This is a genomic window from Pseudomonas fluvialis (assembly GCF_014207935.1).
In the GTDB taxonomy this organism is placed as follows: Bacteria; Pseudomonadota; Gammaproteobacteria; order Pseudomonadales; family Pseudomonadaceae; genus Aquipseudomonas; species Aquipseudomonas fluvialis_A.
Window position 1 is genome coordinate 228,820 of record NZ_JACHLL010000005.1, and the last position, 57,671, is coordinate 286,490.

The window sequence follows — 57,671 nt, forward strand, 5'->3', positions numbered from 1 at the left end:
AGCAGCGGCCAACAGCGGCAACCCGGCGCTGCTGGCCGTGCCAGTCGCTATCCTGCTACTGACCCTGATCGGTGGCCTGCGCCTGAGCAGCGCACTCGGCCAGTCGCTGGAAAATGCCAGCGAGCACCTGGAGCGCTTCGCCCAGGCCAACTTCGACGGCATCGTCGAAGCCAGTGGACATGACCAGCTGGCGCAGATGCGCCTGGCGCTGAAACGCCTGCAGACCCGCCTCGGCTTCGAGTTCGCCGACACCAAGCGCAACGCCCAGGCCAGCCTGCGAATCCGGCAGGCCCTGGACGTGGCCGCGACCAACATCATGGTCGCCGACGCCGGTTACAACATCATCTATACCAACAATGCCCTGCAGGCGATGTTCCATACCGCCGAAGGCGACCTGCGCGCACAACTGCCGAACTTCGATGCCAAGAGCATCCTCGGCAGCAACATCGACATCTTCCACAAGAGCCCCGCACACCAACGCGGCCTGCTCGACCGCCTGCAGCAGACCTACCAGACCCGCCTGGTCATCGGCGGACGGACCTTCGACCTGATCGTCAACCCGATCCTCGACAGCGGCAAGCGTATCGGCACCGTGGTCGAATGGAAGGACATGACAGCCGAACTGGCCGTGCGCGAACGCGAGCTGGCCCTGGCTGCCGAGAACGCACGAATCAAGATCGCCCTCGACAATGTCAGCAGCAACGTGATGATTGCCGACAACGAACGCAACATCATCTACATGAACCACACCGTCAAAGCGATGATGCAGAACGCCGAAAGCGACCTGCGCAAGGCTCTGCCGAGCTTCGACGCCAGCCGCTTGCTAGGCGGTTCGATCGACCAGTTCCACAAGAACCCGGAACACCAGAAACACCTGTTGGCCACCTTCACCAGCACCTACCGCGCGCAGATCGAAGTCGGCGGCCGCACCTTCGCCCTGGCCGCCAACCCGGTGATCAGCGAAAGCGGCGAACGCCTCGGTGCGGTGGTCGAGTGGAATGACCGCACCGTGGAGGTCGCCGTCGAGCGCGAAGTGGCCAGCGTGGTCACCGCCGCTGCCGCGGGTGACTTCACCCGTCGCCTGGACCTGCGCGACAAGAACGGTTTCCTGCTCAACCTCGCCACCGGCCTCAACCAACTGGTGGAAACCGCCGACAAAGGCCTGCAGGACGTGGTGCGCATGCTCGGCGCCCTGGCCCAGGGCGACCTGACCCAGCGCATCACCGACGACTACCAGGGCACCTTCGGCCAGTTGAAGGACTTCTCCAACGAAACGGCCATCAGCCTGTCACGCATGCTCGGGCAGATCCGCGAAGGCGCCGACACCATCTACACCGCGGCCAACGAGATTTCCGTGGGCAACACCGATCTGTCCTCACGTACCGAGGAGCAGGCCTCCAGCCTGGAAGAAACCGCATCGAGCATGGAGGAGCTGACCAGCACGGTGAAGCTCAATGCCGACAACGCACGCCAGGCCAACTCACTGGCGGTCAACGCCTCCGAGGTGGCCATCGACGGCGGCTCAGTCGTCGAGCAGGTAGTACGCACCATGTCGTCGATCAACGAGTCCTCGCGCAAGATCTCCGACATCATCAGCGTGATCGACGGCATCGCCTTCCAGACCAACATCCTCGCCCTCAACGCCGCGGTCGAGGCCGCCCGTGCCGGCGAGCAGGGACGCGGATTTGCCGTGGTGGCGGCTGAAGTCCGCAACCTGGCACAGCGCTCGGCGGCGGCCGCGAAGGAGATCAAGACACTGATTTCCGATTCGGTGGACAAGGTCGAGACCGGCAACACCCTGGTGGCCCAGGCCGGCAAGACCATGAGCGAGATCGTCACGGCGATCAAACGTGTCACCGACATCATGGCCGAGATCGCTGCAGCCTCCGCCGAGCAGAGCACCGGGATCGAGGAGGTCAACGGCGCCGTCAGCCAGATGGACGAGATGACCCAGCAGAATGCCGCCCTGGTGGAGCAGGCCGCCGCCGCTGCCGAGTCACTGCTTGACCAGGCGGCTGCCATGACCGAGGCCGTGGGCATCTTCAAGTTCGAGCATGCCAGCCAGCGTCCGGCCCTGGCCGCGCCGGCAGTACCGCGCGCTCTGCCATCGCGCAGCGAGCCGCCGCAGCGTAGCGAACGTGCCCAGCGCCAGGCACTGCCTCGCGCCAGCAGCCACGATGATGAATGGGAGCAGTTCTGAAGCGCAGCAGACCGGCGCCGCTGACACGCGGCGCCGGGATTGCGCACGCAGCGTTGCAGGGGAGCCGGCATGGCTGAAGAAGTACGCGAGTTTCACTATCGCGCCGAGGATTTCCAGCAGGTCCGCCGCCTGCTCTATCAGCGCTCGGGCATCAGCCTTTCGGAGAGCAAGGACCAGATGGTTTACAGCCGCCTGGCCAGGCGGCTGCGCGTCCTCGGACTGGACAGCTTCGGCGCCTATTTCAACCACCTGCAACAACACGATGAGGAATGGCAGGAGTTCGTCAATGCACTGACCACCAACCTGACCTCGTTCTTCCGCGAAAGTCATCATTTCGCGTCCCTGGCGGAGTACCTGCAGAAGCATCCACGGCGCAACGGCCCCATCCGCATCTGGTGCTCGGCCGCCAGCACCGGCGAGGAACCCTATTCGCTGGCGATCACCGCAATGGAAGCCTTCGCCAGCCTGCGGCCACCGGTGCAGATCATCGCCTCGGACATCGACACCGGCGTACTGCAGACTGCGGCCCAGGGTATCTACCCGCTGAACCGCATCGACCAGCTGTCGAGCGCACGCAAGAAACGCTTCTTCCTCCGCGGCAAGGGCCGCCAGGAAGGCATGGTGCGGGTGCGTGACGAATTGCGCGAGCTGATAGAGTTCCAGCAGATCAACCTGCTCGACCCGCGCTGGCCAATCGAACCAGGCCTGGATGTGATCTTCTGCCGCAACGTGATGATCTACTTCGACAAGCCGACCCAGCAGCATCTGCTCGAACGCATGGTCAAACTGCTGCGCAGCGACGGCCTGTTCTTCGCCGGCCACTCGGAAAGCTTCGTCCACGCAACCCATCTGGTCCGTCTGATCGGCCGGACCGTGTACCGACCCAGCCAGGGCGGTGGCCGCCCATGAGCTACGACTACACCAGCGAGCTGGCGCCGAATACCTACTATGACCGCCACTTCCACAGCGAAGCGGTCAAGATCCTGCCCGGCGAGTACTACGTCACCCAGCGCGACCTGCTGATCGTCACCGTGCTCGGCTCCTGTGTCGCGGTGTGCCTGCGCGACCGCAGCAACGGCATCGGCGGGATGAATCACTTCATGCTGCCGGGCAATACCGAGGAAGGCAGCAATCCGCTGTCCAGCTCGGCGCGCTATGGGGTGTATGCCATCGAGATACTGATCAACCACCTGCTCAAGCTCGGTGCCCAACGCCGTTTCTTCGAGGCCAAGGTGTTCGGTGGCGCCAGTGTGCTTCGCGGCTTCGGTAGTAATAACGTGGGCAAGCGCAACGCCGAGTTCGTCTTGGACTATCTGCACACTGAAGGCATTCCCGTGGTCGCTCAGGACCTGATGGATACCTATCCACGTAAGGTTTACTTCTTTCCCAAGACAGGCCGGGTCATGCTGAAGAAACTCAAATCGCTGCATAACACCACCCTGCTCGACCGGGAGATGGAGTACAGCCTGCGCATCAAGCGCACGCCGGTTGCCGGCGAAATCGATCTTTTCTAGGAGCCCCAATGCCGATCAAGGTTCTGATCGTCGACGATTCCGCACTGATTCGCGCTCTGCTCAAGGAAATCATCCAGCAGGACCCCGAACTGCAGCTGGTTGGCCAGGCTCCGGACGCCTATGTCGCCCGCGACCTGATCAAACAGTTCAGTCCAGATGTCATCACCCTCGACATCGAAATGCCACGCATGGATGGCCTGACCTTCCTGGAAAAGCTGATGAACGCGCGGCCTACCCCGGTGGTGATGATTTCCTCGCTCACCGAAAGCGGCTCCGAAGCCACCTTCCGCGCCATGGAACTGGGCGCGGTGGATTTCGTCGCCAAGCCCAAGCTGGGCATTCGCGAAGGCATGGAGGCCTATGCCGACGACATTCGCGACAAGATCAAGGCCGCCAGTCGCGCCCGCCTGCAAAAACCCCGTGCAGCTGGCAAAACCTTGGACAGCCGCGAAAAGGCGCCCCGCGAGAGCCGCACCCCGATTATCGGCACCGAGAAAATCATCGCCATCGGCGCCTCCACCGGCGGCACCGAAGCGATCAAGGATGTCCTGATCGACCTGCCGGCCGACAGCCCCGGCATCGTCATCACCCAGCACATGCCGCCGGGATTCACCCGCACCTTCGCCGAGCGCCTCAATCGCCTCAGTCGTCTGCATGTGGTCGAGGCCAAGGGCGGCGAACGCATACTCCCCGGGCACGCCTTCGTCGCCCCAGGCGATCATCACCTGCTGGTCGAACGCTCGGGCGCCAACTACGTGACCCGCTTGTCCGATGGCCCGCAGGTGCATCGACACCGTCCGGCGGTGGACCCGATGTTCGAGTCGGTGGCGCAGTGCGCCGGGCGCAACGTCATCGCCGCGCTGCTGACCGGCATGGGCAAGGATGGTGCCATCGGCCTCAAGGCCATCCGCGATGCCGGCGGCTACACCCTGGCCCAGGACGAAGCCAGCTGCGTGGTCTATGGCATGCCCAAGGAAGCGGTGCTGCTGGGTGGAGCGGAGGAAGTACTGAGCCTTGAGCAAATTGCCGAAGCCCTGATGCAGCAAGTGAAGAAGCGCGGAGGCGGCAACCGCGTCTAAGTGCAGCAGGCGACGGAAAGCCTTGGGCTTGCCCGTTCGCATGGCTATAATCACCCCGTTTTTTGCGTCGTCCGTCTCCCGGACGACGCTCCCGCCACCCGACCGAGGGGCGCTGCAGCAGACCCTTTCGGTTTCACCGGTCTGTCAGGCTCGGTCGGGGCGCGTTCCCCAGGTTGCCGGATGCTGTTGCCTCCGCCCTGTAAACGCACCAACGGCGCCCATTCGCATTGCATACGAATGGAGACTCACGCATGAGCGCTGCTTTTGCCGATTTCAAAGTTGCCGACATTTCCCTGGCTGCCTGGGGCCGTCGCGAAATCATCATCGCCGAATCCGAGATGCCCGCCCTGATGGGCATGCGCCGCAAGTACGCGGCCAGCCAGCCTCTGGCCGGCGCCAAGATCATCGGCTGCATTCACATGACCATCCAGACCGCCGTGCTGATCGAGACCCTGGTTGCCCTGGGTGCCGAAGTGCGCTGGTCGTCCTGCAACATCTTCTCGACTCAGGATCAGGCCGCTGCCGCCATCGCCGCCGCCGGCATCCCGGTATTTGCCTGGAAGGGCGAGACCGAAGAAGAGTACGAGTGGTGCATCGAGCAGACCATCCTGAAGGATGGCCAGCCATGGGACGCCAACATGATCCTCGACGACGGTGGTGACCTGACCCAGATCATCCACCAGAAATACCCGGCCATGCTGGACAAGATCCACGGCGTGACCGAGGAAACCACCACCGGCGTACATCGCCTGCTCGACATGCTGAAAGCCGGCACCCTGAAAATCCCGGCGATCAACGTCAACGACTCGGTGACCAAGAGCAAGAACGACAACAAGTATGGCTGCCGTCACAGCCTGAACGACGCCATCAAACGCGGCGTCGACCACCTGCTGTCGGGCAAGCAGGCCCTGGTGATCGGCTACGGCGACGTGGGCAAGGGCTCCGCGCAGTCGCTGCGTCAGGAAGGCATGATCGTCAAGGTCACCGAAATCGACCCGATCTGCGCCATGCAGGCCTGCATGGACGGCTTCGAAGTCGTATCGCCCTACCTGAACGGCCTGAATGACGGCAGCGAAGCCAGCATCGACAAGGCCCTGCTGGGCAAGATCGACCTGATCGTGACCACCACCGGCAACGTCAACGTCTGCGACGCCAACATGCTCAAGGCACTGAAGAAGCGTGCCGTGGTGTGCAACATCGGTCACTTCGACAACGAGATCGACACGGCCTTCATGCGCACCAACTGGGCCTGGGAAGAGGTCAAGCCACAGGTACACAAGATCCACCGTACCGGCAAGGACGGCTTCGATCCGCACAATGACGACTACCTGATCCTGCTGGCCGAAGGTCGCCTGGTTAACCTGGGCAACGCCACCGGCCATCCGTCGCGCATCATGGACGGCTCCTTCGCCAACCAGGTGCTGGCGCAGATCCACCTGTACGGCGCCAAGTTCGCCGCCCTGCCGACCGCCGAGAAGAACGCGCGCATCACCGTTGAAGTGCTGCCGAAGAAACTCGACGAAGAAGTGGCCCTGGAAATGGTCAAGGGCTTCGGCGGCGTGGTCACCCAACTGACTGGCAAGCAGGCCGAGTACATCGGCGTGACCGTCGAAGGCCCGTTCAAGCCGGATAGCTACCGCTACTGATGTACCAGGAGGGCGGGTTGCACAGGCAACTCGCCCTTTTTGCGTATCAAGGACCCGATTTATGTCGCAAGAACGCCGTTACAGCTTTGAGTTCTTCCCTACCAAGACCGAAGCCGGACACGAAAAACTGATGACCGTGGCGCGCCAGCTGGCGGGCTACAACCCCGATTTCTTCTCCTGCACCTACGGTGCCGGGGGCTCGACCCGCGACCGCACGCTGAACACCGTGCTGCAGCTCGACGGCGACGTGAAGGTGCCGACCGCACCGCACCTGTCCTGCGTCGGCGACAGCAAGGCCGAGCTGCGCGAGCTGCTCAACACCTACAAGGCGAGTGGCATCAAGCGTATCGTCGCGCTACGTGGTGACCTGCCGTCCGGAATGGGCATGGCCAGTGGCGAACTGCGTTATGCTAACGAACTGGTGGAGTTCATCCGCGCCGAAACCGGTGAACACTTCCACATCGAAGTCGCGGCCTACCCGGAAGTTCATCCGCAGGCCCGCAGCTTCGAAGACGATCTGCACAACTTCGTGCGCAAGGCCAAGGCCGGCGCCGACAGTGCCATCACCCAGTACTTCTTCAGTGCCGACTGCTATTTCTACTTTGTCGAGCGCGTACGGAAACTGGGCGTGGACATCCCGATCGTCCCCGGCATCATGCCGATCACCAACTACAGCAAGCTGGCCCGCTTCTCCGACGCCTGTGGCGCCGAGATTCCCCGCTGGATCCGCAAGCAGTTGGAAGCCTACGGCGACGATCTGGAGAGCATCCAGGCCTTCGGCGAACAGGTGGTCAGCGCGATGTGCGAACGTTTGCTGGACGGCGGCGCGCCGGGCCTGCACTTCTACACCCTGAATCAGGCCGAACCCAGTTTGGCCATCTGGAACAACCTCAAGCTGCCACGCTGAGGTCAGTGTTCCGGGCCGCCCTCCGGGCCATTACCCAGCGCAGGGTAGTGGCGGTGGAGGGAGCGCCGAATGCGCTAGCCCGGGGCTCAAACACGCGCCCTAGAGTCGGCAGGTTGCCGACAGGATAGGAACCCCGCATGTCCTTTACTTCCCTCGGCCTTTCCGAGGCACTTGCTCAGGCGGTCGAAGCCGCCGGCTACACCACCCCGACTCCGGTGCAGCAACGCGCCATTCCCGCCGTCCTGCAGGGCCGCGACCTGATGGTGGCGGCGCAGACCGGCACCGGCAAGACCGGCGGCTTTGCCCTGCCGGTTCTGGAACTACTGTTCCCCAACGGTCACCCAGACCGCGAACATCGCCATGGTCCGCGCCAGCCGCGCGTACTGGTGCTGACGCCGACCCGCGAACTGGCCGCACAGGTGCATGACAGCTTCAAGCTGTACGCCCGCGATCTGCCGCTCTCCAGTGCCTGCATTTTCGGCGGCGTCGGAATGAAGCCGCAGGTGGATGCCGTGGCCAAGGGCGTCGATGTCCTGGTGGCCTGCCCCGGCCGTCTGCTCGACCTGGTCGGCCAGGGCAGCATCGACCTGTCCCGCGTGGAAATCCTCGTCCTCGACGAAGCCGACCGCATGCTCGACATGGGTTTCATCCATGACGTCAAGAAGGTGCTGGCCAAGCTGCCAGCCAAGCGCCAGAACCTGCTGTTCTCGGCGACCTTCAGCAAAGACATCACCGACCTGGCCAACAAGCTGCTGCACAACCCGGAACGCATCGAGGTCACGCCGCCGAACACCACGGTCGAGCGGATTGAGCAGCGCGTCTACCGCATCGGCGCCACCAGCAAGCGCGTCCTCCTCGCCCATCTGGTGACCCAGGGCGCCTGGGAGCAGGTACTGGTGTTCACCCGCACCAAGCACGGCGCCAACCGCCTGGCCGAGTACCTGTGCAAGCACGGCCTACCGGCCGCGCCGATACACGGCAACAAGAGCCAGAACGCTCGGACCAAGGCACTGGCCGACTTCAAGGCCAACGCCATCCGTATCCTCGTGGCCACCGATATCGCCGCACGCGGCCTGGATATCGATCAGCTGCCGCACGTGGTCAACTACGAGCTGCCCAACGTCGAGGAAGACTACGTCCACCGCATCGGCCGTACCGGCCGCGCCGGGCGTGCCGGCGAGGCCATCTCGCTGGTGGCACCGGACGAAGAGCGCCTGCTCAAGGACATCGAGCGCCTAACCAAGCAGCGCATCGCCGATGGCGACTGGATGGGCTTCGACCTTGCCGCGGCCGAAGCCAGCCTGGCGCAAAAAGCCAGCGAGCAGCCCACCGAGGAAGCCCGCGAGGCGCGTCCGCCACGCCAGGGTCGCCAGCAACAACGCAACGAAGCGCAAGCCGCCGAAGAAGGCGCAGCGAAGAAAAAGCGTCGTCGCCGTGGCGGCAAGAACAAGGGCGAACGTGGCGAGCAGGCCCAGGCTGACAGCACCGCAGCCAGCCCGGCTCAGGCCAAACCCGCCAAGCCGCGCCAAGAGCGTCAGGAACGTCAGCCGCAAGCGGCCAAGAAGCCGGTCACTCCACCAGCGGACCGCGACCCGGAAGAGTTCCTCGACGACGACTACGACAACTTCGGCAACAGCGTCGACTACGTACCAGTGCAGCCCAAGGCCCCGGCCCGCGGCCAGCGTCGTCCCGGTCAGGCACCAGCCAACCGCAGCGGTGCAACCGCTGGTGCCCGCCAGGGTCAGCCGGGCAGCGGCCGTACCGGCGGCAGTGGTGCAGCCGGTCAGGGTGCCAAGTCCGGCAAACCTCGCGCAGCCAGCAACAAGCCGCGTCGCGACGAGTCGCGCCCACGTCGTGACGAGCGCCAGGAGCCGGCCGTGCAGGAACAACGCAGCAAGCCAGGCCCAATGATCCTGCGCAAGGGCGAACGCCTGCCAAGCCTTGAGCAGCTCAATGAGTTGGACAATCGCCGCAGCCGCGAACGCCCGGCCCTGCTCTCGCGTAACCGCGACGAGTAATAGTCTGAGCAATAAAAAAGCCGGCCATTGGCCGGCTTTTTTATTGCCTGAGCACCAGCTGCAAAACTTAAATCTCCCTTCGCAAGCTATGCCCTTAGGACAAACCGAACGGCTAGAGTTTCAAAACGTATTGCGCAGCACCGTCTCGGCAAACGGCAGCTTGCCAACCCGCGGTTTGTGCTCGACGTTGCGCTTGCCTACTGCGACCATCAGGCCGATCACGTGATTGGCAGGTAGCTTGATTAGCTCGCCGACAGCGGCAAAGTCGAAACCGTCCATCGGCACGCTGTCCAGGCCCTTGGCCCGGGCCGCCAACATAAGGGTCTGGGCCACCAGGCCGCAGCTGCGCATCACTTCATCTCGCTGCACCTGCGGCTTGTCGCGGTAGTAGCCATCGATGGCTCCGACCATGAACGCCTTGACCTCCTCAGGCGCGCCTTCCCATACGCGCTCGGCGTTCTGCGCCCAGCTGTCGAGCTGGGCACAGATCACCACCAGCATGGAAGCCTCGGTGATCTGAGCCTGATCCCAACCAGCCGCGCGGACCTGGGCGCGCAGTGCCGGGTCGCTGACGTCCACCAGGCGGACATGCTGCAGGTTGAAGGCGGTCGGCGCGAGCAGCGCCAGCTCCAGTAGTTCATCTTTCTCGGCCTGGCTCAGGCTGAATTCGGGGTCGTAACCACGCACAGCTCGGCGGGTCTGAATAGCTTCCAGGGTATGCATCGGTAAATGCCTCCGGTCGTTTTAGGTGGCGCCATCCTAGCCATAAGCCAACAAAAGCGTAAGTATGTACATAAATGGCCGATACCCACATAAAGGTAACTGTATGACTGCTCCCGCCATCATCCTTCCTGCCGGCTGCCCGGCTGAAGCGGCACTCGATGTCATTGCCGGCAAATGGAAGGGCATGCTGATCTTTCATCTGCTCGGCTGCACCCGTCGCTTCAACCAGCTGCAGCGCATGTGTCCGGGCATCAACCAGCGCATGCTGACCAAGCAACTGCGCGAACTGGAAGACGCAGGCCTGGTGCTGCGCACCGTACACCCTGTAGTGCCACCGCACGTGGACTACCAACTGAGCGAACTGGGCCTGGCCCTGCAGCCGGTGATGAGCAGCCTGCAGCAATGGGGCAAGCTCTACCTGAGCAGCGGTGGTCGACACGGACGCTGCAGCGAAGGCCAGCTGCACAGCCTGAAAGAAACTGAGCAGCCCTAAACGGCCAGCGGGTATTGCCAAGCAGTCTAAGCCTGAGCCTGCAGAAGAGTTAATCTGATAACAGATCCCTCAGGGAGGTTTCCCCATGCAAGTATCCGCCGCCAGCAGCAACCTGCCGCTCAGTACTCAGGTGATCAAGCGCGCCGGCGAAGCCGCACAAGCACCCGGCTCGCCCGTTAGCCCGGAGCAGGTGAACAAGACCGTCGATGCGGCCAGCGACCGCGTGCAGCAAGCACAGGACAACCGTGCCGCCGAGCAGACCAGCCGGCGCAGCACCGCCGCCCAGCTGTACAGTGCCAACAGCCAGCAGAACCAGATCGACACCTACCTGGCAGTCGCCAGCGAGGGTGAAGTCGAGTCCAGCGAAGGCAATCTGGAAGCGGCTCAGGAGCTGAGTGAAGACGTCCAGCGCTACCGTGTGGCCAAGGCCATTGACAGCCGCCCCGAGCAGGTTGAGCGCCCCGAAAAACCCAGCCGCCCGGCGGAGCCGACGCCCTACATCGATATCCAGGCCTGACGAATTGCAGGTACAAAAAAGCCGCCCGGAGGCGGCTTTTTTGCATCGCGACGATTCGCCTTACAGCTGCGGACCGGCGTTGCGGATGGCGTCGGACACGCTGAACTTCTTGAAGTTCTCGATGAACTGAGTGGCCAGAGCCTTGGCCGCTTCATCGTACGCGTTCTTGTCGGTCCAGGTGTTGCGCGGGTTGAGCAGCTCGGTCTCGACGCCCGGTACGGCCTTCGGCACGTCCAGGTTGATGATCGGCAGGTGCTCGGTCTCAGCACCGATCAGTGCACCGCTCTGGATGGCTGCAATCACGCCACGAGTGGTAGGGATGTTGAAGCGCTTGCCAACACCGTAGCCACCACCGGTCCAGCCGGTGTTGACCAGGTACACCTTGGAGCCGAAGCCCTGGATGCGCTTGATCAGCAGCTCGGCGTACTCGCCAGCCGGACGCGGGAAGAACGGCGCCCCGAAGCAGGTGGAGAAGGTCGACTTGATGCCGCCGCCGCTACCCATCTCGGTGGAACCGACCAGTGCGGTGTAACCGGAGAGGAAGTGGTAAGCCGCCTGCTCGTTATTGAGGATCGACACCGGCGGCAGTACGCCAGTCAGGTCGCAGGTCAGGAAGATCACCGCGTTCGGCTCGCCGGCACGGTTGGCCTCAACGCGCTTCTCGATCAGCTGCAGCGGATAGGCGGCACGGCTGTTCTGGGTCAGGCTGGAGTCGGCGTAATCCGGCAGGCGGGTACGCGGATCGAGCACGACGTTCTCCAGTACGGCGCCGAACTGGATGGCTTTCCAGATCACCGGTTCGTTCTTCTCGGACAGGTCGATGCACTTGGCATAGCAACCGCCTTCGATATTGAACACGCTGCCCACGCCCCAGCCGTGCTCGTCGTCACCGATCAGGTAACGCGAGGGGTCGGCGGACAGGGTGGTCTTGCCGGTACCGGACAGACCGAAGAACAGGGTGGTGTCACCGTCTTCGCCAACGTTGGCGGCGCAGTGCATCGGCAGCACGTCGACTTCCGGCAGCAGGAAGTTCTGCACCGAGAACATGGCCTTCTTCATCTCGCCGGCGTACTGCATGCCAGCCAGCAGAACCTTCTTGGAAGCGAAGTTGATAATCACGCAACCGTCGGAGTTGGTGCCGTCACGCTCCGGTACGCACTCGAAGAACGGCGCGTTGAGGATCTGCCACTCGCTCTTGGCGGACGGGTTGAACTGCTCCGGGTTGATGAACAGGCAACGGCCGAACAGGTTGTGCCAGGCGGTCTCGGTGGTCATCTTGATGGCCAGGTACTGCTCCGGATCGGCACCGACGTGCACGTGGGAAACGAAGCGGTCACGCTCGCCGACGTAGGCTTCGACGCGGGCCCAGAGGGCATCGAACTTGTCTTCCGGGAACGGGCGGTTGATGTTGCCCCAGGCGATCTTGGCCTCGGTGCCCTGCTCCTTGACGATGAAACGGTCTGCCGGAGAACGACCGGTGCGGTGACCGGTCTTGACGACCAGCGAACCGTTGGCGGCCAGCTCGCCTTCACCGCGGCGAAGGGCTTCTTCAACCAGCTGAGCGGCACTGATATCGATGTACTGAGTGGCTTGCGTCATGTAGTCCCCGTCGGCTCGAGGCCGAGTCCTCCAAACGTATGTAGTGCCTTTCAATAAACACTACAGGGAAAAAAGTGCGCCGGATTATGCCAGAAATGCCTCTCACTTGGCGAGTCGGCTGATCGGCCAGCTGACAGACAGCGCGAAGTGGCATCTCTCAGATCCCCACTCACTGGCCTGGGTCACACAGGAGCAGCAGCTTTGCCCAAGAACTCGGCGTGGGTCACGTGATAAATGCAGATGGCATCGATAGAAAATACAAATAACCACCCAGCTGTGCGCATGCGGCACATACACAGCGACCTGTTCAGTTCGGCTGTAACGCGGCCAATCGGAGGACCGAGCCAAGACGGACATGCTGTCGATGCCTGTTGCAGTCATGCAGCCAAAGATTCAGATGCTGTGCACCGCTGGACTCAGAAAGTAGGGCATAGCCAACCATTACCCGAAAACATACTCCGCAGCGCGCTCAGCTTGGCGCCATCGATGCACATGAAAACAAATCGTTCTATGGGCACTTCCCTTCTTCTGGCTCAATCAAGGCCATCAATATCCAGTCCGGCCCAGGGCTGAACGTCAGGTTTTCACTGGCGACATGGAAGCGACCGTGCGGATCAAAACCCAGGAGTAACGTAGCGCGAGCACCGTGCAATGCTTGGTAAGCATCCCAACTGAAGTTACTGCTGAGGGTAGTGCAGTGAATTTCCGCGCCTCTTGCCAGCAAGCTGGCCAACTGTCCGTAGGAACGCTGTGGGTAGCCAAACGGCTGCCCGCGATGCTCATCACTGATCCGGTGCTTTTCGCTCATGCGCTGCTCGCGCTGGCTTGGCAGGTAGTAGAGGTTGGCCTTGCCGAAGTCAGGGCGAAAACGGGTGCATGCCAGGCTGTTTTGCTCGCTCGACGCTGACAGGGCCAGCAATTGGCCAAGACCGATCAGGTCCAGGTGCGCATCAGCATGCTGCGAGGCCGGGTTGCCGAAGTAGGTGGGCAAGTTGTCCATCCGTGCGGCGCTGATGTTCTCCCAGCTGGAGTCGGTCAGCAGCACGCGATTACCCCGCTCTTGCAGTGCCTTACCGACAGCTCTGGCCAGCGGGTTGGCCCCGATGATCAGAAAACCGCGCGGCGAGGGCTCGCTCACCTTGAGTGCGCGCGCCAGTGGTCGCGCCGTTGCACTTTGCAGCACGACGGTACCGATGATCACCAGAAAGGTCAGCGGCACCAGCAGCTGCGCTTGCTCGAAGCCAAGATGAACCATGCGCTCGGCAAAAATTGCAGATACTGCGGCGGCAACGATCCCACGCGGAGCAATCCAGGCCAGGAGTGAACGCTCGCGCCAGCTCAGGCTGGAACCAGCGGTGCTCAGGGCAACGCTGAGTGGACGAGCGATGAACTGGATGACGGCCAGCAACACCAGGGTGGCCGGGCCCAAGGCAAGCAACGCCTTAAGGTCAAGGCGGGCCGCCAGCAGGATGAAAAGGCCGGAAATCAGCAAAACACTCAAGTTTTCCTTGAAGTGCAGGATATGTCGGACATCCACGCCGCGCATATTGGCCAGCCACATTCCCATGATGGTGACGGCCAGCAGACCTGATTCATGCACCAGCAGGTTGGCACTGATGAAAATGCCTAGAACCGTGGCCAGTGCGGCGAGATTCTCCAGGTACTCGGGTAACCAGTGGCGACGCATGGCCACGCCAAGCAACCAGCCCCCAGATACGCCCAAAATCAGGCCGCAGCCAATCACCTTGGCGAAGGTGAGCAGGCTCTCGTTGATTGGCACCCCACCATCACTGCCACTGCTGACGATGAAGCTGTACACCACTACAGCCAGCAGCGCGCCCAGGGGGTCAATGACGATGCCCTCCCAACGCAGGATGTTGGCCACCGACGGACTGGGCCGCATCACCCGAAGCATGGGCACGATCACGGTCGGCCCGGTAACCAGAGTCAGGGTGCCGAACAGCACGGCTAGATCCCAGGGCAAATCCAGCAGGTAGTGGCTGGCACTGGCGATGATGGCGCCGGTGGTCAGTGCCCCCAGAGTCACCAGACGCCGAACCACGGTGCCAATCTCGCGCCATTCGGAGAGATGCAGCGTCAGACTGCCCTCGAACAGGATCAGCGCCACCGAGAGTGAGACCAGTGGAAACAACAAGGGACCGAACAGCGCCTCGGGGTTCAGCAAGCCAAGTACCGGGCCGGCGAGAATCCCGCATAGCAGCAGGAACAGGATGGCTGGAAGGCGCAGACGCCATGCCAGCCACTGACTGAACAGAGAAGCGATACCGATGCCGCCGACACCGAGCAGGAAGTAGGTTTCGCTCATCAGGACTCCTTGTCGCTGGAACCTCGCGGAATCGTTGTGAAAGACTAGCCGGCCTGGCTAGAAAGGCTCACAGAAACCAGCCCTGCAAAGGGGGAAGCACAACATCAGTGCTTGGTCTGCGCGGGCGGCTCGCTGCCGCCGCCGGCGAACAGCTGGGCGATATCGGCGGCGTCAAACAGGTATTTCTGGTTGCAGAACTGGCAGTCGATGCTGATCGAACCGCCCTGTTCCACCACCAGTTGCTGGGCGTCTTCTTCGCCCAGGCTGACCAGCGCGCTGGCCGAACGCTCGCGTGAACAGCTGCAGCGGAACACCAGCGGTTGCTCGTCGAACAGACGAACCTGTTCCTGGTGATAGAGGCGATGCAGCACGGTGGAGTTGTCCAGGCCGAGCAGTTCCTCAGCGGTCAGCGAGTCGGCCAGGGTAGTGAGGTGCTGCCAGTTGGCGGCCCGCTCTTCCGGGTCTTTCAGGCGGTCGGCCGGCAGTGCCTGCAACAGCATGCCGCGCGCCACGCGACCATCGGCCTGCAGCCAGAAGCGGGTCGGCAGCTGCTCGGAGTTGGCGAAGTAGCCAGACAGGCATTCGGCCAGGTTGGCGCCTTCCAGCGCCACAATGCCCTGATAGCGCTGGCCCTGACGCGGGTCGACGGTGAGCATCAGGGTGCCTTCCGGCATCAGCTGGTTCAGGCCGTCACCGGGCTGCACCTGCTCGGCGTCATAACGGGCAATCGCGCGCACTTCACGCTCGCTGGAGCACTCGACCATCAGCAGCGGCACGGGGCCTTCGCTGCGCGCCTGCAGCACCAGCAGACCGTCGAACTTCAGGGTGCCAACCAGCAGAGCGGCCGCCGCCAGCATCTCGCCCAGCAGCTCGGCAACCGGCGCCGGGTAGCTGTGCTTGGCCAGTACGTGCTGGTAGCTGTCACGCAGGGCAACCAACTCACCGCGCACGTCGGTATCGTCGAAGAGGAAACGCTGGGAAAAATCGGACATGGCGGTCAGGACTGCAGTCATTCTGGGCTGGCGATTTTAGGGGCAAAGCCCGGTGCGACCAAGCGCCAGTTGTCTATCGCCGGCGCGGGCAAACACTATCGGTCAGTGATCGTCATGAAAGGCACTGAGCTGGCGGCGCTGCTTCTTGCTTGGCCGGCCATCGGTCTGCACGCCCAGCGCACCGGCCTTGCGCAGCGCGGCGGCCTGCTCGCGGCGCTGCGCGCTCTCGGCGGTTTCCTCATACAGCAGCTGTGCCTCGGGCGCGCCACGGCGCAACACCGACAGCGCGCGGACAACCACCGTGCGCTCATCGAACCCCGTGCGAATCACATATTCGTCGCCGACTTTGGGCTCCTTGCCGGGTTTGCAGCGCTCGCCCCGGTGATGCACCTTGCCGCCCTCGATGGCTTCCTTGGCCAGCGCCCGGGTCTTGTAGAAGCGCGCTGCCCACAGCCACTTGTCCAGGCGGACCTTGTCGTCTTTCGCGTCTTTGTCACTCATGCCGCGCTCGTCAATCCGGGGGAAACACCCGGCATTTTGCCTGATACAGTTGTCACATTGATTGCCCAGAATCCTGCGACCTGTTGCGGAATGCCTGCCGTGAAGACTTTCGACCAACTGGCAGTGATTGGCCTGCGCGAATGGATCAACCTGCCCGACCTGGGCATGATCGGCCTGCGCGCCAAGATCGATACCGGCGCCAGCACCTCGACCCTGCACGCCAGCGATATCCAGCCCTTCGAGCGCGACGGCGCCGAGTGGGTACGTTTCACCGCCCACCTCGGCACGCTGGTGCAGCGTCCGCACCGCTGCGAAGCGCCGGTTGTGACGATCAAGACCATCAAGAGCTCTAATGGCCAGGCACAGAGCCGTTATGTGATCCGCTGCCTGCTCGCCATGGGCGACCGCGGCTGGCCGGTGGAATTCACCCTGGCCTGCCGCAAGCACATGCGTTACCGCGTGCTGCTCGGCTCCAAGGCGCTGGTGGACGGCCAGTTGGTGGTCAACCCGGCGCTGACCTACGTACAAGACAAACCCCTGTTGCGCAAACCTTCCGGTGCCCAATGAAGATCGCCATCCTGTCGCGCAACCCGCGCCTGTATTCAACCCGTCGCCTGGTGGAAGCCGGTACCCAGCGCGGCCATGAGGTGCAGGTGATCGATACCCTGCGCGCCTACATGAACATCGCCAGCCACAAGCCGCAGATCCATTATCGCGGCCGTCCGCTGGAAGGCTTCGACGCGGTGATCCCGCGTATCGGCGCCTCAGTCACCTTCTATGGCTGCGCCGTGCTGCGCCAGTTCGAGATGCAGGGGGTTTTCCCGCTCAACGAGTCGGTGGCCATCAGCCGCTCGCGCGACAAGCTGCGCTCGCTGCAACTGCTCTCGCGCAAGGGCATCGGCCTGCCGGTGACCGGCTTTGCCCACTCACCGGACGATATTCCCGACCTGATCCAGATGGTCAACGGCGCGCCGCTGGTGATCAAGGTGCTGGAAGGCACTCAAGGCATCGGCGTAGTGCTGTGCGAAACAGAGAAGGCGGCGGAGTCGGTGATCGAGGCCTTCATGGGCCTGAAGCAGAACATCATGGTGCAGGAATACATCAAGGAGGCCGGCGGCGCCGACATCCGCTGCTTCGTGGTCGGCGACAAGGTCATCGCCTCGATGAAGCGTCAGGCCAAGCCCGGGGAATTCCGCTCCAACCTGCACCGCGGCGGTTCAGCCAGCCTGATCAAGATCACCCCGGAAGAACGCATGACCGCCATCCGCGCAGCCAAGGTCATGGGCCTGTCGGTGGCCGGGGTGGACATCCTGCGCTCCCACCACGGCCCGCTGGTGATGGAGGTGAACTCCTCGCCCGGCCTGGAAGGCATCGAGACCACCACCGGCAAGGATGTCGCTAGCATCATCATCGAATACCTGGAAAAGAACGCCGAGCCCGGCCAGACCCGCACCAAGGGGCGCGGCTGACCGCTCCTCCTTTAGCAGGCTGTTGAAAAACGTTGGCGAGGCAGCCAACGCAAGGCAAAAACAGGCGAAGAAGCGCAGTTTACGAGTAGTAAATGAGCATTCTGAGTCTGTTTTTAACACTGCGATGGCAACGTAGGTAGTTTTTCAACTGCCTGCTAGGCCGCGTCGCGCGGCAGCAGCAAGCCCAGCGGCAGACACACGCGTGCTTCCATGCCGCCACCGGCGCGGTTGCGCAACTCGACGCTGCCGCCATGCAGCGAGGCGATGCGCTTGACGATGGCCAGCCCCAGACCGGTGCCCTTGCCACCACGGGCGCGGTCACCACGGATGAACGGGTTGAATATCTCGCCCATTTCTTCCGCCGCGATACCGGGACCACGGTCCAGCACGCTGATCACCACGTAGGGCGCCGAACAGTCGCCGGCCAGCGAGGCGGCCACTTCCACGGCATTGCCGGCATAGCGCAGGGCGTTCTCGATCAGATTGGTGAGCAGGCGCTTCATCGATACCCGGCGCAGGGCAATCAGCGGCAACTCTTCCAGACACAGGCGCACCTGCTCCTGTTTCTGGTTGTAGGGCGCCACCACTTCATGGATCAGCGCCAGCAGGTCGATCTGCTCGGCCGGCTCGTCGCTGCCATCGCGGATGAAGGCGAGGAACTGGTCGAGAATGGCGTCCATGTCCTCGATATCGCGAACCATGTCGTCCGTCAGCTCGGCATCACTGCTCATCAGCTCCAGCGACAGGCGCAGGCGGGTCAGCGGCGTGCGCAGGTCATGGGATACCCCGGCAAGCATCAGCTCGCGCTCGCGCGCCGCCTGCTCCAGCCCCTCGGCCATCTGGTTGAAGGAGCGGTACACCTCGGTCATTTCGCTGGGCGTATCGGTCACGGGCAGACGCACACTGCGCCCCTGCCCCAACTGGCGGGTGGCGAAGACCAGACGCTTGAGCGGCGCATTGAGCTGGCGCACGAAGATCCAGGCGGCCGCCGTCGACAGCAGACCGATGCCGATGAACCAGCCCAGCACACTCCAGATACGCTGGCCGCGCAGCGGATGCGGATACAGCGGCACCTTCAGCCAGTCGGCGCCCAGCGCGGGCGCATGCACCCAGAGCGCCGGGCCACTGTGCACGCGCACCCGCACCTCGGTGCCTTCGCCCAGCTCGGCCTGCATCTGCCGCTCGAAAATCTCCGTGTAAGGCCAGTGCTCCTCACCGGCCGGCACATCCGCCGGGGCCACCCGCACCAGGCCGGCGACCTTGCCGATTTCCTCGCGCGCATGCTCGTCGGCGGCCCAGTAGGCACGCAGGGTCAGCGCCGCGCCGTGGCTGTACTGGCGATCGACCAGCACGTCCTCGTTCATCATCAGATAAACGAGGGTCAGTGCCTTGGAAAACAGCACCACGATCAGCACCAGCCACAGGGTGCGGGCGAAGAAGCTTTGCGGGAACCAGACCGGGGTTTTCATTCAGCCACGCGTCCGGATCACTTGTTGCCATCCGGCACGAATACGTAACCCACACCCCACACGGTCTGGATGTAGCGCGGCTTGGACGGATCGGGCTCGATCATCCGCCGCAGACGGGAAATCTGCACGTCGATGGAGCGCTCCAGCGCGTCCCACTCACGGCCGCGGGCCAGGCTCATCAGCTTGTCGCGGGTCAGCGGTTCGCGGGCGTGCTGCACCAGCGCCTTGAGCACGGCGAACTCGCCGGTGGTGAGCATGTTGACCTCGTCGCCCTTCTTCAGCTCACGGGTCGCCAGCGACAGTTCATAGTCGCCGAAGGTCACCACCTCGTCCTCGCTGCCCGGCGCACCCGGCACCACCGGTGCCTGACGACGCAGCACGGCCTTGATCCGCGCCAGCAGCTCGCGGGGGTTGAACGGTTTGGCCAGGTAATCGTCAGCGCCCTGCTCCAGGCCCTGGATGCGGCTGCCTTCGTCGCCCTTGGCGGTGAGCATGATGATCGGGATCTGATTGCCCGATTCGCGCAGACGATGACAGGCGGACATGCCGTCTTCACCTGGCAGCATCAGGTCGAGCACCACCAGATTGAACAGCTCACGCGCCAGCAGACGGTCCATCTGCTCGACGTTCTCCACCGCGCGCACGCGGTAGCCCTGCTCCTCGAGGAAGCGCTCCAGCAGGCGACGCAGGCGGGCGTCGTCATCCACTACGAGAATCTTTTCGCCTTCAGGCTGGGTATGCGGGGCCATGGAACCTCCAAGTTTTCATGCGGCCATTATGACTCAGCGCCGGGCCGGTCCGTGGCAGGCATTGTTAGCAGATTTTTCCCCTGCCAGCTTCCCAGCCAGCCTGCGGGCGGTGTTTATAATGCGCCGCTTAGTCAGGCAGGCACGCCCTGCGCCTCAGGTAGACCCATGAACAGCATCAACGTCCGTATCGCCGAAGAGCTCTCCGCCGTTTCCGCCAGCCGCGTGCTGCCACAACAGGTCGCCGCCGCCGTGGCCCTGCTCGACGAGGGCTCGACCGTGCCCTTTATCGCCCGCTACCGGAAGGAAGTGACCGGCAGCCTCGACGACACCCAGCTGCGTACCCTGGAAGAGCGCCTGCGCTACCTGCGCGAGCTGGACGAGCGCCGCGCGGCCATCCTCGCCAGCATCGAGGAGCAGGGCAAACTGACCGGCGAACTCAAGCGCGACATTCTCGAAGCCGATACCAAGACCCGCCTGGAAGACCTCTACCTGCCCTACAAGCAGAAGCGCCGCACCAAGGGGCAGATCGCCCTGGAAGCCGGCCTCGGCGAGCTGGCCGACGCGCTGTTCGGCAACCCCGGACTGAACCCGGAAAGCGAGGCTGCCCGTTTCATCGATGCCGAAAAAGGCTTTGCCGACACCAAGGCCGTGCTCGAAGGCGCCAAGTACATCCTCATGGAGCGCTTCGCCGAAGACGCCAGCCTGCTGGAAAAACTGCGCAGCTTCCTCAAGCAGGAAGCCACCCTCAGCGCCCGCCTTGTTCCGGGCAAGGAAGCCGAAGGCGCCAAGTTCAGCGACTACTTCGAGCACGACGAAGTGCTGCGCAACACCCCCTCGCACCGGGCACTGGCCATCTTCCGCGGCCGCAACGAGGGCATCCTCAGCGTGGCGCTGAAGGTGGGCGAGGAGCTGCCGGGCACCAGCCATCCGTGCGAGCTGATGATTGCCGAGCGCTTCGGCATCCAGCAGCAGGGCCGCCCCGCCGACAAGTGGCTGGGCGAAGTGGTGCGCTGGACCTGGAAGGTCAAGCTCTACACCCACCTGGAAACCGACCTGCTCGGCGAGCTGCGCGACAGCGCCGAGACCGAGGCGATCAACGTCTTCGCCCGTAACCTGCATGACCTGCTGCTGGCCGCACCGGCCGGCCCGCGCGCCACCCTCGGCCTCGACCCGGGCCTGCGCACCGGCTGCAAGGTGGCCGTGGTCGATGCCACCGGCAAACTGCTGGACACCGCCACCGTCTACCCGCACGCGCCGAAGAACGACTGGAACGGCACCCTCGCCGTGCTGGCCAAGCTCTGTGCCAAGCACAGTGTCGACCTGATCGCCATCGGCAACGGCACCGCCAGCCGCGAGACCGACAAGCTGGCCATCGACCTGATCAAGCTCTGCCCGCAGCTGAAGATGACCAAGATCATGGTCAGCGAGGCCGGCGCCTCTGTGTATTCGGCCTCGGAACTCGCCGCCAAGGAATTCCCCGAGCTGGACGTTTCCCTGCGCGGCGCCGTGTCCATCGCCCGCCGCCTGCAGGACCCGCTGGCCGAGCTGGTGAAGATCGACCCGAAATCCATCGGTGTCGGCCAGTACCAGCATGACGTGTCTCAGCTGAAACTGGCTCGCTCGCTGGATGCGGTGGTGGAAGACTGCGTGAACGCCGTCGGCGTCGATGTGAACACCGCCTCGGCTGCCCTGCTGGCGCGCATCTCCGGCCTCAATGCGACCCTGGCACAGAACATCGTGACGTTCCGCGATGCCAACGGCGCCTTCAAGAGCCGCGCCGAGCTGCTCAAGGTGCCGCGTCTGGGCGACAAGACCTTCGAGCAGGCCGCCGGCTTCCTGCGCGTGATGAACGGCGACAACCCGCTGGACGCCTCCGCCGTGCACCCGGAGACCTATCCGCTGGTGCAGCGCATCGCCCAGAACACAGGCCGCGACATCCGCTCGCTGATCGGCGACTCGGGCTTCCTCAAGCGCCTCGACCCCAAGCAGTTCACCGACGAAACCTTCGGCCTGCCGACCGTCACCGACATCCTCAAGGAACTCGACAAGCCCGGCCGCGACCCGCGTCCGGAGTTCAAGACCGCCGAGTTCCAGGAAGGCGTGGAAAGCCTCAAGGACCTCAAGCCGGGCATGGTGCTCGAAGGCGTGGTGACCAACGTCACCAACTTCGGCGCCTTCGTCGATATCGGCGTGCATCAGGACGGTCTGGTGCACATCTCGGCACTCTCCGAGAAATTCGTCAAAGACCCCTACGAGGTGGTCAAGGCCGGCGATATCGTCAAGGTCAAGGTCATGGAAGTGGACATCCCGCGCAACCGCGTCGGCCTGTCCATGCGCATGAGTGACACCCCCGGCGAGAAGACCGAAGGCCCGCGCGGCGGCGGCAACCGTGGCAACACGCCGCGCACCGAGCGCCACTCGACGCAGGACAAGCCGGCCCCGGCCAATGCCGGCATGGCCGCGCTGTTCGCCAACGCCAAGCAACTGAAGAAATGAGCCTGCCCGAGGGGTTCGTCGGCAGCGCCTTCAGCCAGCACCTGGGCATCAGCCTGGTGCGCGCCGAGGGCGGTCAGGTGCACCTGCGCATGCCGGTGCGCGCCGAGCTGCGCAACCTCTCCGGCAAGCTGCACGGCGGCGCGCTGATGGCCCTGGCGGACACCGCCATGGGTTTGGCCTGCTTCGAGCGCTTCGGCGCCGACGAACCCTGCGTGACGGTGGAAGCCAAGCTCAACTTCATCCGCGCAGTGGACGATGGCGAGGTCGACTGCCACGCCAGCATTCTGCACAGCGGGCGTCGCACCCTGGTGCTGGAGGCCGAGATTCGCCAGGGCGACAAGCTGATCCTGAAAACCCTGGCGACCTTCGCCCGCCTGTAACCGGCGACAGGCAGAATCGCCAGACTTGGCGATACTGATACCTCCAAGTCAACGCCGCCCCTTGTAGCATCACCACCACGCCCCCATATTGGTCGGCCAACCGGGTTAAGGACTTCACCGTGAGCGATCTGTTTTCCCGCCGCCTGGCACTGCTCGGCGAGCCGGCCAACCTGCCGCTGCTGACCCAGTGTCTGCACGGCATTGAGCGCGAAACCCTGCGCGTCGACGCCCGCGGCCAACTGGCCCAGAGCGAGCACCCGCGCGCCCTCGGCTCGGCCCTGACTCACCCGCAGATCACCACCGACTACTCCGAAGCCCTGCTGGAGTTCATCACCCCGGCCGAGCCGCGGGTCGAGGACACCCTCAGCGATCTCGAACGCATCCACCGCTTCGCCTGCAGCCAGCTGCAGGACGAATACCTGTGGAGCCCGTCGATGCCCGGCCTGCTGCCAGACGAAGCGGACATCCCGATTGCCCGCTACGGCAGCTCCAATATCGGTCGCCTCAAGTACGTCTACCGTCAGGGCCTGGCCCTGCGCTACGGCAAGACCATGCAGTGCATCGCCGGCATCCATTACAACTTCAGCCTGGCCGAAGGCCTGTGGCCGCTGCTGCAGCAGCTGGACGGTGATACCCAGAGCGGGCGCGACTTCCAGTCTGCCAGCTACATCGCCCTGATCCGCAACTTCCGCCGTTACAGCTGGCTGCTGATGTACCTGTTCGGCGCCTCGCCGGCACTGGATGCCAGCTTCCTGCGCGGCCGGCCGCACCAGTTGCAGCAACTGGATGCCGATACCTTGTACCTGCCCTGGGCCACCAGCCTGCGCATGAGCGACCTGGGCTACCAGAGCAGCGCCCAGTCGGGTCTCACCCCCTGCTACAACGATCTGGCCAGCTACACCGACAGCCTGCGCGCGGCCGTGGCCACGCCCTACCCGGCCTACGCCGAGATGGGCGTCAAGAACGCCGCTGGGGAATGGCAGCAACTCAACACCAACATCATCCAGATCGAGAACGAGTACTACTCGAGCATCCGCCCCAAGCGCGTGACCTACTCGGGCGAACGGCCGATCCAGGCACTGATGTCCCGCGGCGTGCAATACGTGGAAGTGCGTTGCCTGGACATCAACCCCTACCTGCCGCTGGGCATCGACCTGGATCAGGCGCGTTTCCTCGACGCCTTCATCCTCTTCTGCGCCCTGCAGGACAGCCCCAAGCTGGCCAGCGGCGAGTGCTGCAGCTGCACCGAGAACTTCCTCACCACCGTCAAGGAAGGGCGTCGCCCCGGCCTGCAGCTGCAGCGCAACGGCCAGGCGGTGGAACTGCGCCAGTGGGCTGGCGAGCTGCTCGCGGCCTTCACGCCGATTGCCCAGCTGCTCGACCGTGCCCACGGCGGCCAGGCCTACCAGCAGGCGTTGACTCTGCAACAGGCCAAGGTCGATGACCCGCAACTGACGCCGTCGGCACGCATCCTGGCGGAACTGCAAAGTACTGGCGAAAGCTTCCGCAACTTTGCTCTGCGCCAGAGCCAGACGCACACCAGCCAACTGCGCGACGCCCCACTGGACGCCGAACAGCAACGCCTGTTCAGCGACATGGCCAGCCAGTCACTGGCCGAGCAGGCTGCACTGGAGCAACAGGACCAGGGCGATTTCGACAGCTTCGTCGCCGCCTATCAGGCCAGCATCACGCATATCGCCAACTGATTGGCGCCAATAAATTCAAAGTCTTACCCGCGCTTGCTGGCCAAGCGCGGGCTGCGTCACAAATCCGCCAACTCGACCGTTCGCCGCGGACGACCGGCATGCCGCCACGCTAACAGGGATTAACCTTCCAGCATCAACCTGGACGGTATCCCGCCATGACGGCCGCCGACACCCACCAAGACCGCGACTGGAGCCTGGAAAGCCTGAACAAGGCCTACCAGCAGGGCTATATGGCCGGCCTCACCGGCAGCCAGTCGAGTCACCCCGCGCTGCCGGACGTGCTTGCCGCCGCCTGGGAAGCCGGCTGGGACGACGGCCTCGAACAGAGCGCCCTGCACCAGCGCCGCAGCGCCTGAGCGGCATTCACCGAACCCCATGAAAAAGGGCCGCAATCGCGGCCCTTTTTCATTGCTTGCGCCCTAGAGGGCCTTCTCGAATATCTTCGAGTTGCGCTGGTAGTTGTACAGTGAGGCCCGCGCGGCCGGCAGGCGCTCGACGCTGCTCGGCTCGAAGCCACGCTCCTGGAACCAGTGCGCAGTGCGGGTGGTGAGCACGATCAGGGTCTTCAGACCCAATGCCCGGGCCCGGGACTCGATGCGTTCGAGCAGTTCGTCACCGCGACCGCCATGGCGGTAATCACCGCTGACCGCCAGACAGGCCAGCTCACCGGTCTGCGAGTCGGCAATCGGGTACAGCGCAGCACAGGCGATGATCAGGCCGTCGCGCTCGACGATGCTGAACTGCTCGATTTCCCGCTCCAGCACCTCGCGCGAGCGGCGCACCAGAATGCCCTGCTCCTCCAGCGGAGTGATCAGGTCGATCAGGCCGCCGACGTCCTCGATGGTCGCCTCGCGCAGCTGCTCGAACTGTTCCTGGTCGACCAGGGTGCCACCGCCGTCACGGGTGAACAGCTCGGTGAGCAGCGAGCCGTTTTCCTGATAGCTGACCAGGTGGCTGCGCTTGACCCCGCCGCGACAGGCCTGGGCGGCCGCATCCAGCAGCTCGCCCTGATAGCTGTCGCCCAGCCGCACCAGGTGGGCCGGCACCTGCTGCGGACGCATCTCGCGGATCAGCTTGCCCTGCTCGTCGAGCAGGCCCTGTTCGGCACCGAACAGCACCAGCTTGTCGGCACCCAGATCAATGGCGGCACGGGTGGCGACATCCTCGCAGGCGAGGTTGAAGATTTCCCCGGTGGGCGAATAGCCCAGCGGCGACAGCAGCACGATGCTGCGCTCGTCGAGCAGGCGATTGATGCCGCGCCGGTCGATGCGGCGCACCTCGCCGGTGTGGTGGTAGTCGACGCCATCGACCACGCCGATAGGCCGCGCGGTGACGAAGTTACCGCTGGCCACGCGCAACCGCGAACCCTGCATCGGCGAAGACGCCATATCCATCGACAGGCGCGCCTCGATGGCGATGCGCAGCTGGCCGACGGCATCAATCACGCAATCCAGGGTCGGCCCGTCGGTGATGCGCAAGGTGCGGTGAAAATGCGCGCGAATGCCACGATCGTTCAGGCGCGTCTCGATCTGCGGGCGCGAGCCATGCACCAGCACCAGGCGCACGCCCAGGCTGTGCAGCAGGACGAGGTCGTGAACGATGTTGCCGAAGTTGCCATCCTCGATGGCCTCACCCGGCAGCATGATGACGAAGGTGCAGTCGCGGTGGGAGTTGATGTAGGGCGTGGCGTGGCGGAGCCAGTTGACGTACTCGTGCATGCGGCAAAAACCTGTGCGAAGTGAACGGGCAAACAGTGGGCGCGCCTTGCTCGGCAAGGGCGCAGGGCGCGGTCAGGATCGTCGCAGCAGCATCAGGCGCAGGCTCCAGTTGTCAGTGGTCACAGGCAGTAATGGCGGATCAGCTGGCGCAACAGCTGCACGGTCGGGGCAATGCGCGCCAGGTCGAGATATTCGTCCGGCTGGTGGGCGCAATCGATGTCGCCCGGACCCAGAATCAGGGTTTCGCAGCCAAGCTGCTGAAGATACGGCGCTTCGGTGCCAAAGGCCACCGCTTCGGCCGTAAAGCCGGTAAGGCGTTCGGCCAGTTGTACAAGCTCGCTGTCCGCCGCCTGCTCGAACGGTGGCACGCCGGGAAAAATCGGCCCGTAGTCGATCTGCACGCGATGCCGCTCGGCCAAAGGCTTCAGCTTCTCGCGGATCGCCGCGCGCAGCCACTCGGGGTCCATCCCCGGCAGCGGCCGCAGGTCGAACTCCAGACTGCACTGACCGCAGATGCGGTTGGGATTGTCGCCACCATGGATGCAGCCGAAATTCAGCGTCGGCTGCGGCACGCTGAACTGGGCATTGCTGAACTCGGCCTGCCATTGCCGGCGCAGACCCTGCAGTTCGCCCATGGCGTCATGCATGGCCTCCAGCGCACTGCGGCCAAGCTGCGGATTGGAGGAATGGCCGCTCTGCCCGAGGATGTCGATGCGCTCCATCATCACGCCCTTGTGCAGGCGGATCGGCTTGAGACCGGTCGGCTCGCCGATCACCGCCGCACGGCCAATGCTGCGCTTGCTGTCGGCCAGGGCGCGGGCGCCGGACATCGAGCTTTCCTCATCGCAGGTAGCCAGAATCAGCAGCGGCTGCCGCCACGGCTGATCGAGCAACCCGCCCTGCAGCGCCTCGATCACCAGCGGAAAGAAGCCCTTCATGTCGCACACGCCCAGGCCGTAGAAGCGCCCGTCACGCTCAGTGAGCCGCAGCGGGTCGCTCTGCCACAGGCTGTCGTTGTAAGGCACGGTATCGGTATGCCCGGCCAGCACCAGGCCACCGCTGCCCTGCCCGCGGCTGGCGAGCAAGTTGAACTTGCCCGGCTGCACTTCCTGCAGATCGCAGGTGAAGCCCAGCTCGCCCAGCCAGCCGGCCAGTTGCTCGACCACCGCGCGATTGGACTGATCCAGCGCCGGCTGGGTACAGCTCACCGAAGGCGCGGCAATCAGCGCGGCCAGTTGCTCTTGCAGGGAAGGAAGGGGCATCGGGACTCTCCGGCAGTCTGGCGTTCATCATAGAAGCCACGCCCGCGTAAAAGAAGCGCAGACCGGGCTGCGACCACAGGCCGCCGGCAGGCTCGTCGGATGACCGCGCACCCCATGCGGGTTTCTGGCATAATCCGCGCCCCGAATTGTTACCGGTCGCAAAACCGTCATGTTTGATATCTTCAGCGGACTTGATACCTGGGTCGTCGTGAGTCTCGTGCTTGCCCTGGCCTTCGTCCTGACCTTCGAATTCATCAACGGTTTCCATGACACCGCCAACGCGGTGGCCACGGTGATCTACACCAAAGCCATGCCGGCTCACCTTGCGGTGATCTTCTCCGGCATCTTCAACTTCCTCGGCGTGATCCTTGGCGGCGTCGGCGTGGCCTATGCCATCGTCCACCTGCTGCCCGTGGAGTTGCTGATCAACGTGAACACGGCCTATGGCCTGGTCATGGTGTTCTCCCTGCTGGCCGCGGCCATTGCCTGGAATCTGGGCACCTGGTACTTCGGCATCCCGGCCTCCAGCTCGCACACCCTGATCGGATCGATCCTCGGTGTCGGCCTGGCCAACGCGCTGATCACCGACATTTCCCTGGCCGAGGGCGTGAACTGGCAGAAGGCGATCGACATCGCCCTGTCCCTGCTGCTCTCGCCGCTGGCCGGTTTCACCGTTGCCGCGCTGATTCTGCTGGGCCTGAAGTGGCTGCGTCGTGAGTCGAAGATGCACCACAACCCGGAACAGCGCATGCAGATCGACGGCAAGAAACACCCGCCGTTCTGGAACCGCCTGGTGCTGGTTCTGTCGGCCATGGGCGTGAGCTTCGTGCACGGTTCCAACGACGGCCAGAAGGGTATCGGCCTGATCATGCTGGTGCTGATCGGCATCGCCCCGGCCAAGTTCGTCCTCGACCTGAACAGCACCACCTACCAGATCGAGCGCACCCGTGATGCCGCGCTGCACCTCAGCCAGTTCTACGAGCGCAACAGCGACACCCTCAGCGACTACCTGGCACTGGGCAAGAACGGCACCACCGAGCTGCCGAAGAAATTCCGCTGTGACGTCAAGCTGACCGAACCGACCATTGCTGCGCTGAACCAGACTCTGGCTGGCGTCACCGACTACAGCCAGCTGGACCAGGAAAAGCGCACCCAAGTACGCCGCTACCTGCTGTGCCTGGACGACACCGCGAAGAAGGTCGGCAAACTCAAGGAACTGCCCAAGCGTGAAGTGGCGGACCTGGAGAAACTGCGCAAGGACCTCACCGCGACCACCGAATATGCGCCGACCTGGGTCATCTTCGCCGTCGCCCTGGCTCTCGGCATCGGCACCATGGTGGGCTGGAAGCGCGTGGTGCTGACCGTCGGCGAGAAGATCGGTCGCACCGGTATGACCTACGCCCAGGGCATGAGCGCGCAGATCACCGCATCGATCGCCATCGGCATGGCCAACATCTACAGCCTGCCGGTCTCCACCACCCACGTGCTGTCGTCGGGCGTGGCCGGCTCCATGGTCGCCAACCGCAGCGGCCTGCAACTGGGCACGGTGCGCAACATCCTCACCGCCTGGGTATTCACCCTGCCGGTGACCATCGCCCTGTCTGCTGCATTGTTCTGGCTCGGCGTGAAGCTGTTCGTCTAAGCTCGACCCCTGCCTGCTTGCACAAGGCCGCCTTCGGGCGGCCTTGTCGCTCCCAGCCCGCCCCTTTCGCGAGACTTGCCCCATGCAGAAAGAAACCGAAATCAAGCTGCGCGCCAGTCGCGAAACCCTCGCTGCCCTGCGCGAGCACCCGCTGCTGAAAAAGCGCAACAAGTCCGGCTGGGAGCGCTGCGAGCTGTTCAACCAGTACTTCGACACCCCGGCCCGCGAACTGGCCCAAGCCAAGGTCGCCCTGCGCCTGCGGCGTGACGGCGAGCAGATCATCCAGACTCTGAAGAGCCGCGGCCAGAGCGTGGCCGGGCTATCCGAGCGCAACGAGTGGGACTGGTACCTGAGCAAGGCCAAGCTCGACCTCAAGCTGCTCTCCGACGACTGCTGGCCGGCCAGCCTGGCCGAGCTGGACAAGAAGCAACTGCAGCCGATCTTCACCACCGACTTTGTCCGCGAGAAGGCCGAGATCGCCTGGGGCCGCGGCAAGGCCAAGGTGGTCATCGAGGCAGCCCTCGACCTGGGCAAGGTGATTGCCGGCGAAGGCGAAGAAGAAATCTGCGAGCTGGAGCTGGAGTTGCGCCAGGGCGAACCGGAAGCCCTGCTGGAACTGGCCGCCGAACTGGCCGCCGACCTGCCGCTGATGCCCTGCGACATCAGCAAGGCCGAGCGCGGCTATCGCCTGTTCGACGCCGGCAGCTACGCCCTGAGCCTGCCGGCGCCTGAGCTGAGCGAGGAACAGTCACTGGACGATGCCGTTGCCGCACTCGGCTGGCACCTGCTTGGCAGCAGCCAGCGCCTGGCCGAACAGTATCGCTGGAATGGCCACTGGAAACTGCTGGAGCAGTGGCTGCAGCAACTGACCGACCTGCGCGCCCTGCTCGCCAGCCTCGGCCAGGCCGCCCCGCGCGCCAGCACCCACGAACTGCGCACGGCCCTCGACGCGCTGCTGGCAGACTGGCGCCCGCGCCTGCAGAACGGCCGCGCCAACGACGACCTGCGGCGCAATGCGCCGGCACTGTTCGCCGCCGAACTGCAGGGCAACCGCTGGGGACTGTTCTCCCTGCAGTGCTCGCGCTGGTTGCTGGTCCGTGGCTGGACCGCCGAACGCAACAACCGCGGCAATCGCCAGGGCCAGGCCGCGCTGGGCAACTGGCTGTTGCACCTGTTTGGCGAGGAAGCCAAGGCACTCAAGCTGGACCGTTACAAGCAGCAGCCGGAAGACCTCAGCGAGCAGCTGCCGCGTATCGAGCGCCTGCTGGTCTGGCTGCGTCTGGCCCGCCCGCTGCTGCCGCTGCCGGAAACCGACCGCCTGTACGGCGAACTGCTCAAACTGGAGCAACTGGCCCTGCAGCCCCTGAACGACGAGGCGTTGGTCGAGCGCAGTGCCCAGGCGCATACTGTGTGGACGCTCAAAGCCTGGAAGCCGCTGCTCAAATAGACTGCCAGGTACCCGGCGGCCATAAGGCCGCCAAACAGGTCATCAAGGAAGCTGCATGTCTGCTATCGCCTCGCCCAGTCAGGATCGCTGGCTGGACCTGAACGACATCCTGCGCGAACTGGTCAGCGCCCAGCGCCTGGGCCAGGACACCGCCGAACAGTGCCTGGCGATCCGCCGCAGCGCGGTCAACAACCAGCAGCACCCGCTGGAGTTCCTCGCCAGCCAGCAGCTCGATGACCTGCAGCGCCCCGGCAAGAAACTCGACCTGGAAAGCCTGACCCAGTGGCTGGCGCAGTACAGCGGCCAGCCCTACCTGCGCATCGACCCGCTGAAGATAGACGTCGCCGCGGTGACCCCGCTGATGTCCTTTGCGTTTGCCCAGCGCCACAAGATTCTGGCCGTGGCGGTGAACAAGGACGAGGTGACCATCGCCAGCGCCCAGCCCTTCGTGCACAGCTGGGAAAGCAACCTGCTGCATGTGCTCAAGCGCCCGATCAAGCGCGTGGTGATCAACCCGCTCGACCTGACCCGCTACACCAACGAGTTCTACCGCCTGGCCAAGTCGGTCAGCGGTGCCAGCGGCCATGAACAGAAGATCAGCGGGGTCGGCAACTTCGAGCAGTTGCTCAACCTCGGCGCCAGCGACAAGGAGCCGGACGCCAACGACTCGCACATCGTCAATATTGTCGACTGGCTGTTCCAGTACGCCTACCAACAGCGCGCCAGCGACATCCATATCGAGCCGCGCCGCGAGGCCGGCACCGTGCGTTTCCGCATCGACGGCGTGCTGCACAACGTCTACCAGTTCCCGCCGCAGGTCACCATGGCGGTCGTCAGCCGCCTGAAATCCCTGGGCCGGATGAACGTCGCGGAGAAGCGCAAACCCCAGGATGGCCGGGTCAAGACCAAGACCCCGGACGGCGGCGAAGTCGAGCTGCGCCTGTCGACCCTGCCCACCGCCTTCGGCGAGAAGATGGTGATGCGCATCTTCGACCCCGAGGTGCTGCTCAAGAGCCCGGACCAGCTCGGTTTCTCCCCGGACGACCTGCGCCGCTGGGAAAGCATGACCCGCCAGCCCAACGGCATCATCCTGGTCACCGGCCCCACCGGCTCGGGCAAGACCACCACCCTGTACACCACGCTCAAGCAGCTGGCGACCGAGGAAGTGAACGTCTGCACCATCGAGGACCCGATCGAGATGATCGAGGGCGCCTTCAACCAGATGCAGGTGCAGCACAACATCGACCTGACCTTCGCCAGCGGCGTGCGCGCCCTGATGCGCCAGGACCCGGACATCATCATGGTCGGTGAGATCCGCGATCTGGAAACCGCCGAGATGGCCATCCAGGCGGCGCTCACCGGCCACCTGGTGCTGTCCACCCTGCACACCAATGACGCCCCCAGCGCGGTCACCCGCCTGCTGGAACTGGGCGTGCCGCACTACCTGATCAAGGCCACCGTGCTCGGCGTCATGGCCCAGCGCCTGGTGCGCACCCTGTGCCCGCACTGCAAGGCACCGGTGACGCTGGAAGAACAGGACTGGCAGGAGCTGACCCGCCCCTGGAGCGCCCCGCTGCCCAGCACTGCCCAGCAGGCCGTGGGCTGCCAGGAGTGCCGCGACACCGGCTATCGCGGCCGTGCCGGGGTCTACGAGATCATGCTGCTGTCCGATGGCGTGCGTTCGCTGATCAGCGCCGACACTGACATCACCGCCCTGCGTCGCCAGGCCTTCAAGGAAGGCATGCGCAGCCTGCGCCTCTCCGGAGCGCAGAAGGTCGCCGCCGGACAGACCACCATGGAAGAAGTGCTGCGGGTCACTCCGCAAAGCGAACAGCGCTAACAGCGCCGCTTTGAGGGCGTCAGGCGCCAGACCTGGCATGCTGACTGCGGTATTCGCCAGGGGTCAGCCCGGTCCACTGGCGGAAGGCACGGAAGAACACGCTCGGCTCCGAATACCCCAGCAGGATGGCGATCTCCGTAGCCGGCAGGCGCCCTTCGGCGAGATGGCGCTCCGCCAACTGGCGGCGCGTCTCGGTCAGCAAATGCTGATAGCTGCTGCCCTCTTCGGCCAGGCGCCGTTGCAGGGTGCGCTCGCTCATGCCCAGATGACTGGCCAGGGCGTTGCGGTCCGGCTCGCCCTGGGCCAGCTGCGCGCTGAGCAGCGCCACCACGCGGGCACTCAGGCTCTCGCTGGGCAGGCGCGCCAGCAGGTTTTCCGCATGCTGCAGCAGCACCTGCTGCAGACCGGCATTGCCCTGGGTCAGCGGCGCCTGTTCCAGACTGGCCGGCAGCACCAGGGCATAGTCGGGCGCCGCGAATTGCAGCGGACAGGCAAATGCCTCATCGAAGGGGGAAAGGTCGGCGGGCTCCGGTTGAGCCAGCTCCACACGGCGAAGCTGCAGCTGTTGCAGCAGCGGGCGAATCAGTTGCAGCCAGCCCTGCATCAGCGCCAGCACCCGGGTGCGGGTTGCCAGGCTGTCGGGTTCCAGCGGCCGGTAGATCAGGCGCAGCTCGTCGCCGTGATGTTCCAAACGCAGGGTGCCACCTTCGCCAGCCAGACGCTGGTAACGCACCGCTGCCTGCAGCGCGGCACCGAAGGTCGGGCTGCTCTGCAGCAGGTAGCCCAGCACACTGAACTGCCCTGGACCGAAGGCCGCACCAATGGCCAGGCCGGGTTCAGCCAGCGGCAGCAGCTCGGCTACCGAGGCCCACAAGCGCTGCTGGGCGACAAAAGGAATGCGCGCGTCGGGGTCGCGCAACGCACCCTCCTCCAGGCCGCAGGCCTGCAGCAGGGTGTCTCGCGGCAAGCCCAGGCGCGCAGCCGCCTGCAACACCGCCTGGGCAAGGCTGGCGCTGACGGAGGCGTGAACGGGATTCTTGGCGGTCGGCATGGGCAGGGATTCTGCACCAGCCGGCGGACGGCGGGTAGTCCGCCGTCCACACAGACGTATCTAGCGGTCGCGCAGCATATTGAGGCTGCCGGTATCCCCCACCACACCATGACCCAGCTTGATCTTCAGAGTCAGGTCGGTGCGTGAGTTGGCGTGACGGATGGCCTCCTCGGCGCTGATCTTCTTCGCCTCGTAAAGATCGAACAGATGCTGATCGAAGGTCTGCAAGCCCTGCTCGTGGGCACGGGCCACGGCTTCATGCAGGTCATCCACCAGATCGCGCTGGATCAGGTCTCGGATGTGCGCGGTAGCCAGCAACAGCTCCACGGCCACCACCCTGCGCTGTTGCAGAGCGGGGATCAGGCGCTGACCAATCACCCCGACCAGGTTCTGCGCCAGGTCGGCGAGGATCTGGTGGCGGGCATCCTCGGGGAAGAAGCGCACGATGCGCTCGACCGCATGGCTGGTACTGGTGGCGTGCAGGGTAGCCAGGCACAGGTGGCCGGTTTCGGCGTAGTGCAGGGCGTGCTGCATGGTGTCGAGGTCGCGGATTTCGCCAAGCATGATCACGTCCGGTGCCTCCCGCAGCACGTTGCGCAGGGCATCGGCGAAACTATGGGTATCCAGGCCCACCTCGCGCTGATCGATCACCGCCTTGTTGTGCTTGTGGAGAAACTCGATCGGGTCCTCGATACAGATGATATGCCCGGCCTTGTGCTGGTTGCGGTAGTCGAGCATGGCCGCCAGGGTTGTCGACTTGCCCGAGCCGGCAGCCCCGATCACCAGAATCAGGCCGCGGTCGAGCAGCGCGAGTTTCTCCAGCTGCGGCGGCAGACCGAGCGACTCGATGTCGGGAATCTGGCTCTTGATCAGACGCGCCACCATCGCCACTTCGCCGCGCTGGTAGTAGACGTTGATACGGAAACGCCCGGAGTCTGACACGCTGACCGCCAGGTTCATCTCCAGATCGCGCTCGAACTCGCCGATCTGCTTCTCGCTCATCAGCTGGTAGGCCATCTGCTGCACTTCGCCACTTTTCAGTGCAGGTACTTCCAGCGGCATGGTCTGCCCTTCGACCTTGATCTGCGGCGGCGTGCCGACACTGAAGAACATGTCCGAGCCGCCACGTTTGAACAGTTCCAGCAGGAACGGATAGACGTCGATTTTGCGCTCGGCGGTGACCTGGTTTTCCATGGAGCTATCCCTGTGATTCGTGGGCGACTGGCCTCAGTACAGTGCATGGCGGGCGATCCGGCCAGTGGCCGCGACACAGACTGTCGCCACGCAGCATCAGCCTCTACCTGATAACCTAGCCGATCAGCCGTGGCCTGCCGTGATCTGTGGCAACTTCTGGCCGTTTGTCTGCACCGCGAAGGGATGCCCACCCATGCTCCACCTGTATCACGCCAATGACCTGGAAAGCCTCGGTGAACTGGCCGCCACGCTGCTCGCCCAGCCGCTGAGCGACCCGCTCGCGCCGGCCAGGGTGGTGGTACCGAGTCAGGGCATGGGGCGCTGGCTGACCCTGCAGCTGGCGCGCCAGCAGGGCATCGTCATGCAGCTGGAAGTGCAACTGCCAGCCAGCTTCATCTGGCAGCTGGCGCGCGAAGTGTTGGGCGAGCTGCCGGCCACCTCGGCCTTCGATCCCAAGCCACTGGCCTGGCGTGTGTATGACTGGCTGTGCGAGGCGGACAACCTGACAAGGGCGCCGCGTCTGGCGCGTTACCTCGACGGCGGCGACGAGCGACGCCGGCTGACCCTGGCCACGCGCATTGCCGACGTTTACGACCAGTACCTGCTTTACCGTGACGACTGGCTGGCCGCCTGGGAGCGCGGCGAGCGCCTGGAGCTGGGCGCCGACGAGGACTGGCAGGGGCTGCTCTGGCACGAACTGACCAAGGACGGCCACCCGCACCGCGCGCGCCTGCTCGGCGAGCTGCTGGCCCGCCTGCACGACCCACAACCGCTGGCGCAGTTGCCCGAGCGCCTGGTGGTATTCGGCATCAGCGCCCTGCCGCCACACCACCTGCGCGTGTTCGAAGGCCTGGCGCAGCACTGCGAGGTGATCCTCTTCGCCCTCAATCCCTGCCGCGAGGCCTGGGGCGATATCCGTGATATTCGCGAGCTGGCCATAGCCTCTGAGCGAGCAGGAAGCGTCGCGAGCGCAGAAGAGGCTAGGCAAAATCAGGCGAGGGAGCGGAGTGTACAGCCAGTACATGAGCATCCCGAGCCTGGTTTTAACAACGCCTATTCAAGCGCAGCAGCTTCCCCGGCGGTGGATGACTGGTACCTGGATGTGGGCCACCCCCTGCTGGCCAGCCTGGGCAAGCAGGGCCGCGACTTCTTCGACAGTTTGTTCAGCCTGAGCGGCCAGGAAACCGGGCTGTACCCAGAGGATCAGGACCTGCGCGATGACAGTCTGCTGCATGCCCTGCAGCAGGACATCCTGCGCCTGCGCAGCCGCGCCGCCGACGAGCGTCTGCCACTGCGCGAGGACGACCGCTCGCTGGAGCTGCATGTCTGCCACTCACCGCTGCGCGAGGTCGAGGTGCTGCATGACCAGTTGCTCGCCCGCTTCGCCGCCGACCCGACGCTGACGCCCGATCAGGTGGTGGTGCTGACGCCGGACATCGAACGCTATGCGCCCTTTATCGAAGCAGTGTTTGCCGCCCGCGAAGGCGTGCCGCGGATTCCCTTCAGCCTGGCCGACCGCAGCCTGCGCGCCGAGCTGCCGCTGATCGAGGCCTTTCTCTCCCTGCTCGACCTGGCGCAAAGCCGCTTCGCCGCCGAACAGCTGCTCGGCTGGCTGGAGTTGCCGGCCATTGCCCGCCGCGCCGGTATCGAGGCCGAAGACCTGCCGCTGCTGCGCGACTGGCTGCGCGACGCCGGCGTGCGCTGGGGCCGGGATGGCGCGCATCGCGGCCGCCTGGGTCTGCCAGCCGAGCAGGCCTTTACCTGGCAACAGGGCCTGGACCGTCTGCTGCTGGGCTTTGCCGCGCCGCCGCAACTGGCCGGCAGCGCCCCCCCGTTGCTGGGTGACAGCTGGCCGCTGGATGCGCTGGAAGGCGCGCGCGGCCAACTGCTCGGGGCCTTGGCCGGTTTCGTCCAGCGTCTGGCCGGCTGGGCCGATGAACTGGCACGACCGCGTCCGCTGGCCGAGTGGGCCGACGGCCTGCAACAGCTGATCGACGCGCTGCTCGACGAGCAGGAGGCCGGCGACACCCTGCTGCTGTTGAGCAAGGCCTGCGCCGCCCTGCGCGATCAGGCCGCAGCCGCCGGCATCACCCGCGACATTCCCATCGAACTGGTGCGCGACCGCCTGGTGGCAGCGCTAGATCAGGGCTCCGGCGCCTCGGGCTTTCTCACCGGCATGGTCACCTTCTGCAGCATGGTGCCCATGCGCAGCCTGCCGTTCCGCCACGTCTGCCTGCTCGGTCTGGACGACGGTACCCTGCCCCGGCGCACACCGGCCGCCGGTTTCGACCTGATCGCCCAGAAGCCCCGGCGCGGCGACCGCGCGCGGCGCCTGGACGACCGCTACCTGTTTCTGGAAATCCTCCTGTCGGCACGCGACGGCCTGTATCTCAGCTACGTGGGCCGCGATGCGCGCGACAACGCGCACCTGCCGCCCTCGGTGCTGGTCAGCGAGCTGCTCGATGCCGTCGATATGACGGCAGTGACCGCCCAGAGCTCGCTGTCGAGCCAAGCCATTACCGTTACCCACCCGCTGCAGCCGTTCGCGCCCGGCAATTTCGCCCCCGAAAACTCTGCTGCGGACCGCCGCGCCGGCTATGCCGCCCCCTGGTTCCGCGCCGCTCAGCGCCTGGCCCAGGCACCGGACGAGCCGCTGGCGCCCTTCGCCCACCGCCTGCCTCCGCCCGACGAGGACTGGCTGACCCTGGAGCCGAGCCAGCTGATCCACTGTTTCAAGCACCCGGCGCGCTACCTGCTGGAGCAGCGTCTGGGCCTGCGTCTGGCGCAAAGCGAAGAGGTGCTGGCCGGCGACGAACCCTTCAGCGTCGAGTGGACCGCCCAGCACGGCCTGCGCCAGCTGGCCCTGCAGGCGGTGGAATCTGGCTGGAGCGAGCCCGACGAGCGCCGCGTGGCCGCTGCCGCAGGCTGGCTGCCGGTGGGTGAGCTGGGTCAGGCGCACTGGGGACAGATTCGCGGGCCGATCCGAGCCTTCGCCCCAACCCTGTTCGACGAGCGCCCTGAGGAAGCCGCCCAGCCGCTGCTGGTGGATATCCGCCTGGCTGGCGTGCGCATCCACGGCTGGCTGGAAGGCGTCACGCCCGAGGGACTGTTCGACTACCGCCTGCGCGACCTGGGCGCCTGGGAACTGGCGCCCTTCTGGCTGCGCCACCTGCTGCTCAACGCCAGCGCCTCGCCCGGCATCGCCCGCGAGAGCCGGCTGCTGTCGCCCAAGAGCGAATGGCGCCTGGGTCCGCTGGCCGAACCACTGGCGCTGCTCAAACCCTGGCTGGAGGCCTATCAGGAGGCACTCTGCGAACCGCTGCCGGTGTTTGCCAAGTGCAGCCACGGCTATGCCCACAAGTGGCGCAATCCCGGCCGCAAGGAGCCGCAGGACGCCGCCCGCGCCGAGGCACGGGTGATGTGGGAAGGCAACGACTACTTTACCGGCGAAGGTCAGGACCCGTGGAATGCGTTGGCCTTCCGCGACCGCGACCCGCTGGACGAGCGCTTCGAGGCGCTGGCCGAGGCCCTCTACGGCCCAGCGCTGGATGCCCTGCAGGGCGAGGAGGAAGACGCATGAACGCCCCACTCGACCTGCTCCGCGACAGCTTCGCCGGGCGCAGCCTGATCGAGGCCAGCGCCGGCACCGGCAAGACCTGGACGCTCACGGCACTTTACGCCCGGATGTTGCTGCAGGAGCAGCTGTCGGTCGGGCAGATTCTGGTGGTCACCTACACCACCGCCGCCACCGCCGAGCTGCGCGAGCGCATCCGCAGACGCCTGGCCGAACTGCTGGCCGTCTATGAACAGGGTCACGGCGGCGATGCCCTGCTCAATGCCCTGCACGACCAGTATCCGGGCGATGCCAATCGCCGCCGCCTGCTGCTGGCGGTGCACGGTTTCGACGAGGCGGCCATCTTCACCATCCACGGTTTCTGTCAGCGCGCCCTGCAGGACGCCGCCTTCGAGGCCGGTGGCGACTTCGACAACGAGCTGTCCAGCGACGACCGCGAGATCCTCGATGCGCTGATCGCCGACCTCTGGCGCCATGAGCTGGCCAGCGCCGAGCCGGAATGGGCGGCCTTCCTCGCTCAGAAAAAGATCACCCCGCAGCAGCTGCGCGGCCAGCTGCGCAGCCATCTGGGCAAACCTTTCCTGCGCATCGAGCCGGCGCCGGGCAGTCAGGCCGACATGGCCCCGCTGCGCGCGGCCTGGCAACACGCGGAGTCCTTCTGGCAGCGCGACGGCGAGGTCTGGATCGAGCAGCTCAAGGCCTTCGACGGTCTCAACAAGCGCAGTTATGACGCGCGCAAAATCGGCCACTGGCAGACCGAGCTGGATGGCTATTTCAGCGATGCCGCCGCACTGTTCAGCAAGACCGAGGCGCCCCAGCGGCTGTCGCGCGAGGCGCTGCTCAAGGCCACACTCAAGGGCCGCGAGGCACCGCTGGGCGCCGTCGCCGACGCCCTGCAGGGACTGGTCGAAGCGCTGGAAGCTTGCCAGCCCGAGGCCGAGCAGCGCCTGGTCGACCTCAAGGTACGACTGATCGCCCAGCTCAACGAACAGCTGCCAGCGCGCAAGGCGGCCCAGCGCATCCTCGCCTTCGACGACCTGCTCAACCGTCTGAACGACGCCCTACAGGGCGAAGGCGGCGCCACCCTGGCCGCCGCGTTGCGCCGACAGTACCCGCTGGCGCTGATCGACGAGTTTCAGGACACCGACCCGATTCAGTACCAGATCTTCCGCAGCGTCTACGAGAGCGAAGGCAGTCTCTGCTTCGTAGGGGACCCCAAGCAGGCCATCTATGCGTTTCGAGGTGCCGACCTGGCCACCTACCTCAGGGCCCGGGAAGAGGCGGCGCGGCAGTACAGTCTGACCACCAACCACCGCTCCACCCCCGAACTGATCGGCGCGCTGAACCTGCTGTTCGACCGTCCCACCCCCTTTGCCGAGCGCGACTTGGACTACCCGCCCGTGGGCGCCAGCAGCAAGCCCCGGGCGCAGCTGGTGCTGCCCGAGCCACTGCCGCCGCTGGGCCTGGTGTGGCTGGGCGACGAGCCTCTGACCAAGGGCCAGGCCAGCAGTCTGGCCGCCGAGGATTGCGCCCGGCGCATCGCCGCACTGCTCGCCGCCAGCCATGCCGGGCAGGCCTATTTCGCTGACCCGGAAGGCAGCCGCACGCCGCTCAAGGGCGGCGATATTGCCGTGCTGGTCGCCAGCCACAAGCAGGCCGGGGAGATCGCTGCCGAACTGTCGGCACGCGGCGTACCCAGTGTGCGCCGGGGCAAGGAGAGCGTCTGGCACAGCGAGGAGGCCGGCGAGCTGTCCGCCGTGCTGGCAGCCTATGCCGAGCCGGGCCGCGAGGGCGTGCTGCGCCATGCCCTGGCCACCCGCCTGCTCGGGCGGGATGCCGAGGCGCTGGCGCGCTGCCAGGACGATGCCCAGGAGTGGGATGCCGAGCGCGAGCGCGCCGAAAGCTTCCATCAGCTGTGGCAACAGCAGGGCTTCCTGCGCGCCTTCCGCGCCTGGCTGGATCAGGAAGGCGTGGCCGGGCGCCTGCTGGCGCTGGTCGACGGCGAGCGCCGGCTGACCAACCTGCTGCACCTGGCCGAACTGCTGCAGGCGCAGAGCCTGCTGCGGCCGGGGCTGGAGCCGCTGCTGGCCTGGTTCGCCGCCCAGCGCGCCGCCGACAGCCACGGCGAAGACGCTCTGCTGCGCCTAGAAAGCGATGCCGAACGGGTGCAGATCGTCACCATCCACACCTCCAAGGGTCTGGAATATCCACTGGTGTTCTGCCCCTGCCTGTGGGACGGGCGCCTGCTGGGCAAGAACACCGACACCGCGAACTGCCACGACGAGCAGGGTCAGCCGCTGCTCGACCTGGGCAGCGACCGGCTCGACGAGCATGTCGAAGCGGCGCGGCGCGAGAGTTTCGCCGAGAAGCTGCGCCTGACCTACGTGGCTCTGACCCGCGCCCGCGACCATCTCTGGCTGCACTGGGGCCCGGTGGACTGCAAGCCCAACAAGGACGGCGTGCTGGCCACCGAGAGCCTGGCCAGCAGCGCCCTCGCCTGGCTGCTGCATGGCCGCCAGTTGCCCGGCGCCGACGCCCTGGGCGAGCTCAACGAGCATCTGCGCCAGGCCAGCCCGCAGGGCCTGCTGGGCGAGCTGAACGCCCTGGTGGCGGCCAGCGCAGGACGCATGGCCGTACTGCCGCTGCAGATGGCTGAGGCCAGCGCCGCCGGCGAATCCCGCGCCGAGCCACCGCAGCAACTGGCGCAGCTCTCGCGCAGCCTGACCAGCGCCTGGCGCATGGGCAGCTTCTCCGGCCTGGCCGCCGACCAGCACCACGAGGCGCCGGACCGCGACCAGCTCGCCGCGCCGGCCAGCCGCGAGCCGGGCAGCGGCTTCTTCGCCTTCCCCCGTGGCGCGCGTGCCGGCACCTGCCTGCACGCCATCCTCGAAGACTGGATGCGCGGCAAGGGTGAACTGGCCGCGCTGGTCGAGCAGCAATTGCAGGAACACGGCCTGCCGCTGGACTGGCAGGCCATCGCCACCGAGCAGCTGCAGCGGGTACTGGACACCGATCTGGATGGCGCCGGCCTGTGCCTGTCGGCCCTCGACCCGGCACGCCGGCTGCCCGAACTGGGCTTCACCTTCCCGCTGCGCAACCTCAACATCGCGCCGCTGCGCGCCATCCTGCAGGACCCGGCCAACGGCCTGCCGCAGGCGATGCGCGAGGCGGCCTGCAGCCTGAACTTCGACCAGCTCAACGGCTTCATGAAGGGTTTTATCGACCTGACCTTCGAGCACGCCGGGCGCTGGTACATCCTCGACTACAAGTCCAACTGGCTCGGCCCGGACGCCAGCTACTACGGCGGTGAGCGCCTGGAGCAGGCCATCGCCGGGGCGCACTACTACCTGCAGTACCTGATCTATCTGGTAGCGCTGCGCCGCTTCCTGCGCCTGCGTCTGGCGGACTTCGACGACAGTCAGCTGGGCGGCGCCTGGTACCTGTTCCTGCGCGGCATGCCCGAGGCCGGCGTGTATTTCCAGCGCCCGCAGGACAGCCTGCTGGATGCGCTGGACCAACTCTTTGCGGAGGGCGCGTGATGCTCCTGGATGATCTGCCCCTCGGCCCGCTGGAGCGGGCGCTGCTTGGCAGCCTGCGCCGCCTGGAACCCCAGGCGCCGGACTCGGTACTGGCCGCCGCCGCGCTGTGCTGTGCGGCGCTGGGTAATGGCGATGTGTGCCTGCCGCTGCGCCGGCTGGCCGGCACGGCACCCTGGCCAGAGCATGACTTCCGCCTGCCGGGTCTGACGCCGTGGCTCCGCGAGCTCGAAGCCAGCCCCCTGGTCGGCGCGCCCGGCGATTTCGCCCCGCTGATCCTCGATGGCGAGCGCCTGTACCTGGCGCGCTACCACGCCTACGAGGTGCAGCTGGCGTCACAGCTGCTGCGCCGCGCCGCCCTGCGACCGGCGGTGGACGAGGCGCGCCTGAGCGAGTCGCTGGCCCGGCTGTTCGCCTTCAACGCCGTCGCACAAGCGCCCGACTGGCAGCGCATCGCCGCGGCCCAGGCGGTGCGCCGCCAACTGGCGGTGATCTCCGGCGGCCCCGGCACCGGCAAGACCACCACGGTAGTGCGCCTGCTCGCCGCCCTGCTCGAACAACCCGGCGGCGAGCGTCTGGCCATCGGCCTGGCCGCGCCCACCGGCAAGGCCGCCGCGCGCATGGCCGAGGCCATCCGCAACGCCAAGGCTGGACTGCCGCTGGCCGATGAACTCAAGGCGCTACTGCCCGAGGAGGCGCGCACCCTGCACCGTCTGCTCGGCAGTCGCGGCGACTCGCCGGCGGTGCGTCATCACGCGGCCAACCCGCTGCCGCTGGACGTGCTGGTGGTGGACGAAGCCTCGATGGTCGACCTGGCGCTGATGGCCAAGCTGCTCGACGCCCTGCCTCCACAGGCACGACTGATCCTGCTGGGTGACAAGGACCAGCTCTGCGCGGTGGAAGCCGGCGCGGTGTTCGCCGAGCTGTGCGAGGGGCGCGGTTTCGATGCCCAGGCCGCCGCCGAGATCGAACAACTGACCGGCCAACCGGTGCCAACCGGCACGCCGACCTCGCAGCTGGGCGATGCCGTGGTGCTGCTGACCCACAGCCACCGTTTTGCCGGCGACAGCGGCATCGGCGAGTTGGCTCGGCGCATCAATGCTGGCGATGCAGCGGGCACTCTGACCCTGCTGCAGGAAGCGCGCGCCGATCTGGCCTGGCACGCCGAGCCACAGCCGAACGATCTGCATCGCCGGCTGCTGGACGGCTACGCGCCCTACCTCGCCGCCGCCCGCACGGGCGATCCGGCCCTGGCCTTTGCTGCCTTCAATGCCTTCCGCGTGCTGACCGCTCAGCGCGAGGGCACCTGGGGCGTGGCCGGGCTTAACGAAGCGCTGGAGGCGCGCTTCCGCCGTCAGCCGGGCGAACGCTGGTATGCCGGCCGCGCGGTGATGGTACGGCAGAACGATTACGCTCTGGGCCTGTTCAATGGCGATATCGGCCTGTGCCTGAATACGCCCAGTGGCCTGCGCGTGTTCTTCGAGGCCGAAACGGGCTTCCGCCCCTTCGCCCCGGCTCGTCTGCCCAGCCACGACAGCGCCTTTGCCATGACCGTGCACAAGAGCCAGGGCTCGGAGTTCGCTCAGGTGCTGTTGGTGTTGCCGGAAACGCCCAGCCCGTTGCTGACCCGCAGCCTGTTCTACACCGGTATCACCCGCGCCAAGCAGCAGGTGGAAATATGGGGCCTGCCCGCGCGACTGCTGGAAGCGGTCAACACCCGCGCCGAACGCGCGGCCGGCCTGGCCGAGCGGCTGGCCAAATCAGATGTACTCCCAGCGGCCCAATCACCATCAGTCGAAATCGACAAAGCAGGACAGTTGGCTTTGTTTGACTGATCAGGCACCTCCTCAGGCCGGCATCTATGCTGGAGACGGAAACCCGGCCAAGAGAGCACCATGCGTCAACGCCACCTACTGCTGTACCTGCTATGGGCCTGCACACTCGGGGCGCAGGCTGGCGAATTGCGCCTGGTGACCGGTGACGACTATGCCCCCTTCACCGACCGGCAGTTACCCGGCGGCGGCCTGCTCACCCAGGTGGTGATGGCCGCACTGGCCGAACAGCAGCAAACGGCAAGGCTGGATTGGCGGCCCTGGATACGGGGCTACAAGATGACGCTGGAAGGTGAATACGACGCCACCTTTCCCTATGTCCGTACCCAGGAACGAGAGGCCGACTTCCACTACTCCGAGCCGCTCTACCAGGTGCAGCAACATATCTTCAGCCGTGCCGGCGAAGCCTATGAGCCAGAGCAGTTGCCCGCCCTGCGCGGCAAGCGCTTCTGCTACCCCCTTGGCTGGCAGCCGCCCAAACCCCTGCAGGAGATGGTCGAGCGTGGCGAGCTGACCCGGCATGAACCCAGCGGGCTGGATGAGTGCGCACGCCTGTTGCTGCTGCGGCGGGATGATTTCTTTGTCGCCGATGCCCGCCTGGGCGAAACCTCATTGCAGCTCAGCGGTGCGGCGCGCGACCAGTTCCATCGTTCCCAAGGCATATTCCCCAGCAATGCCCTGCATTTGCTGATCCCCCGCCACCATCCTCAAGCTCAAGTGTTGCTGAATGACTTCAACCAGGGCCTGGCCTCGCTACACAGCAGTGGCCGTTACCAGAAGCTGCTGGACCAGCTCGTCCAGTAAGCACTGGCCAGACAGCAGAAAGCCCGCACAAGGCGGGCTTTCCGACAGAGCACGACAGACTCAGGCGCGCTTGGCGGCCTGCTCACGGCAGGCTTCGCCGAAGGCCTGGAAGATCTTCACCGAGTCCGGGTTCTGCGCAGCTTGCCACTCCGGGTGCCATTGCACGGCCAGGGTGAATTGCGGCAGCGCCGGCATGTGAATGGCTTCGATCAGGCCATCTTCCGCGTAGGCCAGCGGCTCCAGGCCTTCGCCCAGCTTGTCCAGGCCCTGACCATGCAGCGAGTTGACCTGAATCTCGTCACCCACCAGCTTCTGCAGCCAGCTGCCATCGACGGGGCGTACGCCATGCACCTGGGCGTACTGCACATCGACCGGATCATCGCTGTCTTCGCGGTGATCGTTGTAGCCGTCCAGGCTGTAGACCTTCTGGTGGATGGTGCCACCGAGGGCCACGTTGATTTCCTGCATGCCACGGCAGATGGCGAAGATCGGCAGGCCGCGCTCGATGGCCTTGCGGATCAGCGGCAGATCAAAGAGATCACGGTTCTTGTCCTGACCTTTGTCCGGCGTGAGGTTTTCCTGACCGTAGAGGGCCGGATCGATGTTGCTGCCGGCACCGGTGAGGTAGATGCCATCGACCATGTCGAGGTACTGGTCGACATCGTCCGGGCCGCAGCAGGTAGGCGCCAGCAGCGGTACACAGCCGGAGAGTTCCACCAGGGGCACGATGTATTTGTGGGTCATGACCTGATAGTCGTGACCTTTGCGCTCCTGATGTCCCATGGACATGAGCACAACGGGTTTACGCGGGGTATTGCCAGTGTTCTTGTTGGACATACGTCACCTTGAGGCAGGTCGGACCTGCCGTTGCTTGGCAGGAAGGGCCATCGGCGTGGCGCTGCTTCCTGTTTATTGCGGGTTCCGCCTGTCCAGGCGGCAGACCTGAAGTCTTGAGCCTGAGCATGAAGAGAGTCGCTGCCGGGTGGTCTGCAACGGCGTTTTGCCGGACCACACGCGGGAGTTGGGCGGCGCGAAAGCCTGCCCGCGACGGCTCTCTGGCAGTCGGAACCGTGCAGCCAGTGTGGCCAGAGGCGTAAAAAATGTCAAACAATCGCCGTTTAAATGTCACAGAATCCGACCACCAACCCGGACTGAAATGACCGCAAATCCAGGCGAATAGGACTTCACAGGCTGATTAACCGAGATAGAAGGAAACGCTGCCAGTCCAATATTTTTAACGCGAGGCAGACAGCGAAGCAGGCGACGGCCGTGATGGCCGTCGCGCGGAGCGGGCTCAATCGAGCTTGAGCACCTTGGCCAGAATGATCTTCGGCCCTTTCATCTTCTTGACGATGATGCGCAGGCCTTCGGCCTCCAGCACCTCTTCCTCTTCCGGCAGGCGGTTGAGGCTGTCATAGACCAGGCCGGCAAGCGTTTCGGCCTCGATGTGATCGAGGTCGATGCCGAGCAGGCGTTCGATCTTGAACAGCGGCGTGTCACCACGAACCAGCAGGCGGCCGGGCTGGTAGGCCAGTACGCCGCGCTCGGCCTTACGGTGCTCGTCCTGGATATCGCCGACCAGCACTTCAAGCACGTCTTCCATGGTCAGGTAGCCAATGACCTTGTGATCGGCCTCCTCGACCAGAGCGAAGTGCGAGCCACCCTGGCGGAACTGTTCGAGCAGCTGGGCCAGTGGCAGATGCTTGGACACCCGCTCCAGCGGGTGAGTCAGTTCGGACAGGTCGAACGACTCCGGCATGCTTTCCAGCGCCGACAGCGCCAGCAGCAGGTCCTTGATGTGCAGCAGGCCGACGAACTCTTCCTTGTGGCTGTCGTACACCGGGTAGCGACTGTACTTGTGCCGGCGGATCACGGCGAGGATATCGGCCAGCGGCAGGTCGTGTTCAAGGCTGACAAGATCTTCACGGGAGTTGGCCCAGTCAACCACCTCCAGCTCACCCAGCTCCACCGCCGAGGCCACCACGCGCAGCCCCTGGCTGTCGTCATTTTCCTGAGCGCGGCTGGAGTGCAGGATCAGTTTCAGTTCATCACGGCTATAGCTGTGCTCGTGGTGCGCACCCGGCTCGCCTTGGCCAGCCATGCGCAGGATGGCGTTGGCGCTGGCATTGAGCAGATAGATGGCCGGGTACATCAGCCAGTAGAACAGGTACAACGGCGCGGCAGTCCACAGCGACAGCAGCTCGGGTTTACGGATCGCCCAGGACTTGGGCGCCAGCTCGCCAACCACGATGTGCAGGTAGGAAATGATGAAGAACGCGGTGAAGAACGCGATGCCATGCACCAGCTTGGGCGAGTCGACACCCAGGTAGCTGAGCACGGGGGTGATCAGCTCGGCGAAGGCCGGCTCCCCCACCCAGCCAAGGCCCAGCGAGGCCAGGGTGATGCCCAGCTGGCAGGCCGAGAGGTAGGCATCCAGCTGACGATGAACGGTGCGCAGGATATGTCCGCGCCAGCCATGCTGGTCGGCAATTTCCGCCACCTTGGTGGCGCGCAGCTTGACCATGGCGAACTCGGCAGCCACGAAGAAACCGTTGAGCAGCACGAGAAACAGAGCAAAGAAAACCAGGCCGAGATCGGCAAACAGGGCGGACGTTTCGAGTGTGGGGGAAGGGTCCATAAGGCTTTATGTTTGTGGAAGACCGGCTAAGGGTGAGGGTTGGGGACCTGCATTGCAAGGTTGCAGCCCTTCGAGAGTCGCTCAGTGGGGCTCCTGGACCGCCTGCGCTGGGAAATGACAGCTGAACAGACTGCCATGACCGAGACTGCTGCTGATCGCCAGCTTGCCGCGGTGGCGCAGCAGCACGTGCTTGACGATGGCCAGGCCAAGACCGGTGCCGCCGGTGCTCGAGGAGCGGCTGGCATCGACGCGATAGAAACGTTCGGTCAGGCGCGGGATGTGTCGCGCCTCGATGCCGATGCCACTGTCCTGTACCGCCACATGAATGCCCTGGGCATCCTGCCAGGCGCGAATGCACACACTGCTGCCATCCGGACTGTACTTCACAGCGTTGAAGGCCAGGTTGGAGAAGGCACTGCGCAGCTCCGCCTCGCTGCCACGCAGGCTCAGGCCCGGCTCGACCTCCAGGCTGACCTGATGCTGGCGGTTGGCCGAGAGGGCGATGGCGTCATTGCGGATGCTCGTCAGCAAGGGCTCCAGCTGAATCGGCAGGCTGTCCGAGGGGTAGTCGGTGGCCTCCAGCTTGGCCAGCAGCAACAGGTCATTGAGCAGGTTTTGCATTCGCACGGCCTGCTGCTGCATCTGTTGCAGCGGTCGCAGCCAGCGCGGATTCACCCCTTCGACGTTGTCGGCGAGGGTTTCCAGGTAGCCGGTGATCACGGTCAGCGGCGTGCGCAGCTCGTGGGACACATTGGCGACGAAGTCCTTGCGCATCTGTTCCAGCTGATGCACGCGGGTCACGTCACGCACCAGCATCAGGTGCTCGCAATTGCCATACAGGGTGATCTGGATCTGCAGGCGCATGCGCTCGTTGATCGGCGAAGGCAGCTCCAGCGGCTCGCTGTAGTTCTCCTCGGCAAAGTACTCCTTGAAACGCGGATGACGCACCAGGTTGCTGATGGCCTGGCCACTGTCCTGCGGGGTCTTGAGGCCGAGCAGCTGCTCGGCGGCGATGTTCCACCACTCCAGGTTGCCATCGCTGTCGAGCATGATGATGGCGTCGCGCAGGGCCGCGGTGGATTCCTGCACACGGTCGATCACCGCCTGCAGGCGTCCGCGGGCGCGCTGATCACGGCGCTGCAGGTGATAGATGCTGTCGAACACTTCACCCCACAGGCCATGGCCATCGGGCGGCGGCTCATCCACCTGCTTGCGCTGCAACCACTGCTGCAGGCGCAGCAGCTGCCAGAGGGTCCAGCCCAGGTAGGCGGCCAGACCGACTACCAGCGTCCAGGCATACTGGCCGCTGAGCACACCCACCAGCAGGCAGGCGCCGAGCAAAAGAAGCAGGCGACGCACCAGGCCGCCACGCCATTGTTGTTTCACGCTGAGTCCTTGTTGCGAGTGGCCACTGAATTTGCCGGGCAAAGCGCCAGGCCAGAGCGGCTGAAGCAGGCAGTTTACAGGGACGTCATCAAGTGCGCCCGCAGCCTGCTACCAAGGTTCATGCCAGTGGCGTGTATCAGGCCTTGGTGGAGAAACGATAGCCGGTGCCGCGTACCGTTTGCACCAGATTCTCGTAGACCTCACCCAGGGCCTTGCGCAGCCGGCGGATATGCACGTCGACCGTGCGTTCCTCGACATAGACATTGCCGCCCCAGACCTGATCGAGCAGCTGACCACGGGTATAGGCGCGCTCCTGATGGGTCATGAAGAACTGCAACAGGCGGTATTCGGTGGGGCCCATGTCGGCCGGCTTGCCGTCGATGGTGACGCGGTGGCTGATCGGATCAAGCAGCAGGCCACCGACTTCGATCGGCGTTTCGTTGTCACTGGCACCGGCGCGGCGCAGCACGGCCTTGAGGCGGGCCACCAGTTCACGCGGCGAAAACGGCTTGGTGATGTAGTCGTCGGCACCGACTTCCAGGCCCTGGATCTTGTTGTCCTCTTCACCCTTGGCGGTGAGCATGATGATCGGCGTGTCGGCGGTCAGCTCGTCGCGCTTCAGACGGCGGGCCAGTTCGATGCCGGAAGTGCCGGGCAGCATCCAGTCGAGGAGGATCAGGTCGGGCTGGCGGTCGACGATCAGCGCGTGAGCCTGCTGGGCGTTGTCCGCCTCCAGACAGTCATAGCCGGCCATTTCCAGGGCGACGGCAATCATTTCACGAATCGGTGCTTCGTCATCAACGATCAGGATGGACTTACCAACCATGGCGGGACCTCAGGGAACTGTCGGTTACTGCGCCGCATTAGATAACGGAATTATTGCAGGGTTGTGACAGCCTGTACGCCCCGCCCGGTGCCTCAGGACAGTGGTTCAGCGCAGGGCGTAGTCGGCGATCAGTCCGAGCAGAATCAGCAGGCCGGCCCAGTGGTTGTGCAGGAACGCCGCGAAGCAACTGGCCGCGTCACGCTGACGGGTGCTGACAAACTCCCAGAGGAAGCAGGCCGCCGCGCCCGCCAGGCCCAGATAGAAGCACAGACCCAGGCCAAACTTGCTGCCGGCCAGCAGCAGACAGGCCAGCGCCAGCCCCTGCAAGGTGAGGATGATGACGCGGTCAGCGTCACCAAACAGGATGGCGGTGGATTTCACCCCGATCTTCAGATCGTCCTCACGGTCGGCCATGGCGTAGTAGGTGTCGTAGGCAACCGTCCACAACAGGTTGGCCAGGTACAACAGCCAGGCCTCGGCAGGCACCGTGCCGGTCTCCGCCATAAAGGCCATCGGCATGCCCCAGGAGTAGGCAGCACCGAGCACCACCTGCGGGTAGTAGGTGTGCCGCTTCATGAACGGGTAACAGGCCGCCAGCGCCGCGCCGCCGAAGGACAGCCAGACGGTATTGGCATTGGTGAACAGCACGAGCAGGAAGCTCAGGCCAACCAGCACGGCGAACAGCATCACTGCCTCACGCGCACTGACCCGGCCGCTGACCAGCGGGCGGTGCTGGGTGCGGCTGACGTGGCCGTCGAAATGGCGATCGGCGAAATCGTTGATGGCGCAGCCCGCCGAGCGCATGAGGATCACGCCCAGCGTGAAAATCAGCAGATTGCCCAACGACGGCACGCCCTCCGCCGCTACCCACAGCGCCCAAAGGGTCGGCCACAGCAGCAGGTAGATGCCGATCGGCCGGTCCAGGCGCATCAGGTGGATAAAGGCTTCGGCGCGGGGATGCAGGCGCGCGACACTGGCCAGGGCTTTCTGGTACATGCGGGACTCCGTCGGAATTGCGCCGATTATAGAGTCAGGCCGGCCTGGCGTTGCCACAGGGCCGGCAGAAACACCTCCGCCACCAGCAGGCCCAGCTGTTCACGGCGAAAGCAGGAGCGCCGCGCCCACAGAGCATCTTCGCGCACGGCCGCCGGTAGCCAGGTGGCCGGGTAGTGGCAGGCCTGCAGCTCACCGCGGGTAAACGCGCTGTCGCTGAACAGCAACTCGCCCAGCGAACGGCTGCCGAGTGTGCGCAGATCAAAGCCGGACGCTTCCAGCGCCGGGCGCGAGGCCACGCTACGGGCAAACACCCAGGGCTGACCGCCACCCTGCAGGTACACCTCGCGCACCCAGCCTTCGGTACCGACAAGCACGCCGAGGGCCTCGCACTCATCGTCACGCAGAACCTGCCAGCCCTGCTGCAGCGGCTCGACAGTAAATTCGCCCGCAGCCAGCGCTGTCAGTCGGCGGGTTAGCGAACCCTGATCGAACAGCCAGTCATGCTGCAGCGCACTGGGCAGCTCCTGCAGTTGCCCGGCATTCAGCCAGCACGGGGAATGGGCAAGGTCAGCGTTGGACACGAATCACGCCAGTCGAGAAAAAACGGGGCGGGCAGCTTATCATGTTTGCCTGCCGGCCCCGGCCACCCCCGACTTAGGGATGGCGGTTCGGCGAGCACTTGCGTCCACCGTGGCGCATCAGTACAACGCGCAGTGCGCGGTAGTCCGACAATCCAATGCCGGCGCAAGCAAGCCTGAACCGAGGTAGTAGTTGATGAAGAAGTGGCAGTGTGTGGTGTGTGGCCTGGTATATGACGAAGCCAAGGGCTGGCCGGATGACGGCATCGCCGCCGGCACCCGTTGGGAAGACGTGCCGGCCGACTGGCTGTGCCCGGACTGCGGCGTCGGCAAGGCCGACTTCGAGATGATCGAAATCGCCTGATTCGCGACTGCTGGCAACCCGGCGCCCACTCGGCGCGCCGGGCATTCTCTGCGGCGGTGTTCTTTTCCGCCGCTCCGGCGTCCATCGACGCCAACCCTGAACCCCTGAATTGCAAGGAGTCGTCATGAACGCACCCGTGGTGATCGTCGGTACCGGCCTGGCCGGCTATAACCTGGCCAAGGAGTTCCGCAAGCTCGACAGCGAAACCCCGCTGCTGCTGATCACCGCCGATGACGGACGCTCCTATTCCAAGCCGATGCTGTCCACCGGCTTCGGCAAGAACAAGGATGCCGACGGCCTGGCCATGGCCGAGCCCGGCGCCATGGCCGAGCAGCTCAAGGCTGAGATCCGCACCCACACCCGGATCACCGGCATCGACCCCGGCCACCGCCAGCTGTGGATCGGCGAGGAAGCCGTGCCTTACCGCGACCTGGTACTCGCCTGGGGCGCCGAGCCGATTCGCGTGCCGGTCGAGGGTGATGCCCAGGCACTGATCCTGCCGGTCAACGATCTGGAAGACTACGCGCGCTTTCGCAGCGCCGCCGCCGGCAAGCAGCGCGTACTGATCCTCGGCGCGGGCCTGATCGGTTGTGAGTTCGCCAATGACCTGCTGCTTGGCGGCCTGCAGGTTGAACTGGTGGCACCCTGCGAACAGGTCATGCCCGGCCTGCTCCATCCTGCGGCGGCCGCCGCCGTGCAGGCTGGTCTGGAAGGTCTGGGGGCACGCTTCCACCTCGGCCCGGTGCTGGCCTCGCTGAATCATGAGGGCGATGCCCTGTGCGCGGAGCTGTCCGACGGCACGCGGATTCCATGCGATTTGGTGCTGTCCGCCGTCGGCCTGCGCCCACGCACCGCACTGGCCGAACAGGCCGGCCTGGCCTGTGGCCGCGGCATACAGGTCGATCGCCAGCTGCGCACGTCCCACGCCAATATCTACGCCCTGGGCGATTGCGCCGAGGTCGATGGCCTCAACTTCCTTTACGTGATGCCGCTGATGACCTGCGCCCGCGCCCTGGCACAGACCCTGGCCGGCACGCCGACAGCCGTCAGCTACGGCCCCATGCCCGTCACCGTGAAGACGCCGGTGTGCCCGCTGGTGGTGTCCCCGCCACCGCGTGGCCGCGAAGGCAGCTGGAGCGTGGAAGGCAGTGGTGCCGACCTCAAGGCACTGTGCCGCGATGGCGACGGCGCCCTGCTTGGCTATGCACTGACCGGCACGGCCGTGCAGGAAAAACTGGCACTTAATAAGGAATTGCCGGCGTTATTGGCCTGATTGTCAGGTCTTCTGTCGGATTTGCCCTATACAAGGGAGGATTAATTGTCCGACAAGACTGGCCAAGGCCACCTCGGCATGCCATTCTCGACGCTGCTCGCCGCAGGCTAGAGCCTGCGCCGCTTCAGGCGTCGCTCGGGAAGAGCAGTACGACAGACAACAACAACAAACCGTCAACGAGGCAATTATGCGTAAACCGGAACTCGCCGCCGCTATCGCGGAAAAGGCCGATCTCACCAAGGACCAAGCCAACCGCGTCCTCAACGCCGTGCTGGAAGAAATCACCAATGCGCTGAACCGCAAGGACAGCGTGACCCTGGTGGGCTTCGGCACCTTCCTGCAGCGCCATCGCGGTGCCCGCACCGGCAAGAATCCGCAGACCGGTGCCGCCGTGAAGATCAAGGCCAGCAACACCGTCGCCTTCAAGCCGGGCAAAGCCCTGAAAGACGCCGTCAACTGAGTTGCCTGCCCGCAGCCAGCCGGCTGCGGGCCTCTCCCCTCCCCGCTCGATCGCCGCACGTTCTGCACATTTCCCCTCGAAAGACCGGCTGTAGTGGCCGCGACAAACCGCTACAATGCGCCGCCCCTGCCCCTCCACACCCACCCTTTCATCGAGGCTGCGCGCATGAAATTCCGCTTTCTTCTCTGGATGCTGGGCCGCCTGATGGCCAAAGCCAGCCGCCAGAACCCCGCATTCCAGGAACAACTGGCCGGCAAGGACCTGGTATTCCAGCTGCATACCCTGGACGGCAAGCTGGCCCGTCACTACATCGTCAAGGATCAGCGCGTGGTCAGTCAGCGTGGCAAGGCCGAGAACCCGGCATTTGCCCTTGGCTTCAAGGATGCCGCCTACGGCTTCGCCACCATGACTTCGAAGAACAAGCAGCTGGCCTTCATGCAGGGCATCCAGAACAAGGACATCCAGATCCAGGGCAACCCCATGCTGGTCATGTGGTTCCAGGGCCTGATGAAGCACCTGATGCCCAAGAAAAAGAAGCCTGAGCAGAAGGCTGCCTGACTTTGCCGGGGCGGCGCTGGCAGGCGCCCGCCCAATTCGCTAGCAGGCTGTTGAAAAACGTTAGCGAGGCAGCCTGGCCTAGGCAAAACAGCCGAAGAAGCGCAGTTTACGAGCTGTAAATGAGCATTCTGAGGCTGTTTCTAACAACGGCCAGGCAACAGAGGTAGTTTTTTCAACAGCCTGCTAGGCTCTGCGCTGAACTTCTCGTCATAGAGCCTTTGCCATGCGCTCCCTGGTCCTTTGCTGCACCCTCCTGGCCACCCCCGTATTGGCCGCTCCAGCTCAACCCGCCGCCCTCGAACCCGTGTTTGCCATGGCCGGCATCCGCCTGCTCTGCGAGCAGAGCGCGCCCCTGATCCAGCGCGGCCTGGAGCCGGCGCAACACCCGCAGGTGAGCAAGCTGTTCGGTGCCGATGCCCTGTGCGACGACCTGGCGCGGCGAGTCGCTCCGCAGCTGCAGCAGGCCGAACTGGAACAGGCACAAGCCCTGCTCGACAGTCCCCTGGCAGAGCGTTTTACCGCCGCCGAGCGGGCCGTGGGCGAAGAGCCCGGTGGGCTGAAAACCTATACCGAGCAACTGGCTAGTCGCCCACCGCGTGCCGAGCGCGTGGAACTGGTGCACCAGCTGGATCGGCAGGCCCACACCAGCGAGCTGGCCACCCTGCTGCGCTACGAGGCCGGCAAGACCCAGGCCTGGCTCAGCGTGCTCAAGCGTGGGCAGAAGATCGACGAGCAGACCCTGACCACGCAGACGGCCAAACAGCGCGAGAGCCTGCAGCAGTCCAGCCAGAAAGGGGTCGAAGCCTTCATGCTGTATGCCTACCGCGGCATGCCCAGCCCGGAACTGGGCGAGTACGTAGCGCTGTATCAACAGCCCGCCGTGAAGAAGCTGCTGGACGCCACCCTCAAGGCCTTGCCCGAAGTGTTCGCCGCGAAGCGTCAGCAGCTGAAATGAAACAGGGGGCCACAGCCCCCTGTTTTCTTACACCCGCGCCTCAGTGCGCCGGGTGGAATTGCGAGGCCAGCTCACGTAGCGCGGCCTCGGCTTCCAGTACCTTGCTCACCGCCTCCTCGGCCTTGTCGCGCGGAATCTCCAGGCGCTGCAGCAGGCTGTCGGGAATCTCTCCGGCCAGGCCGCTGCCGATACCGCGCTGACGCAGCAGGTTGACCGCCAGGTAGATCAGGTTGGCGTAGGCGCTGTGGCTGCCGCTGTAGTGAGGATCGTTCTGGAAACGCAGGGCGGTGGCCAGCTCCTCCGGCATATCCCAGAAACGCATCAGCCAGCTGCCGATCTGCTCGCGGGTAATGCCCAGCAGGTGCTGCTCGACATAGGGCGCGGCGAGGTGCGGATTGACCTCCAGATGGCGGCAGATCAGCGAGAAGTGCGGCGGAAACACATGCGCCAGCACCAGATAGCCGAAGTTGTGCAGCAGGCCGCCGAGGTAGGTCAGACCGGCCTCCGGGCGCTCGCCACGGGGCATGGCACGGGTCAGCCCTTCAATCACCGCGGCGGTGTAGATCGCCTGCTGCCAGTAGGGCGTGGTCTGTTGCGGCTGGTCCTTGGGCAGGCTGAGGGTCTTGCCCAAAGCGAGACCGAGAGCCAGGTTGATCACCAGATCGAAGCCCAGCACGCGGACGATGGCGTCCTCCACCGAGCGGATCTTGCCGGGCGCCGCGTAGTACGGCGAAGCCGCCCAACTGACCACCTGCGCGGCCAGCGCCGGATCGGTCTCGACCACGCCGGTGATGTCATCCACCGTGGCATCCGGATCGACGCGCAGCTTGACAATCTTCTGCGCGGTTTCCGGCAGCGGCGGAATCTCGATGGTTTCTTCCAGACGCTGCTGGATACGGCGCGCCGTGAAATTCTGCACCGCCAGGGTAATCTCGGCACGGTCGTCGTCGGGACGGTCGAGGTTCGGACGGATATTGGCCAGCGGTTCGCCAAAGCGCGCGGCACTCGCCTTGGCCAGCAGCGGCTTGAAGTCGGCACTGGCGATTTCCAGCAGCAGCCCGGGCGTACCGGAGTCCAGCAGCAGGGTCTCTTGCTGCAGCAGACGCTCGTCATACAGGCAGGGCGAGCTGGTCAGCGGCGGCAGGGCCGGCAGGCTGTGCAGATCGTGCTTGCCGAGCATGCGCTCCAGGCGCTCGGGTTTGACCGCCACCAGCTTGCGGCCGGTGAGTTCGGCCAGGCGAGCCAGATCGAGCAGTTGATCGCGCGGAAACAGCGCCAGCAGGGCGCCCACCGCGTCGTCCAGGAGGACCGCCTGCACCCGCTGCGCCGGGTCCTGTTCGGCACATTCGGCCACCGCCCGGTAGGCAATGCCGACCTTGGCCAGCAATTGCTGGATCATCATCGGAACCTGCGGCGTGGTATCGGGGGCGAGGGCGACTTCGGTCATGACGGTAACTCGGCGGCGATCATTTTCCGCAGTATAACCAGCCCCATGCATTGCGGGTGTGGCGGTCGTCGATTGCTTCACACTTGACCATATTGCTGGCCATGCCGCAGCCAGCGCTGCAGCAGCGGGCTGACCCGCTCCGGCCAGCGCGCCAGGAGCTCCTGGGCGGCATCGCGCACCGCCGGCAGCAGCTCGGCGTCGCGCATCAGGTCAGCGACCTTGAACTGCAGCAGGCCGGTCTGACGGGTGCCGAGCATCTCGCCGGGGCCTCGCAGCTCCAGATCCTTCTCGGCGATCACGAAGCCGTCGCAGGTCTCGCGCATGATCCCCAGGCGTTCACGCCCCAGCTGTGACAGCGGCGCGTGGTAGAGCAGCACGCAGTGGCTGGCGGCGCTGCCGCGACCAACCCGGCCGCGCAGCTGATGCAGCTGGGCCAGGCCCAGCCGCTCGGGGTTCTCGATAATCATCAGGCTGGCATTGGGCACGTCGACGCCGACCTCGATCACCGTGGTGGCGACCAGCAGCTGCAGCTCGCCGCGCTTGAACTCATCCATCACCGCCGCCTTCTCGGCAGGCTTCATGCGGCCGTGGATCAGGCCGACGCGCAGTTCGCCCAAGGCCGCCGACAGCTCTTCGTAGCTGGTCTCGGCAGCCTGGCAGGTAAGTTCCTCGGACTCCTCGATCAGCGTGCACACCCAGTAGGCCTGGCGCCCTTCGCGGCAGGCAATGCGCACCCGCTCGACCACCTCCAGGCGGCGGCTGTCGGCGATCACCAGGGTGTTCACCGGCGTACGCCCCGGCGGCAGCTCATCGAGAATCGACGTGTCCAGGTCGGCGTAGGCGCTCATCGCCAGCGTTCTGGGGATGGGCGTGGCCGTCATGATCAGTTGGTGCGGGCTGAGACGACCATCGATACCCTTGTTGCGCAGCGCCAGACGCTGCTGCACGCCGAAGCGGTGCTGCTCATCGATGATCACCAGCGCCAAGCGCTTGAACTGCACCTCGTCCTGGAACAGCGCGTGGGTGCCGACCACCATCGGCGTGCCGCCGGCGATCTGTTCCAGCGCCGCCGCGCGTGCCTTGCCCTTGAGCTTGCCGGCCAACCAGGCGACCTCGATGCCCAGCGGCGCCAGCCAGCGGCTGAAGTTGAGGAAATGCTGCTCGGCGAGAATCTCGGTCGGCGCCATCAGCGCCACCTGATAGCCGGCCTCCAGCGCCTGCAAGGCGGCCAGCGCGGCGACCACGGTCTTGCCGGCACCGACGTCGCCCTGCACCAGTCGCAGCATCGGCTCTGGCTGGCTGAGGTCGTAGGCAATCTCCTGGCCGACCCGGCGCTGCGCCCCAGTGGGCTGGAAGCCGAGGTTGGCAATGAAGCGCGCCGGCAGCGTCTGCGCCGGCGGCAGGACGGGCGCGCGCTGGGCGCGCAGGGTTTCCCGCAGGCGCTGCAGCGACAGCTGGTGAGTCAGCAGTTCCTCGAACACCAGGCGCTGCTGGGCCCAGTGCTGT

Annotated in this window: 45 protein-coding genes, 2 pseudogenes and 1 riboswitch (2 of these 48 only partly in view); of the genes and pseudogenes, 28 read left to right on the forward strand and 19 right to left on the reverse strand. The window is 65.1% G+C overall.

The window, feature by feature from the left end; translation table 11 throughout:
- The 8 genes and pseudogenes from HNP49_RS19020 to HNP49_RS14570 all read left to right on the forward strand — a co-directional run.
- A pseudogene (locus tag HNP49_RS19020) lies at window positions 1-409 on the forward strand (PAS domain-containing protein) (its annotated part extends 503 nt beyond the left edge of the window); the annotation flags it as partial.
- A gap of 243 nt (window positions 410-652) precedes the next feature.
- Window positions 653-2,200, forward strand: a pseudogene (locus HNP49_RS18715) (methyl-accepting chemotaxis protein); the annotation flags it as partial.
- Between the two features lie 69 nt (window positions 2,201-2,269).
- Entirely contained in the window at window positions 2,270-3,109 is an 840-nt protein-coding gene (locus HNP49_RS14545; protein ID WP_184684425.1) for a CheR family methyltransferase, read from the forward strand.
- Entirely contained in the window at window positions 3,106-3,714 is a 609-nt protein-coding gene (cheD, locus tag HNP49_RS14550) for a chemoreceptor glutamine deamidase CheD (RefSeq protein WP_184684427.1), read from the forward strand. The genes HNP49_RS14545 and cheD overlap by 4 nt, the downstream gene beginning before the upstream one ends.
- An 8-nt stretch (window positions 3,715-3,722) precedes the next feature.
- On the forward strand, window positions 3,723-4,793 hold the full coding sequence (locus HNP49_RS14555; protein WP_184684429.1) for a chemotaxis response regulator protein-glutamate methylesterase: 1,071 nt from the start codon (window positions 3,723-3,725) through the stop codon (window positions 4,791-4,793).
- 98 nt (window positions 4,794-4,891) lie between these two features.
- Window positions 4,892-5,020, forward strand: a riboswitch (S-adenosyl-L-homocysteine riboswitch).
- A 24-nt stretch (window positions 5,021-5,044) separates the two neighbouring features.
- Window positions 5,045-6,439, forward strand: a complete 1,395-nt coding sequence (gene ahcY / locus HNP49_RS14560) for an adenosylhomocysteinase (protein ID WP_184684431.1) — start codon at window positions 5,045-5,047, stop codon at window positions 6,437-6,439.
- A 61-nt stretch (window positions 6,440-6,500) separates the two neighbouring features.
- A complete protein-coding gene (metF, locus tag HNP49_RS14565) occupies window positions 6,501-7,346 on the forward strand; it encodes a methylenetetrahydrofolate reductase [NAD(P)H] (protein WP_184684433.1) in 846 nt (281 codons plus the stop codon).
- Between the two features lie 137 nt (window positions 7,347-7,483).
- Window positions 7,484-9,364 carry a DEAD/DEAH box helicase gene (locus tag HNP49_RS14570; RefSeq protein WP_184684435.1) on the forward strand — a complete coding sequence of 627 codons (1,881 nt, stop codon included), beginning with the start codon at window positions 7,484-7,486 and terminating at the stop codon, window positions 9,362-9,364.
- Between the two features lie 120 nt (window positions 9,365-9,484).
- Here the strand turns inward: HNP49_RS14570 and HNP49_RS14575 are convergent, their stop codons facing one another.
- Entirely contained in the window at window positions 9,485-10,087 is a 603-nt protein-coding gene (locus HNP49_RS14575) for a nitroreductase family protein (RefSeq protein WP_184684437.1), read from the reverse strand.
- Between the two features lie 103 nt (window positions 10,088-10,190).
- On the opposite strand from HNP49_RS14575, the gene HNP49_RS14580 reads away from it, so the two are divergent.
- Window positions 10,191-10,580, forward strand: coding sequence for a helix-turn-helix domain-containing protein (locus tag HNP49_RS14580; protein ID WP_184684439.1), 390 nt, complete (start codon window positions 10,191-10,193; stop codon window positions 10,578-10,580).
- A gap of 85 nt (window positions 10,581-10,665) precedes the next feature.
- Window positions 10,666-11,097 (forward strand): hypothetical protein, encoded by a 432-nt coding sequence (locus HNP49_RS14585; protein WP_184684441.1) that lies wholly within the window; start codon window positions 10,666-10,668, stop codon window positions 11,095-11,097.
- Between the two features lie 60 nt (window positions 11,098-11,157).
- On the opposite strand, the gene HNP49_RS14590 is transcribed toward HNP49_RS14585, so the two are convergent.
- From HNP49_RS14590 to HNP49_RS14605, 4 genes are all read right to left on the reverse strand, one after another.
- Entirely contained in the window at window positions 11,158-12,696 is a 1,539-nt protein-coding gene (locus tag HNP49_RS14590) for a phosphoenolpyruvate carboxykinase (protein WP_184684443.1), read from the reverse strand.
- Window positions 12,697-13,204: 508 nt separating this feature from the next.
- The gene (locus tag HNP49_RS14595; RefSeq protein ID WP_184684445.1) at window positions 13,205-15,022 is read right to left on the reverse strand and encodes a sodium:proton antiporter; all 1,818 of its coding nucleotides are present in this window, start codon (window positions 15,020-15,022) and stop codon (window positions 13,205-13,207) included.
- A 104-nt stretch (window positions 15,023-15,126) separates the two neighbouring features.
- Window positions 15,127-16,014 carry an Hsp33 family molecular chaperone HslO gene (gene hslO / locus HNP49_RS14600; RefSeq protein ID WP_184684649.1) on the reverse strand — a complete coding sequence of 296 codons (888 nt, stop codon included), beginning with the start codon at window positions 16,012-16,014 and terminating at the stop codon, window positions 15,127-15,129.
- A gap of 102 nt (window positions 16,015-16,116) precedes the next feature.
- Window positions 16,117-16,515, reverse strand: coding sequence for an RNA-binding S4 domain-containing protein (locus HNP49_RS14605; protein ID WP_184684447.1), 399 nt, complete (start codon window positions 16,513-16,515; stop codon window positions 16,117-16,119).
- Between the two features lie 99 nt (window positions 16,516-16,614).
- Here HNP49_RS14605 and HNP49_RS14610 point away from each other — a divergent pair, with 99 nt between their 5' ends.
- On the forward strand, window positions 16,615-17,082 hold the full coding sequence (locus HNP49_RS14610) for an ATP-dependent zinc protease (RefSeq protein ID WP_311772125.1): 468 nt from the start codon (window positions 16,615-16,617) through the stop codon (window positions 17,080-17,082).
- The gene (gene rimK / locus HNP49_RS14615) at window positions 17,079-17,984 is read left to right on the forward strand and encodes a 30S ribosomal protein S6--L-glutamate ligase (RefSeq protein ID WP_184684450.1); all 906 of its coding nucleotides are present in this window, start codon (window positions 17,079-17,081) and stop codon (window positions 17,982-17,984) included. Before HNP49_RS14610 ends, rimK begins: the two co-directional genes overlap by 4 nt.
- A gap of 155 nt (window positions 17,985-18,139) precedes the next feature.
- On the opposite strand, the gene HNP49_RS14620 is transcribed toward rimK, so the two are convergent.
- Together HNP49_RS14620 and ompR are read right to left on the reverse strand one after the other, a co-directional pair.
- Entirely contained in the window at window positions 18,140-19,453 is a 1,314-nt protein-coding gene (locus HNP49_RS14620; RefSeq protein WP_184684452.1) for an ATP-binding protein, read from the reverse strand.
- A 17-nt stretch (window positions 19,454-19,470) separates the two neighbouring features.
- Entirely contained in the window at window positions 19,471-20,202 is a 732-nt protein-coding gene (gene ompR, locus HNP49_RS14625) for a two-component system response regulator OmpR (RefSeq protein WP_184684460.1), read from the reverse strand.
- 165 nt (window positions 20,203-20,367) lie between these two features.
- Here ompR and HNP49_RS14630 point away from each other — a divergent pair, with 165 nt between their 5' ends.
- The 4 genes from HNP49_RS14630 (at window position 20,368) to rmf (ending at window position 25,140) form a co-directional block, all read left to right on the forward strand.
- Window positions 20,368-22,698 carry a Tex family protein gene (locus HNP49_RS14630; RefSeq protein WP_184684462.1) on the forward strand — a complete coding sequence of 777 codons (2,331 nt, stop codon included), beginning with the start codon at window positions 20,368-20,370 and terminating at the stop codon, window positions 22,696-22,698.
- Window positions 22,695-23,078 carry a PaaI family thioesterase gene (locus HNP49_RS14635; RefSeq protein WP_184684464.1) on the forward strand — a complete coding sequence of 128 codons (384 nt, stop codon included), beginning with the start codon at window positions 22,695-22,697 and terminating at the stop codon, window positions 23,076-23,078. The genes HNP49_RS14630 and HNP49_RS14635 overlap by 4 nt, the downstream gene beginning before the upstream one ends.
- A 119-nt stretch (window positions 23,079-23,197) precedes the next feature.
- Window positions 23,198-24,784 (forward strand): glutamate--cysteine ligase, encoded by a 1,587-nt coding sequence (gshA, locus tag HNP49_RS14640; RefSeq protein WP_184684465.1) that lies wholly within the window; start codon window positions 23,198-23,200, stop codon window positions 24,782-24,784.
- 155 nt (window positions 24,785-24,939) lie between these two features.
- A complete protein-coding gene (gene rmf / locus HNP49_RS14645) occupies window positions 24,940-25,140 on the forward strand; it encodes a ribosome modulation factor (protein WP_184684467.1) in 201 nt (66 codons plus the stop codon).
- A 63-nt stretch (window positions 25,141-25,203) separates the two neighbouring features.
- Here the strand turns inward: rmf and argA are convergent, their stop codons facing one another.
- Window positions 25,204-26,502 (reverse strand): amino-acid N-acetyltransferase, encoded by a 1,299-nt coding sequence (argA, locus tag HNP49_RS14650; protein WP_184684469.1) that lies wholly within the window; start codon window positions 26,500-26,502, stop codon window positions 25,204-25,206.
- A 119-nt stretch (window positions 26,503-26,621) separates the two neighbouring features.
- Entirely contained in the window at window positions 26,622-27,764 is a 1,143-nt protein-coding gene (gene argE, locus HNP49_RS14655; RefSeq protein WP_184684471.1) for an acetylornithine deacetylase, read from the reverse strand.
- 169 nt (window positions 27,765-27,933) lie between these two features.
- Between argE and HNP49_RS14660 the strand changes: the two genes are divergently transcribed.
- The 3 genes from HNP49_RS14660 (at window position 27,934) to HNP49_RS14670 (ending at window position 32,693) form a co-directional block, all read left to right on the forward strand.
- Window positions 27,934-29,406 carry an inorganic phosphate transporter gene (locus tag HNP49_RS14660; RefSeq protein WP_184684473.1) on the forward strand — a complete coding sequence of 491 codons (1,473 nt, stop codon included), beginning with the start codon at window positions 27,934-27,936 and terminating at the stop codon, window positions 29,404-29,406.
- A gap of 82 nt (window positions 29,407-29,488) precedes the next feature.
- Window positions 29,489-30,853 carry an inorganic triphosphatase gene (locus tag HNP49_RS14665; RefSeq protein WP_184684475.1) on the forward strand — a complete coding sequence of 455 codons (1,365 nt, stop codon included), beginning with the start codon at window positions 29,489-29,491 and terminating at the stop codon, window positions 30,851-30,853.
- A gap of 55 nt (window positions 30,854-30,908) precedes the next feature.
- Window positions 30,909-32,693 carry a GspE/PulE family protein gene (locus HNP49_RS14670; RefSeq protein ID WP_184684477.1) on the forward strand — a complete coding sequence of 595 codons (1,785 nt, stop codon included), beginning with the start codon at window positions 30,909-30,911 and terminating at the stop codon, window positions 32,691-32,693.
- A 19-nt stretch (window positions 32,694-32,712) separates the two neighbouring features.
- Here HNP49_RS14670 and HNP49_RS14675 read toward each other — a convergent pair whose 3' ends face one another.
- Window positions 32,713-33,744, reverse strand: coding sequence for an AraC family transcriptional regulator (locus tag HNP49_RS14675; RefSeq protein WP_184684478.1), 1,032 nt, complete (start codon window positions 33,742-33,744; stop codon window positions 32,713-32,715).
- A gap of 60 nt (window positions 33,745-33,804) precedes the next feature.
- Window positions 33,805-34,938 (reverse strand): PilT/PilU family type 4a pilus ATPase, encoded by a 1,134-nt coding sequence (locus HNP49_RS14680; RefSeq protein ID WP_184684480.1) that lies wholly within the window; start codon window positions 34,936-34,938, stop codon window positions 33,805-33,807.
- 193 nt (window positions 34,939-35,131) lie between these two features.
- On the opposite strand from HNP49_RS14680, the gene recC reads away from it, so the two are divergent.
- From recC to HNP49_RS14700, 4 genes are read left to right on the forward strand one after another with little or no spacing between them, the layout of a single operon-like run.
- Entirely contained in the window at window positions 35,132-38,518 is a 3,387-nt protein-coding gene (gene recC / locus HNP49_RS14685; protein ID WP_184684481.1) for an exodeoxyribonuclease V subunit gamma, read from the forward strand.
- Window positions 38,515-42,051 carry an exodeoxyribonuclease V subunit beta gene (gene recB / locus HNP49_RS14690; protein ID WP_184684483.1) on the forward strand — a complete coding sequence of 1,179 codons (3,537 nt, stop codon included), beginning with the start codon at window positions 38,515-38,517 and terminating at the stop codon, window positions 42,049-42,051. Before recC ends, recB begins: the two co-directional genes overlap by 4 nt.
- Window positions 42,051-43,883 (forward strand): exodeoxyribonuclease V subunit alpha, encoded by a 1,833-nt coding sequence (gene recD, locus HNP49_RS14695; protein ID WP_184684485.1) that lies wholly within the window; start codon window positions 42,051-42,053, stop codon window positions 43,881-43,883. Before recB ends, recD begins: the two co-directional genes overlap by 1 nt.
- Window positions 43,884-43,943: 60 nt before the next feature.
- Window positions 43,944-44,684, forward strand: a complete 741-nt coding sequence (locus HNP49_RS14700; protein WP_184684487.1) for an ABC transporter substrate-binding protein — start codon at window positions 43,944-43,946, stop codon at window positions 44,682-44,684.
- Between the two features lie 60 nt (window positions 44,685-44,744).
- Here the strand turns inward: HNP49_RS14700 and HNP49_RS14705 are convergent, their stop codons facing one another.
- From HNP49_RS14705 to HNP49_RS14730, 6 genes are all read right to left on the reverse strand, one after another.
- Window positions 44,745-45,521: a gamma-glutamyl-gamma-aminobutyrate hydrolase family protein gene (locus tag HNP49_RS14705; RefSeq protein ID WP_184684488.1), complete on the reverse strand. Its 777-nt coding sequence runs from the start codon at window positions 45,519-45,521 to the stop codon at window positions 44,745-44,747.
- Window positions 45,522-45,978: 457 nt separating this feature from the next.
- On the reverse strand, window positions 45,979-47,322 hold the full coding sequence (locus HNP49_RS14710) for a hemolysin family protein (protein ID WP_184684490.1): 1,344 nt from the start codon (window positions 47,320-47,322) through the stop codon (window positions 45,979-45,981).
- An 81-nt stretch (window positions 47,323-47,403) separates the two neighbouring features.
- On the reverse strand, window positions 47,404-48,708 hold the full coding sequence (gene phoR, locus HNP49_RS14715) for a phosphate regulon sensor histidine kinase PhoR (RefSeq protein WP_184684492.1): 1,305 nt from the start codon (window positions 48,706-48,708) through the stop codon (window positions 47,404-47,406).
- 136 nt (window positions 48,709-48,844) lie between these two features.
- Complete coding sequence (gene phoB, locus HNP49_RS14720) at window positions 48,845-49,534, reverse strand: phosphate regulon transcriptional regulator PhoB (protein WP_184684494.1); 690 nt, start codon at window positions 49,532-49,534, stop codon at window positions 48,845-48,847.
- A 105-nt stretch (window positions 49,535-49,639) separates the two neighbouring features.
- Window positions 49,640-50,530 carry a 4-hydroxybenzoate octaprenyltransferase gene (gene ubiA, locus HNP49_RS14725; RefSeq protein ID WP_184684495.1) on the reverse strand — a complete coding sequence of 297 codons (891 nt, stop codon included), beginning with the start codon at window positions 50,528-50,530 and terminating at the stop codon, window positions 49,640-49,642.
- Between the two features lie 26 nt (window positions 50,531-50,556).
- Entirely contained in the window at window positions 50,557-51,111 is a 555-nt protein-coding gene (locus HNP49_RS14730) for a chorismate lyase (RefSeq protein ID WP_184684497.1), read from the reverse strand.
- 193 nt (window positions 51,112-51,304) lie between these two features.
- On the opposite strand from HNP49_RS14730, the gene HNP49_RS14735 reads away from it, so the two are divergent.
- The 5 genes from HNP49_RS14735 to HNP49_RS14755 all read left to right on the forward strand — a co-directional run bounded on the left by HNP49_RS14735 (window position 51,305) and on the right by HNP49_RS14755 (window position 54,718).
- Window positions 51,305-51,472, forward strand: coding sequence for a rubredoxin (locus tag HNP49_RS14735; RefSeq protein ID WP_095941208.1), 168 nt, complete (start codon window positions 51,305-51,307; stop codon window positions 51,470-51,472).
- A 124-nt stretch (window positions 51,473-51,596) separates the two neighbouring features.
- The gene (locus tag HNP49_RS14740; RefSeq protein WP_184684499.1) at window positions 51,597-52,745 is read left to right on the forward strand and encodes an NAD(P)/FAD-dependent oxidoreductase; all 1,149 of its coding nucleotides are present in this window, start codon (window positions 51,597-51,599) and stop codon (window positions 52,743-52,745) included.
- A gap of 58 nt (window positions 52,746-52,803) precedes the next feature.
- The gene (locus HNP49_RS14745; protein ID WP_260407209.1) at window positions 52,804-53,205 is read left to right on the forward strand and encodes an HU family DNA-binding protein; all 402 of its coding nucleotides are present in this window, start codon (window positions 52,804-52,806) and stop codon (window positions 53,203-53,205) included.
- 165 nt (window positions 53,206-53,370) lie between these two features.
- On the forward strand, window positions 53,371-53,763 hold the full coding sequence (locus HNP49_RS14750) for an SCP2 sterol-binding domain-containing protein (RefSeq protein WP_184684501.1): 393 nt from the start codon (window positions 53,371-53,373) through the stop codon (window positions 53,761-53,763).
- Between the two features lie 223 nt (window positions 53,764-53,986).
- Window positions 53,987-54,718, forward strand: a complete 732-nt coding sequence (locus HNP49_RS14755) for a hypothetical protein (RefSeq protein ID WP_184684503.1) — start codon at window positions 53,987-53,989, stop codon at window positions 54,716-54,718.
- 40 nt (window positions 54,719-54,758) lie between these two features.
- Here the strand turns inward: HNP49_RS14755 and HNP49_RS14760 are convergent, their stop codons facing one another.
- Together HNP49_RS14760 and recG are read right to left on the reverse strand one after the other, a co-directional pair.
- Window positions 54,759-56,165 carry an aminoacyl-tRNA deacylase and HDOD domain-containing protein gene (locus HNP49_RS14760; RefSeq protein ID WP_184684505.1) on the reverse strand — a complete coding sequence of 469 codons (1,407 nt, stop codon included), beginning with the start codon at window positions 56,163-56,165 and terminating at the stop codon, window positions 54,759-54,761.
- Between the two features lie 77 nt (window positions 56,166-56,242).
- On the reverse strand, window positions 56,243-57,671 hold the 3' portion of the coding sequence (gene recG / locus HNP49_RS14765; protein WP_184684507.1) for an ATP-dependent DNA helicase RecG. Its footprint extends 647 nt past the window's final position; 1,429 of the gene's 2,076 nt are visible here — the last part of the coding sequence; its start codon lies off the right edge, out of view; the stop codon is at window positions 56,243-56,245.

What these genes read in the sequence shown, in the direction of transcription:
- rmf (WP_184684467.1), top strand. Translation starts at nt 24,940, where the DNA reads ATGACGGCCGCCGACACCCACCAAGACCGCGACTGGAGCCTGGAAAGC.
- phoB (WP_184684494.1), bottom strand. Translation starts at nt 49,534, where the DNA reads ATGGTTGGTAAGTCCATCCTGATCGTTGATGACGAAGCACCGATTCGT.
- ahcY (WP_184684431.1), top strand. Translation starts at nt 5,045, where the DNA reads ATGAGCGCTGCTTTTGCCGATTTCAAAGTTGCCGACATTTCCCTGGCT.
- HNP49_RS14590 (WP_184684443.1), bottom strand. Translation starts at nt 12,696, where the DNA reads ATGACGCAAGCCACTCAGTACATCGATATCAGTGCCGCTCAGCTGGTT.
- cheD (WP_184684427.1), top strand. Translation starts at nt 3,106, where the DNA reads ATGAGCTACGACTACACCAGCGAGCTGGCGCCGAATACCTACTATGAC.
- HNP49_RS14665 (WP_184684475.1), top strand. Translation starts at nt 29,489, where the DNA reads ATGCAGAAAGAAACCGAAATCAAGCTGCGCGCCAGTCGCGAAACCCTC.
- argA (WP_184684469.1), bottom strand. Translation starts at nt 26,502, where the DNA reads ATGCACGAGTACGTCAACTGGCTCCGCCACGCCACGCCCTACATCAAC.
- HNP49_RS14700 (WP_184684487.1), top strand. Translation starts at nt 43,944, where the DNA reads ATGCGTCAACGCCACCTACTGCTGTACCTGCTATGGGCCTGCACACTC.
- HNP49_RS14555 (WP_184684429.1), top strand. Translation starts at nt 3,723, where the DNA reads ATGCCGATCAAGGTTCTGATCGTCGACGATTCCGCACTGATTCGCGCT.
- HNP49_RS14630 (WP_184684462.1), top strand. Translation starts at nt 20,368, where the DNA reads ATGAACAGCATCAACGTCCGTATCGCCGAAGAGCTCTCCGCCGTTTCC.
- HNP49_RS14735 (WP_095941208.1), top strand. Translation starts at nt 51,305, where the DNA reads ATGAAGAAGTGGCAGTGTGTGGTGTGTGGCCTGGTATATGACGAAGCC.
- HNP49_RS14575 (WP_184684437.1), bottom strand. Translation starts at nt 10,087, where the DNA reads ATGCATACCCTGGAAGCTATTCAGACCCGCCGAGCTGTGCGTGGTTAC.
- recD (WP_184684485.1), top strand. Translation starts at nt 42,051, where the DNA reads ATGCTCCTGGATGATCTGCCCCTCGGCCCGCTGGAGCGGGCGCTGCTT.
- HNP49_RS14595 (WP_184684445.1), bottom strand. Translation starts at nt 15,022, where the DNA reads ATGAGCGAAACCTACTTCCTGCTCGGTGTCGGCGGCATCGGTATCGCT.
- HNP49_RS14660 (WP_184684473.1), top strand. Translation starts at nt 27,934, where the DNA reads ATGTTTGATATCTTCAGCGGACTTGATACCTGGGTCGTCGTGAGTCTC.
- HNP49_RS14710 (WP_184684490.1), bottom strand. Translation starts at nt 47,322, where the DNA reads ATGGACCCTTCCCCCACACTCGAAACGTCCGCCCTGTTTGCCGATCTC.
- HNP49_RS14545 (WP_184684425.1), top strand. Translation starts at nt 2,270, where the DNA reads ATGGCTGAAGAAGTACGCGAGTTTCACTATCGCGCCGAGGATTTCCAG.
- recB (WP_184684483.1), top strand. Translation starts at nt 38,515, where the DNA reads ATGAACGCCCCACTCGACCTGCTCCGCGACAGCTTCGCCGGGCGCAGC.
- HNP49_RS14760 (WP_184684505.1), bottom strand. Translation starts at nt 56,165, where the DNA reads ATGACCGAAGTCGCCCTCGCCCCCGATACCACGCCGCAGGTTCCGATG.
- ompR (WP_184684460.1), bottom strand. Translation starts at nt 20,202, where the DNA reads ATGGCCCCGCATACCCAGCCTGAAGGCGAAAAGATTCTCGTAGTGGAT.
- HNP49_RS14670 (WP_184684477.1), top strand. Translation starts at nt 30,909, where the DNA reads ATGTCTGCTATCGCCTCGCCCAGTCAGGATCGCTGGCTGGACCTGAAC.
- HNP49_RS14580 (WP_184684439.1), top strand. Translation starts at nt 10,191, where the DNA reads ATGACTGCTCCCGCCATCATCCTTCCTGCCGGCTGCCCGGCTGAAGCG.
- HNP49_RS14675 (WP_184684478.1), bottom strand. Translation starts at nt 33,744, where the DNA reads ATGCCGACCGCCAAGAATCCCGTTCACGCCTCCGTCAGCGCCAGCCTT.
- metF (WP_184684433.1), top strand. Translation starts at nt 6,501, where the DNA reads ATGTCGCAAGAACGCCGTTACAGCTTTGAGTTCTTCCCTACCAAGACC.
- HNP49_RS14755 (WP_184684503.1), top strand. Translation starts at nt 53,987, where the DNA reads ATGCGCTCCCTGGTCCTTTGCTGCACCCTCCTGGCCACCCCCGTATTG.
- argE (WP_184684471.1), bottom strand. Translation starts at nt 27,764, where the DNA reads ATGCCCCTTCCTTCCCTGCAAGAGCAACTGGCCGCGCTGATTGCCGCG.
- HNP49_RS14680 (WP_184684480.1), bottom strand. Translation starts at nt 34,938, where the DNA reads ATGGAAAACCAGGTCACCGCCGAGCGCAAAATCGACGTCTATCCGTTC.
- HNP49_RS14750 (WP_184684501.1), top strand. Translation starts at nt 53,371, where the DNA reads ATGAAATTCCGCTTTCTTCTCTGGATGCTGGGCCGCCTGATGGCCAAA.
- HNP49_RS14635 (WP_184684464.1), top strand. Translation starts at nt 22,695, where the DNA reads ATGAGCCTGCCCGAGGGGTTCGTCGGCAGCGCCTTCAGCCAGCACCTG.
- HNP49_RS14705 (WP_184684488.1), bottom strand. Translation starts at nt 45,521, where the DNA reads ATGTCCAACAAGAACACTGGCAATACCCCGCGTAAACCCGTTGTGCTC.
- HNP49_RS14570 (WP_184684435.1), top strand. Translation starts at nt 7,484, where the DNA reads ATGTCCTTTACTTCCCTCGGCCTTTCCGAGGCACTTGCTCAGGCGGTC.
- ubiA (WP_184684495.1), bottom strand. Translation starts at nt 50,530, where the DNA reads ATGTACCAGAAAGCCCTGGCCAGTGTCGCGCGCCTGCATCCCCGCGCC.
- HNP49_RS14620 (WP_184684452.1), bottom strand. Translation starts at nt 19,453, where the DNA reads ATGAAAACCCCGGTCTGGTTCCCGCAAAGCTTCTTCGCCCGCACCCTG.
- recC (WP_184684481.1), top strand. Translation starts at nt 35,132, where the DNA reads ATGCTCCACCTGTATCACGCCAATGACCTGGAAAGCCTCGGTGAACTG.
- HNP49_RS14740 (WP_184684499.1), top strand. Translation starts at nt 51,597, where the DNA reads ATGAACGCACCCGTGGTGATCGTCGGTACCGGCCTGGCCGGCTATAAC.
- hslO (WP_184684649.1), bottom strand. Translation starts at nt 16,014, where the DNA reads ATGTCCGATTTTTCCCAGCGTTTCCTCTTCGACGATACCGACGTGCGC.
- HNP49_RS14605 (WP_184684447.1), bottom strand. Translation starts at nt 16,515, where the DNA reads ATGAGTGACAAAGACGCGAAAGACGACAAGGTCCGCCTGGACAAGTGG.
- rimK (WP_184684450.1), top strand. Translation starts at nt 17,079, where the DNA reads ATGAAGATCGCCATCCTGTCGCGCAACCCGCGCCTGTATTCAACCCGT.
- HNP49_RS14585 (WP_184684441.1), top strand. Translation starts at nt 10,666, where the DNA reads ATGCAAGTATCCGCCGCCAGCAGCAACCTGCCGCTCAGTACTCAGGTG.